The 57,671-nt window shown below is 30.8% G+C and carries 54 protein-coding genes, 1 tRNA gene, 1 pseudogene and 3 other annotated features (2 of these 59 cut by a window edge); of the genes and pseudogenes, 10 read left to right on the plus strand and 46 right to left on the minus strand.

All coding sequences use genetic code 11. The features are described from left to right. The 3 genes from rsmH to ychF form a co-directional block, all read right to left on the minus strand. A protein-coding gene (gene rsmH / locus ACSYT2_RS09135) for a 16S rRNA (cytosine(1402)-N(4))-methyltransferase RsmH (protein ID WP_438384563.1) crosses the window boundary here: on the minus strand, positions 1–137 show its 5' end (the start). Its footprint begins 796 nt before the window's first position; only the first 137 of its 933 coding nucleotides appear in the window; its start codon is at positions 135–137; its stop codon lies beyond the left edge, outside the window. A gap of 12 nt (positions 138–149) precedes the next feature. Then, positions 150–578, minus strand: a complete 429-nt coding sequence (mraZ, locus tag ACSYT2_RS09140) for a division/cell wall cluster transcriptional repressor MraZ (protein ID WP_430854924.1) — start codon at positions 576–578, stop codon at positions 150–152. Between the two features lie 236 nt (positions 579–814). Next, the gene (gene ychF, locus ACSYT2_RS09145; RefSeq protein WP_430854925.1) at positions 815–1,912 is read right to left on the minus strand and encodes a redox-regulated ATPase YchF; all 1,098 of its coding nucleotides are present in this window, start codon (positions 1,910–1,912) and stop codon (positions 815–817) included. Between the two features lie 347 nt (positions 1,913–2,259). Between ychF and pdaA the strand changes: the two genes are divergently transcribed. Then, entirely contained in the window at positions 2,260–3,000 is a 741-nt protein-coding gene (gene pdaA, locus ACSYT2_RS09150; protein ID WP_430855755.1) for a delta-lactam-biosynthetic de-N-acetylase, read from the plus strand. Positions 3,001–3,039: 39 nt separating this feature from the next. Here pdaA and ACSYT2_RS09155 read toward each other — a convergent pair whose 3' ends face one another. From ACSYT2_RS09155 to ACSYT2_RS09210, 12 genes are all read right to left on the minus strand, one after another. Next, positions 3,040–3,876: a cysteine ABC transporter substrate-binding protein gene (locus ACSYT2_RS09155; protein WP_430854926.1), complete on the minus strand. Its 837-nt coding sequence runs from the start codon at positions 3,874–3,876 to the stop codon at positions 3,040–3,042. A gap of 23 nt (positions 3,877–3,899) precedes the next feature. Then, positions 3,900–4,637: an amino acid ABC transporter ATP-binding protein gene (locus ACSYT2_RS09160; protein ID WP_430854927.1), complete on the minus strand. Its 738-nt coding sequence runs from the start codon at positions 4,635–4,637 to the stop codon at positions 3,900–3,902. Positions 4,638–4,648: 11 nt separating this feature from the next. Further along, the gene (locus ACSYT2_RS09165) at positions 4,649–5,317 is read right to left on the minus strand and encodes an amino acid ABC transporter permease (RefSeq protein WP_438384564.1); all 669 of its coding nucleotides are present in this window, start codon (positions 5,315–5,317) and stop codon (positions 4,649–4,651) included. Next, positions 5,307–5,966, minus strand: a complete 660-nt coding sequence (locus ACSYT2_RS09170) for an amino acid ABC transporter permease (RefSeq protein WP_438384565.1) — start codon at positions 5,964–5,966, stop codon at positions 5,307–5,309. The genes ACSYT2_RS09165 and ACSYT2_RS09170 overlap by 11 nt, the downstream gene beginning before the upstream one ends. Positions 5,967–6,008: 42 nt before the next feature. Then, positions 6,009–6,269 (minus strand) — a binding site (T-box leader). A gap of 188 nt (positions 6,270–6,457) precedes the next feature. Next, positions 6,458–7,117 carry a cyclodeaminase/cyclohydrolase family protein gene (locus ACSYT2_RS09175; protein WP_438384566.1) on the minus strand — a complete coding sequence of 220 codons (660 nt, stop codon included), beginning with the start codon at positions 7,115–7,117 and terminating at the stop codon, positions 6,458–6,460. Positions 7,118–7,140: 23 nt separating this feature from the next. Further along, a complete protein-coding gene (locus ACSYT2_RS09180; protein ID WP_438384567.1) occupies positions 7,141–8,277 on the minus strand; it encodes a glycosyltransferase in 1,137 nt (378 codons plus the stop codon). Between the two features lie 5 nt (positions 8,278–8,282). After that, complete coding sequence (locus tag ACSYT2_RS09185) at positions 8,283–9,560, minus strand: glycosyltransferase (RefSeq protein WP_430854932.1); 1,278 nt, start codon at positions 9,558–9,560, stop codon at positions 8,283–8,285. Positions 9,561–9,569: 9 nt separating this feature from the next. After that, a complete protein-coding gene (murJ, locus tag ACSYT2_RS09190) occupies positions 9,570–11,096 on the minus strand; it encodes a murein biosynthesis integral membrane protein MurJ (RefSeq protein ID WP_438384568.1) in 1,527 nt (508 codons plus the stop codon). A gap of 12 nt (positions 11,097–11,108) precedes the next feature. Further along, on the minus strand, positions 11,109–11,816 hold the full coding sequence (locus ACSYT2_RS09195) for a WecB/TagA/CpsF family glycosyltransferase (RefSeq protein ID WP_438384569.1): 708 nt from the start codon (positions 11,814–11,816) through the stop codon (positions 11,109–11,111). 17 nt (positions 11,817–11,833) lie between these two features. Next, entirely contained in the window at positions 11,834–12,922 is a 1,089-nt protein-coding gene (locus tag ACSYT2_RS09200; RefSeq protein ID WP_430854935.1) for a tetratricopeptide repeat protein, read from the minus strand. A gap of 92 nt (positions 12,923–13,014) precedes the next feature. Further along, a complete protein-coding gene (locus tag ACSYT2_RS09205) occupies positions 13,015–14,733 on the minus strand; it encodes a phospho-sugar mutase (RefSeq protein WP_430854936.1) in 1,719 nt (572 codons plus the stop codon). 129 nt (positions 14,734–14,862) lie between these two features. Next, on the minus strand, positions 14,863–15,462 hold the full coding sequence (locus ACSYT2_RS09210) for a 50S ribosomal protein L25 (protein ID WP_430854937.1): 600 nt from the start codon (positions 15,460–15,462) through the stop codon (positions 14,863–14,865). Between the two features lie 227 nt (positions 15,463–15,689). Here ACSYT2_RS09210 and ACSYT2_RS09215 point away from each other — a divergent pair, with 227 nt between their 5' ends. After that, complete coding sequence (locus ACSYT2_RS09215; protein ID WP_430854938.1) at positions 15,690–17,153, plus strand: aminotransferase class I/II-fold pyridoxal phosphate-dependent enzyme; 1,464 nt, start codon at positions 15,690–15,692, stop codon at positions 17,151–17,153. Between the two features lie 90 nt (positions 17,154–17,243). On the opposite strand, the pseudogene ACSYT2_RS09220 reads toward ACSYT2_RS09215, so the two are convergent. The 9 genes and pseudogenes from ACSYT2_RS09220 to ACSYT2_RS09260 all read right to left on the minus strand — a co-directional run. Next, positions 17,244–17,675, minus strand: a pseudogene (locus tag ACSYT2_RS09220) (2-thiouracil desulfurase family protein); the annotation flags it as partial. 36 nt (positions 17,676–17,711) lie between these two features. Continuing rightward, entirely contained in the window at positions 17,712–18,656 is a 945-nt protein-coding gene (locus ACSYT2_RS09225) for a carbohydrate kinase family protein (protein ID WP_430854939.1), read from the minus strand. Positions 18,657–18,754: 98 nt separating this feature from the next. Then, a complete protein-coding gene (locus ACSYT2_RS09230) occupies positions 18,755–21,112 on the minus strand; it encodes an endonuclease MutS2 (protein WP_438384570.1) in 2,358 nt (785 codons plus the stop codon). 2 nt (positions 21,113–21,114) lie between these two features. Then, positions 21,115–23,466 carry a U32 family peptidase gene (locus ACSYT2_RS09235; protein WP_438384571.1) on the minus strand — a complete coding sequence of 784 codons (2,352 nt, stop codon included), beginning with the start codon at positions 23,464–23,466 and terminating at the stop codon, positions 21,115–21,117. A gap of 146 nt (positions 23,467–23,612) precedes the next feature. Then, on the minus strand, positions 23,613–24,869 hold the full coding sequence (locus tag ACSYT2_RS09240; protein WP_438384572.1) for a cell division protein ZapA: 1,257 nt from the start codon (positions 24,867–24,869) through the stop codon (positions 23,613–23,615). A gap of 142 nt (positions 24,870–25,011) precedes the next feature. Beyond that, positions 25,012–25,323, minus strand: coding sequence for a hypothetical protein (locus ACSYT2_RS09245; RefSeq protein ID WP_438384573.1), 312 nt, complete (start codon positions 25,321–25,323; stop codon positions 25,012–25,014). 71 nt (positions 25,324–25,394) lie between these two features. After that, entirely contained in the window at positions 25,395–26,051 is a 657-nt protein-coding gene (locus ACSYT2_RS09250; RefSeq protein WP_438384574.1) for a hypothetical protein, read from the minus strand. Positions 26,052–26,064: 13 nt separating this feature from the next. Beyond that, positions 26,065–27,552 carry an MBOAT family O-acyltransferase gene (locus ACSYT2_RS09255; RefSeq protein WP_438384575.1) on the minus strand — a complete coding sequence of 496 codons (1,488 nt, stop codon included), beginning with the start codon at positions 27,550–27,552 and terminating at the stop codon, positions 26,065–26,067. Positions 27,553–27,804: 252 nt separating this feature from the next. Further along, entirely contained in the window at positions 27,805–28,611 is an 807-nt protein-coding gene (locus ACSYT2_RS09260) for a DUF368 domain-containing protein (RefSeq protein WP_430854945.1), read from the minus strand. A 147-nt stretch (positions 28,612–28,758) separates the two neighbouring features. On the opposite strand from ACSYT2_RS09260, the gene ACSYT2_RS09265 reads away from it, so the two are divergent. Then, complete coding sequence (locus ACSYT2_RS09265; protein WP_430854946.1) at positions 28,759–29,961, plus strand: CapA family protein; 1,203 nt, start codon at positions 28,759–28,761, stop codon at positions 29,959–29,961. 46 nt (positions 29,962–30,007) lie between these two features. Here the strand turns inward: ACSYT2_RS09265 and pheT are convergent, their stop codons facing one another. The 9 genes from pheT to ytxC all read right to left on the minus strand — a co-directional run bounded on the left by pheT (position 30,008) and on the right by ytxC (position 39,195). Further along, positions 30,008–32,383: a phenylalanine--tRNA ligase subunit beta gene (gene pheT, locus ACSYT2_RS09270; RefSeq protein WP_438384576.1), complete on the minus strand. Its 2,376-nt coding sequence runs from the start codon at positions 32,381–32,383 to the stop codon at positions 30,008–30,010. Between the two features lie 14 nt (positions 32,384–32,397). After that, positions 32,398–33,417, minus strand: coding sequence for a phenylalanine--tRNA ligase subunit alpha (gene pheS, locus ACSYT2_RS09275; protein ID WP_438384577.1), 1,020 nt, complete (start codon positions 33,415–33,417; stop codon positions 32,398–32,400). 181 nt (positions 33,418–33,598) lie between these two features. After that, positions 33,599–33,817 (minus strand) — a binding site (T-box leader). A 35-nt stretch (positions 33,818–33,852) separates the two neighbouring features. Beyond that, complete coding sequence (locus tag ACSYT2_RS09280) at positions 33,853–34,641, minus strand: TrmH family RNA methyltransferase (protein WP_438384578.1); 789 nt, start codon at positions 34,639–34,641, stop codon at positions 33,853–33,855. A gap of 13 nt (positions 34,642–34,654) precedes the next feature. Continuing rightward, positions 34,655–35,323, minus strand: a complete 669-nt coding sequence (locus ACSYT2_RS09285; protein WP_430854998.1) for a potassium channel family protein — start codon at positions 35,321–35,323, stop codon at positions 34,655–34,657. A gap of 12 nt (positions 35,324–35,335) precedes the next feature. Beyond that, positions 35,336–36,691: a TrkH family potassium uptake protein gene (locus tag ACSYT2_RS09290; protein ID WP_438384579.1), complete on the minus strand. Its 1,356-nt coding sequence runs from the start codon at positions 36,689–36,691 to the stop codon at positions 35,336–35,338. 295 nt (positions 36,692–36,986) lie between these two features. Beyond that, complete coding sequence (gene rplT, locus ACSYT2_RS09295; RefSeq protein WP_430855000.1) at positions 36,987–37,346, minus strand: 50S ribosomal protein L20; 360 nt, start codon at positions 37,344–37,346, stop codon at positions 36,987–36,989. A gap of 25 nt (positions 37,347–37,371) precedes the next feature. After that, positions 37,372–37,569 carry a 50S ribosomal protein L35 gene (rpmI, locus tag ACSYT2_RS09300; RefSeq protein ID WP_430855001.1) on the minus strand — a complete coding sequence of 66 codons (198 nt, stop codon included), beginning with the start codon at positions 37,567–37,569 and terminating at the stop codon, positions 37,372–37,374. A gap of 21 nt (positions 37,570–37,590) precedes the next feature. After that, on the minus strand, positions 37,591–38,106 hold the full coding sequence (gene infC, locus ACSYT2_RS09305) for a translation initiation factor IF-3 (protein WP_430855756.1): 516 nt from the start codon (positions 38,104–38,106) through the stop codon (positions 37,591–37,593). 38 nt (positions 38,107–38,144) lie between these two features. Further along, positions 38,145–38,267 (minus strand) — a sequence feature (ribosomal protein L20 leader region). Positions 38,268–38,304: 37 nt separating this feature from the next. Next, on the minus strand, positions 38,305–39,195 hold the full coding sequence (gene ytxC / locus ACSYT2_RS09310) for a putative sporulation protein YtxC (RefSeq protein ID WP_430855002.1): 891 nt from the start codon (positions 39,193–39,195) through the stop codon (positions 38,305–38,307). 144 nt (positions 39,196–39,339) lie between these two features. Between ytxC and ACSYT2_RS09315 the strand changes: the two genes are divergently transcribed. Further along, positions 39,340–40,041, plus strand: a complete 702-nt coding sequence (locus ACSYT2_RS09315) for a DUF6873 family GME fold protein (protein ID WP_430855003.1) — start codon at positions 39,340–39,342, stop codon at positions 40,039–40,041. Positions 40,042–40,133: 92 nt separating this feature from the next. Here ACSYT2_RS09315 and ACSYT2_RS09320 read toward each other — a convergent pair whose 3' ends face one another. The 9 genes from ACSYT2_RS09320 to ACSYT2_RS09360 form a co-directional block, all read right to left on the minus strand. Next, positions 40,134–40,748, minus strand: coding sequence for an HD domain-containing protein (locus ACSYT2_RS09320; protein WP_430855004.1), 615 nt, complete (start codon positions 40,746–40,748; stop codon positions 40,134–40,136). Positions 40,749–40,854: 106 nt separating this feature from the next. Continuing rightward, complete coding sequence (locus tag ACSYT2_RS09325) at positions 40,855–42,357, minus strand: carboxypeptidase M32 (protein WP_430855005.1); 1,503 nt, start codon at positions 42,355–42,357, stop codon at positions 40,855–40,857. Between the two features lie 282 nt (positions 42,358–42,639). Beyond that, complete coding sequence (locus ACSYT2_RS09330) at positions 42,640–44,292, minus strand: peptide ABC transporter substrate-binding protein (protein WP_430855006.1); 1,653 nt, start codon at positions 44,290–44,292, stop codon at positions 42,640–42,642. Positions 44,293–44,345: 53 nt separating this feature from the next. Beyond that, positions 44,346–45,326 carry an ABC transporter ATP-binding protein gene (locus ACSYT2_RS09335; protein WP_430855007.1) on the minus strand — a complete coding sequence of 327 codons (981 nt, stop codon included), beginning with the start codon at positions 45,324–45,326 and terminating at the stop codon, positions 44,346–44,348. Next, on the minus strand, positions 45,326–46,333 hold the full coding sequence (locus ACSYT2_RS09340) for an ABC transporter ATP-binding protein (protein ID WP_430855008.1): 1,008 nt from the start codon (positions 46,331–46,333) through the stop codon (positions 45,326–45,328). Before ACSYT2_RS09340 ends, ACSYT2_RS09335 begins: the two co-directional genes overlap by 1 nt. 12 nt (positions 46,334–46,345) lie before the next feature. Further along, positions 46,346–47,290, minus strand: coding sequence for an ABC transporter permease (locus ACSYT2_RS09345; RefSeq protein WP_430855009.1), 945 nt, complete (start codon positions 47,288–47,290; stop codon positions 46,346–46,348). A 12-nt stretch (positions 47,291–47,302) separates the two neighbouring features. Then, positions 47,303–48,229, minus strand: coding sequence for an ABC transporter permease (locus ACSYT2_RS09350; RefSeq protein ID WP_430855010.1), 927 nt, complete (start codon positions 48,227–48,229; stop codon positions 47,303–47,305). A 451-nt stretch (positions 48,230–48,680) separates the two neighbouring features. After that, complete coding sequence (locus tag ACSYT2_RS09355; RefSeq protein ID WP_430855011.1) at positions 48,681–49,421, minus strand: LytR/AlgR family response regulator transcription factor; 741 nt, start codon at positions 49,419–49,421, stop codon at positions 48,681–48,683. A gap of 11 nt (positions 49,422–49,432) precedes the next feature. Further along, a complete protein-coding gene (locus ACSYT2_RS09360; RefSeq protein ID WP_438384580.1) occupies positions 49,433–50,728 on the minus strand; it encodes a sensor histidine kinase in 1,296 nt (431 codons plus the stop codon). Between the two features lie 209 nt (positions 50,729–50,937). Between ACSYT2_RS09360 and ACSYT2_RS09365 the strand changes: the two genes are divergently transcribed. Further along, positions 50,938–51,011 (plus strand) — tRNA-Cys (locus ACSYT2_RS09365). Positions 51,012–51,123: 112 nt separating this feature from the next. Here ACSYT2_RS09365 and hslO read toward each other — a convergent pair. The 3 genes from hslO to ACSYT2_RS09380 form a co-directional block, all read right to left on the minus strand. Further along, positions 51,124–52,008, minus strand: a complete 885-nt coding sequence (hslO, locus tag ACSYT2_RS09370; protein WP_430855013.1) for an Hsp33 family molecular chaperone HslO — start codon at positions 52,006–52,008, stop codon at positions 51,124–51,126. Positions 52,009–52,010: 2 nt separating this feature from the next. After that, positions 52,011–52,757: a class I SAM-dependent DNA methyltransferase gene (locus ACSYT2_RS09375; RefSeq protein ID WP_430855014.1), complete on the minus strand. Its 747-nt coding sequence runs from the start codon at positions 52,755–52,757 to the stop codon at positions 52,011–52,013. A gap of 65 nt (positions 52,758–52,822) precedes the next feature. Beyond that, positions 52,823–53,074: an alpha/beta-type small acid-soluble spore protein gene (locus ACSYT2_RS09380; protein WP_430855015.1), complete on the minus strand. Its 252-nt coding sequence runs from the start codon at positions 53,072–53,074 to the stop codon at positions 52,823–52,825. Between the two features lie 227 nt (positions 53,075–53,301). Between ACSYT2_RS09380 and ACSYT2_RS09385 the strand changes: the two genes are divergently transcribed. The 4 genes from ACSYT2_RS09385 to ACSYT2_RS09400 all read left to right on the plus strand — a co-directional run bounded on the left by ACSYT2_RS09385 (position 53,302) and on the right by ACSYT2_RS09400 (position 56,298). Continuing rightward, a complete protein-coding gene (locus ACSYT2_RS09385) occupies positions 53,302–54,291 on the plus strand; it encodes an aspartate-semialdehyde dehydrogenase (protein ID WP_438384581.1) in 990 nt (329 codons plus the stop codon). A 16-nt stretch (positions 54,292–54,307) separates the two neighbouring features. Continuing rightward, positions 54,308–55,186, plus strand: a complete 879-nt coding sequence (gene dapA / locus ACSYT2_RS09390; RefSeq protein ID WP_430855017.1) for a 4-hydroxy-tetrahydrodipicolinate synthase — start codon at positions 54,308–54,310, stop codon at positions 55,184–55,186. Between the two features lie 10 nt (positions 55,187–55,196). After that, a complete protein-coding gene (dapB, locus tag ACSYT2_RS09395) occupies positions 55,197–55,949 on the plus strand; it encodes a 4-hydroxy-tetrahydrodipicolinate reductase (RefSeq protein ID WP_438384582.1) in 753 nt (250 codons plus the stop codon). Between the two features lie 193 nt (positions 55,950–56,142). Continuing rightward, positions 56,143–56,298, plus strand: a complete 156-nt coding sequence (locus ACSYT2_RS09400) for a hypothetical protein (RefSeq protein ID WP_430855019.1) — start codon at positions 56,143–56,145, stop codon at positions 56,296–56,298. Between the two features lie 84 nt (positions 56,299–56,382). On the opposite strand, the gene ACSYT2_RS09405 is transcribed toward ACSYT2_RS09400, so the two are convergent. Continuing rightward, the gene (locus tag ACSYT2_RS09405; RefSeq protein ID WP_430855020.1) at positions 56,383–56,898 is read right to left on the minus strand and encodes a cob(I)yrinic acid a,c-diamide adenosyltransferase; all 516 of its coding nucleotides are present in this window, start codon (positions 56,896–56,898) and stop codon (positions 56,383–56,385) included. Positions 56,899–57,014: 116 nt separating this feature from the next. Between ACSYT2_RS09405 and dapD the strand changes: the two genes are divergently transcribed. Continuing rightward, positions 57,015–57,671: the 5' portion of a 2,3,4,5-tetrahydropyridine-2,6-dicarboxylate N-acetyltransferase gene (gene dapD / locus ACSYT2_RS09410; RefSeq protein WP_430855021.1), read on the plus strand. 54 nt of this gene lie beyond the right edge of the window; 657 of the gene's 711 nt are visible here — the first part of the coding sequence; its start codon is at positions 57,015–57,017; its stop codon lies beyond the right edge, outside the window.

Below are 57,671 nucleotides of genomic sequence, written 5' to 3' on the forward strand. Positions count from 1 at the left end.
TCACTAGAAAGATTTCTTAATATATGAGAAGAATGTCCTGCACCACCCAAGGTGCAATCTACATAAATACCATCTTCTTTTATATCTAGCCCATCAAGGCATTCATTTAACAAAACCGATACATGTTTAAATTCCATCTTAAAAACTCCTTATATTCCTAAATCACTCATTCTTTCTGCAATTGACTCGTAATCAACATTTGAATCATTGTAGTCCTGCCACTTATCTTTGCTCCAAATTTCTACTCTAGTTAAAACCCCTATACTTACTATTTCCTTTTCTATTCCTGCATATTCTTTTAGGTTTTGTGGAATTAATCCTCTTCCTTGCTTGTCCATCTCAACTTCACAAGCTCCTGCAAAAAAGAATCTTACAAAAGCTCTAGCATCTTTATTTGTAAGAGGTAAAGATTTAAGCTTTTCTTCCAAATTCTTCCATTCTTGTAGTGGATAAGCATATAAGCATCCATCTAAGCCTTTGGTAATAACAAACTTATTACCAAGCTCTTCCCTTAATTTGGAGGGTACTATCATTCTGTTTTTACTATCTATGGCATGTTGATATTCACCTATAAACATTTTTGTACTCCTCTATATACTTTATAGTGATTTTACTCTACTTTCAACCACTTTACACCACTTCTAACCACTTTCATTAGTAATTATTCGTTAAAAACATTGGATTTCCTTCTTTTTAGTTAAATATTTTATTTTTTTAATTTTTATTAGCATTTTAAATATAAAAACATTGCAATTTTTTATATTTTAGAAATAAAAAAAAGACGGCAAACACCGTCTTTTAAATAGTAGTATAATTAAACGTTAAATCTAAAGTTAACTACATCTCCATCTTTCATTATATATTCTTTTCCTTCAAGCCTATATAAACCTTGCTCTTTAGCTTTAGCTTCTGATCCACATGCTACTAAATCATCATAAGCTACAACCTCTGCCCTAATAAATCCTCTCTCTATATCAGAATGGATCTTCCCTGCAGCTGCGGGCGCTTTTGTACCTTCTTTAATTGTCCAAGCTCTTACTTCTTGAACTCCTGCTGTAAGATAACTCATTAATCCAAGTAATTTATATGATGCTTGGATTAACTTATCTAACCCTGATTCTTCTAAACCGTACTCTCCAAGCATTTCTGCTTTTTCTTCATCATCAAGACCTGATAATTGCTCTTCTAAACTTGCGCATACTATCATTACACCTGAGTTTTCTTTTTGTGCATATTCTTTTACCTTTTGAACATATGAATTATTTAAATCCCCACTCATAATATCATCTTCAGATACATTGCATGCATATAAAACTGGTTTAGAAGTTATTAAAAATAGACTCTTTACAAATGGCATTTCCTCATCAGTAAATTCTAATGATCTAACTGGAAGGTTATTTTCAAGTTGTGCCTTAATTCTCTCCATTATTGCATACTCAACTTTTGCAGTTTTGTCCCCAGATCTAACTAGTTTAACTGACTTTTCCATTCTTCTTTCAAGAACATCTAAGTCTGAGAATATTAATTCTAGGTTAATAGTTTCAATATCTCTTATCGGATCAACACTACCTTCTACATGAACAACATTTTCATCATCAAAACATCTTACTACATGAACAATAGAAGCTACTTCTCTTATATGTGAAAGGAACTTATTTCCTAATCCTTCACCCTTTGAAGCACCCTTTACAAGACCTGCTATATCATAAAATTCTATTGCTGTATAAACTTTTCTTTTAGTATTATACATTTTTTCAAGTACGTCTAATCTTTTATCTGGTACAGAAACCACTCCTACATTTGGTTCAATAGTACAAAATGGATAATTTGCTGACTCAGCTCCTGCCTTTGTTATTGCATTAAACAAAGTACTCTTACCTACATTTGGTAAACCTACAATTCCTAACTTCATATATGTACATTCCTTTCTTATCTAAAACTATCCTTATATTCATCTATTATGATGCCTTATATTTTAATAAGGTTGGATTTCTCTATTTACATACTTTAATATATCACAAGTAGACTCTTAAAATCCACCCCAAAAAGTACTAGTCATTACAACAATTCATTAATTTTAATAATTTTATTTTCATTTCCCAAAAGAATTTCATAACTAAAATCCTTATCTTAAAGTAAGAAGAAATTTTCCAGTATTTTAATTGGACAATGTACAAATAATACTTATGAAAATATAAAAGGAAATAAGGTGATAACTATATGAAAATGAAACATTTTATTCTTGCTTTAATCCCTCTAATGATATTATCAATATTTCCATTGCAGGTATTTGCAAAAAATAAAAATGATGCTGGTGAATTAAATTGGTACTATGTTAAAGCAAGTAATGGTCAACCACCAGAGCCAGCAAAAGAATCTATTGATTTCTTAAAGGAAGGTGGAGGCTATTACTTAGGAGATACATCAAAAAAAGTTCTATATTTAACTTTCGACGAAGGCTATGAAAAAGGATATACAGGAGATATCCTAAATACACTAAAAGAATTAAAAATACCTGCTGCTTTTTTTGTTGTTAAACCTTATATCGATAGTCAACCCGATTTAATTAAACGTATGGTTGATGAAGGACATTTAGTATGTAATCACTCAAATCACCATCCATCCATGGCTTCAATATCAGATCAGGAAAAGTTCAATAAAGAACTAACTGATGTTGAAGAAGCATTTAAAACCTTAACTAATAAGGATATGCCAAAATTTTTTAGACCTCCAATGGGTAAATATTCAAAAGTATCTCTTGAAAGGACAAAATCTCTTGGATATAAAACAATTTTCTGGAGTTTTGCCTACAAGGATTGGTTAGTTGATGATCAGCCTGCTGAAAACTATGCAATAGAAAAAATCAAAAAAGGTGCCCATCCTGGCGGTATTATGCTTTTACATGCTGTATCAAGGACAAACACAAAGGTTTTAAAGACAGTACTTTCTGATTTACAAGCAGAAGGCTATGAATTTAAATCTTTAAATGAGTTACCATAATAAAAAGGCCGCTGAAATCCAGTGGCCTTTTTATTACTATTATTCTATAATTACATCTTTTGCATCAACTGTATCCCCATAAGCTGGTAATAAGGTCTTATTATAAGCTTCTTTAATAGCACCTTCTTTAGCTAGTTTGCTTATTTCATCATTTACCCAATTAAGTAACTCCGTATCTCCCTTCTTAACAGCTGGCGCAATTACATCTTGATCTCCTAGATTTTTGATACCAACTGTATACCCTTTACTTTCCCTTGCCCAAGCAAATAGTAAAGTATTATCATGTGCTAGGGCTGCTCCTCTTCCATCCTTTAATGCCTCAAATGCCTCTGTATTTTGATCGAATTTTAATAGTTCGATATCTGGATAGTTCTTTGTAAAATATGCATCAGCTGTAGTACCCTTGTTTACAATCAGTTTTTTGCCCTTTAACTGATTTACATCTGTAATAACAGATCCATCTGGAGAAACAACTCCTAAAGCTACCTTCATATATGCAGTTGCAAAATCAACCTTCTCTTTTCTCTCTTCTGTAACAGTGAAATTTGCAAGGATTAAATCAACCTTATTTGCTTGTAAAAATTCAACTCTACTAGCGGCTTCAACTAGAACAAACTCAATTTTACTCTCATCCCCAAGTAAGTCTTTAGCCATTCTCTTAGCTATCTCAATATCATAGCCCTGGTTTTTTCCATTTTCATCAATTGATCCAAATGGTGGCTTGTCACTAAAAACTCCTATTTTAATTGTTCCTCTTTCCTTTATCTTGTCTATAGTAGATTGTGATTCATCATCTTTTTTTCCACATCCTACTAAAGCACCTATTAGTAGCACAAAAGTAAGCAATATGCTAATTACTTTTACATTTCTTTTCATAATAAATTCCCCCTTAATAATTCTTAATATTTTAATATATTTAAAAAAGCTTTCGCCCTTTCACTTTTTGGATTTGTAAAAAATTCATCTGGTGTTGATGTTTCAATAATTTCTCCTTCATCCATAAAAACAATCTTATCTCCTACACTTCTAGCAAATGACATCTCATGTGTTACTATTACCATTGTCATTCCTTCTTTAGCAAGTCCTAATATTACATCTAATACTTCCCTTACCATTTCAGGATCTAATGCAGCTGTAACCTCATCAAATAGCATTATTTGAGGATTCATACAAAGTGATCTTACTATTGCAATTCTTTGTTTTTGACCACCTGATAGTTGTCTTGGATATGAATTTTTTCTATCTAAAAGTCCAACTCTTTTTAAAAGTAAATCTGCTTCTTTCTCCACCTCTTCTTTTTTTCTCTTTTGCACCTTAAGAGGTCCCAATAATATATTGTCTATTACGCTCATATGTGAAAATAATTCATAACTTTGAAAGACCATTCCAATCTTTTGTCTAGTCTCTACCCATGATATATCTTTACCTAATACCCCATTTTCATCTAAAGTTATACTACCCTCTTTTATTTCCTCTAATCCATTAATACATCTAAGTAATGTACTCTTACCGCAACCTGAAGGCCCAAGAACTACGATAACTTCACCTTTTTTCACATCTAAATCCACACTCTTCAAGGCTTCCATATCACCATAGTTTTTCTTGATACCCTTTATACTTAATAATGGTTTTTCCATATTATCTCCTCCTATACCCTCCATTTATTTTCTAGATATTTAGATAATAGTGATAATGGATAGCAAATTATAAAATATAAAATAAATATAGTTCCATAAACTCCAAAAGAAGCTGTTGGCGCTGTCAAAATTGAATTCTCTATTATCTGCTGTCCCACCTTAATAACCTCTACTACTCCAATTAAAACTACTAATGAGCTGGTTTTAATCATTCTAGTAGATAAGTTTATAGCACCTGGAGTAATTCTCCTTAGTGCTTGTGGAATAAGAATATATCTAAATGTTTGAATCTTGTTTAATCCTATTGCAAAAGCTGACTCACTTTGATGCTTTTCCATTGACGTTAATGCCCCTCTAACTATATCTCCCATTTCAGCTGTACCCCAAAGTACGAATACAACTATGGATACAAATACTGCATCTAAATGGGTATTAAGAGCTGTAGCTACCCCAAAGTAAACTATAAATAACCAAACCAATATTGGAATTATCCTTATTGCTTCTAAGTAAAACCTACAGATAAGTTTTATCATTCTATTTCTACTAGTCATTATTACTCCAAGTATTACTCCTAGAAGAGAAGCTAATATAACAGATATAAATGCAATTTTACAAGTTATAAATAATCCACCTAATAGTCTTTCAAAGTTAGTACCTTTAAATATAACTTCAAACCCCATATTTAGCTCTCCTTCCTCTCTTTTCTAAATAACTTATTAATAATGAAACTGGTAGTAAAATAATAAGATATGATACTACTAATAAAAACAAGGCCTCAGTAGTCTTATACTCCATTCCTATAATATCCTTAGCTAAAAACATTAAATCTGCAACTGCTATGGCTCCAACAATAGATGTTTCTTTTAATAAAAATAAGCAATTCGCTCCAATTGATGGAATGGAAATAGAAAATGCTTGTGGTAATATTACATGTCTAAATATTTGAAGTTTATTAAGTCCTATACTCATACCTGATTCTATTTGCCCCTTTGATACAGCTTCAAGTCCCCCTCTAAAAGCTTCTGCCATATAGCTTCCTCCTAAGAAGGCTAGCCCTATTATTCCACATGCAAATCCACTAAGTTTTATCCCCATTTTAGGTAATCCATAATACAAGAAAAATAATTGAATTAATAGTGGTGTATTTCTTGATAATTCAATATATATCTTTGATATCCCCTTAAATATCTTTACCTGATAAAACATTAGATTACTACATATCAATCCAATTACTATAGATAAAATTATTCCTATAATTCCAAGCTCTAGGGTTAGTATTGTTGCATCCACAAATCTTGGTATAGAGTCAATAATAAATTGCCAATTCATATAAATAATCCCCCCTTATAAACAAAAAACTCCGCCTCTTATATAAGAGACGAAGGATAGACTCCGCGGTTCCACTCTAGTTAGATTTTAATCTCAACTTAATATGTACAGTTATTTGAATGTTACCATCGCTAACATTCATTTTATACACCAACGCTATAAACGGCGTACCGTTATAATCTTACTGACTTCAGATTATCTGCTCCAGAGTGCACTTCATCATTTTTTATTATAGAAGTTTTCAGCTACCCTTCCTCTCTGTGTTAACTCCAAATGATTACTTTACTCTTTCTCTGCATTTCCCACTATTTTGATATGATTTATAATTATAATATGCTCTTGTCCATTTTTTGTCAATATATCTTCATTCTATTTTATTACATTTTTTCTATATGTAATCATTTTTATCTTATAATTTCTAATTATTCCATTGTTTTTCTAATTATTCTGTTGTTTTTCAAAATAATAGATTAAAAAAAGAAGAAAAGAATCTAATTCTCTTCCTCTAGTGGATATATTATACTATTCATTATTTTACAAATCTCATTTTTTCTACTTAAAGATTTAACCTCTAACCCCTCCATCTCCTCTTCCACCCCTTTTGCAAAAGGCTTTTGTCTTAATGAATTCAGATTAACTTTAACATTAACTATAGAACTTTCAATAGCTGCATGTAACAATATTGCTGCACATCCTGCATCTGATATTAACATCCTATTCCCGTACTTTACTGCTACATCTATGTTATCATAAAATTTATATGCTTCAATAGCAAGTTCTTGGGGTGATTTCATAGCCATTAAAGTTCCTTCGGTAATCAATTTGTTTCTCTTTTCTTTTTCTTCTTCTGTGTTTTGAGGTAATTTATAAAAATCCATTAGCTTATTAAAATATTCTCTATCTTTCTCCATTAATATTAATGTTTTTTTTATAAATCTAGTAGATGCCTCTTTAAAATCTAAAACTACTTTCTTTGTATCACAATCTAGTTTCTCAAAGGATTTCTTATTTACTGTCAAGGAATATACCATAGAGTTTAAACTCCCTGATAAAGCTGCTATTAAACCTGCTACACTTCCACCACCTGGCGAAGGTAGTGGTGATGCTAAATCATTTATAAACTCTTCTATCTTATAATCTTTAAATTCCATTTAAATACCCCATTTCTTTTATTCTATCCAATTACTTCCTTATAAACTTTTTTAATTTTCTCTATAATTACTTCTTCCCTAAAATCATTTATACATCTATCTCTTATTAACTTTCTATCAAAATTATCGATTTTATTAACAAAGTCTCTCAACCCTTGAACCAAGGCATTGTGATTTCTATTTTCAACGATAATACCGTTAAAGTCTTTAATGATATCTTCCGCTCCCCCATTCTTAGTTCCAAGGACAGGTTTTCCTAATGACAATGCTTCAATATATACAACACCAAAAGTTTCATACTCTGATGCTAATACAAAGCCACTACATCTATTCATTTCAGAAACAACCTCTTTTCTTTCCAATGAGCCTAGGAAAGTTACTTGCTTTTCTAAGCCTAATGAATTTGATAAAGATTCTAAATTAGTTCTTTCTGATCCATCTCCACCAATTCTCAAATAAATATTTTCTCCTCTAAAGGCTTCAGCAAACCCCTTCAATAGAAGATCCATACCTTTTCCTTCTACTAAATAAGCAAGGGAGAATAACTCCAATCTATCATTCTTTATCTCTTCTGGTTCAAACATGGAAAAGTCGACTAAATTATGTATTACATCGATATTATTTGTTGTGTAGTTACTCATTTCTTTTTTCAATCCATTTCCAACAGCTATCAACCTATCTGCTGAATCATAGGCATATTTTATCCACTTAACATAACTTTCTTTTACATATTTGCTATTTTCTAATGAAGTATGCTCAGTTAGTACAAAAGGAATATTATACTTCTTTGCTACATAAGCAGCAGATATCCCTCCCCAAAATGCCGAGTGAGCATGAATCAAATCAACTTTCCCCTCTTTTTCTACTATATTAAGATAAAGCTTCTCCATTCTTTTATTAAAGATCTTAAACATATTAGAATTCTTAGGTAAAAAATTATAATCTTTATATCTATAAGTCCTTAATCCATCTTCAATATCAAAAGAGATCCCTCTCTTTTCTTTCATCCTACCAAAGCTTGTTATAGGCCATATCTCATTGTATGCAACAGATACTTTCTCTCCACTTTTATTAAGTCCTTGAAATTGTTCCTTAAAAAAACTCCCATGCACTTTATTCCTAGGAGAAGCATACCAAGATGGCACAACCATTATATGCATATTATCTACACCTCTAAAATTTCATTTAGTCTTCCTACTATACTAGACCATTCATACTTATAATCTGGCTCTGACAGAATCTCATTTTTATCCATTTCTAATAAATTAATAATCTCTTCCTTAATATCTTTTTTATTATTTAAAGTTGTTATACATTTATTATGATTCTCAACTATATCCCTTATTGGATCTTTTTCATCACCTAATACTACAAATATCTTTCCTTTTGCTCCGAAATATTCATATATCTTAGCAGGTATCTGCTTCGAATTTTTATTCCCAAATAATAAAAGTACTTCTGAAGAAAGCATATATTTTATAGCCTCATTAAAAGGAATCCTTTTAGATACATTACTAACCTCTAATGCCTCCAACTCTTCTTTCGCCTCAGAATCGTCAATATTTCCAAAAAACAACAAATTAACCTTGTTATATAGCTCTGGCCTCTCTTCTTTTATATCACTTAATGCCTCTATAAAAGGCTTTATATTTCTCAATTTTGAGAATATCTCGCCTGCATATACAATATTAACTTTATCTTTATTAATTAAATTAGGCATATTCTCCTTCCCTAGATTTTCAAAGAGCATTGAATCAAATCCTCTTGTAAGTATAAAAGTTTTCTCCCTATCAACTTCATAAGTACTAATATAATCTTCCCTGTTAGCTTCTGTAACGAAAATGAATTTATCTGCTAATTCAATAACCTTCTTCTCCATTTTCTTTTCTATCATCCTTTTACCTATAAATGCTTTTTCTCTGGTTGAGTCCTTAAGCCATGGATCACTCCAGTAAGTTATCCAAGGAACCTTTAAATTTTCTTTTTTTATATAATAAGCACATAGGTGAGATGATGGTGGCTCATGCATTGAAAAAATTACATCGAAAGCTTCTTTCTTCATTAGCTCTTTTCCATATTCACTAGCCTTCTTAGCCCATCTATAATACATATCTGGTATAACTATTGAATTCTTAATACCTCTTAAGATCTTTAATCTCTTTATACTACCATTTGAAGCTGATAACACCCTTTCTTCAGGTGCTCTTCTAGGTACAAGTCTATTAAATAACTTTCCACCCTCTATCAAATGAATCTTTATATCTTTATTCATCATATCTGCTAAGGATTTATCGTAATATATCGAATCCTCCGGAAAATCAACTGTTAATAAATGGACTTCATTGTTATTGATTTCACTTAATTTATTTAAATATTGCAAAGTTTCAATTGCAGCTGAATTATTTATAAAAGGTGAGTAACAGGCTATAAATAGTATCTTCATACTTCCTCCTTATGGTCTAATTTTTTTAAGTATGAAAGTCATAACTTCCATTACTTCTTCAACCTTTAGTTTATATACACTAATAAAATATACTACTCCTCCAATAATTGAACCAATTGCTAATGATGCTATAACTGGTAAGTTAATTGATATAATATTTACTAACAAGACAACTAAAACCATTACTAATGTAGCAATTATTATTCTAAATAATTTTAATAACAATAACTTTATATCAAGTTGTCCCTCAAGTTTAATTATACTTCTAAATAACAGTAATGCTGTCACCACCATAGCGATAGATGATGCAACTGCTATTCCTGCTATTCCGAAGAATCTTGAAAAAACTATACTTAAAACAATATTTATTATAACTCCTACAACTCCATTAGTTGCAGTAATTTTAGTCTGTCCCATAGAAAATAAAGTTGAATTTAGTATATCTCTTACACCTGTAAAGAATATACCAAATGTATATCCTAATAAAGCTAATGTGGCTAACTGAGCTGCATACTCTGTATATTCTCCCCTCATATAGACTAATCGTACAATATCGCCACCATATATAAGCATTCCTGCTGTAATAGGTATAAGTAATATTCCCAGATAAATTACTGCTTTAGATAATACTTCCCTAAATTCTCTATTGTTCCCTTCATTTCTTCTATTTGCTAGAACTGGGTAAATAACTGTTGATATAGATGTGGTTACTATAGTATTAATAAATGTTATAAGTAACTGGGCATTATCCAAGGTCGTCATAGCTCCTTCAACTAACCCTGACGCTATTCTTTTATCTACTATAAGATTTAAAGAATTTGCTCCTGCACCTATAAGCACAGGTAGTATTAAAATAACTATTCCTTTTACTCTTTCGTCTTTTAGATTAATAAATAGCTTATATCTGTATCCATGCTTTCTTAATGATGGTACTTGAACTACTACTCTTAGAAAATTACCTATAACGTTAGCAATAGTTAGTCCATATATATCACAATTTTTAAATACTAATAAATATATTATTATTGGAAGATTAAAAAATAATCCTAAAATTGATGGAATAACAAAATCTTCATGTACTTGTAGTAATGCTGTAAAACATGCATTTACCGATAAGAATACAAGATTGATTAAGACTATTCTAGTAAGATTAGTTGCTAGTTCCATAGTTTCGCTGTTAAAACCACCTGCTATTGCCCATACAATCTGTTCCGGGAAAAAGCTTGCTATAGTAAAAATTGCAATAGATATAATAAATAATATATTTATTATATTATTTGCAAATTTGTGCATCTCCTTTGTTCCCTTTTCTACCCTTACCTTACTTAGCATTGGTAAAAAAGCTGTGGAAATTGCAAGTCCAACTATCATAAATATAGTTTCTGGTATTGTTGCTGCTGCTTTATACGCGTCAGTATAGGTGCTAGCACCAAAATTATTTGCTATAATAACATCTCTAATAAATCCTATAAATCTACTTATAATGGCCATAAACATTACAATGACTGTAGATTTTATTAAACTCCCTTTTTTCATATTATCCACCCGTTATTTACTTCTTATAACTCTCCATAAAAATTTAGGAATTGCCCATAGTCTTTTTATTCTCCAAGGTTCCTTAGCTACCCTATATAACCATTCTAACCCTAATGAAATCATCCATTTTGGAGCCCTATTAACATTTCCTGCAAAAACATCAAAGCTTCCACCTACCCCCATGTAAAATTTACATGGTAGTTCATCTATATGTTCTTCAATAAATTGTTCCTGCTTCGGGCAACCCATGGCTACAAAAATTGCCCATGGTGATCCTTCTTTGATTTCATCTACAATTTCTCTGCAATTATTTAAATCAAAATATCCATTATGAGACCCAACAATTTTTATTGTTGGATAAAGCTCTTTAATCTTCTTTTTACATTCTTGTAATGTTTCTTCCTTAGCCCCTAGTAGATAAACTCCCTTTTCTTCATTTGCACACTTTTTCAAAACTTCATCCATTACTTCTATTCCTGCAATCTTCTCTTTCACAGGATTCTTTAATATTTTTGATGCAAGTACTGTTCCTACCCCATCAGGAACTATTATAGAATAATCCTCTTTGAAGTTCTTATTAAGTCTCTTGCTTTCAAGTCCATTAAATAATACTTCAGGGTTTCCTGAAATAATATTTACTCTTTCCCTTTTATCTATTTCTCTTAATAATTCTTCTTTAGTATCATTATAAATTTTATATCCTAATATCTCCGTATACATATAAACTCCCTTAGTCACTACTTACTCAACATTCTATCAAGTTTTTGTACAATTTCATCCTCAGGATTTAGTTTTTTAGCTATATCTAAGTGTAATTTTGCTTCTTCCTTATCTCCTATATTCAAATAACACATAACTATATTAGTACATATTTCTACTTCTCTTGATGCCTCAAAAGCTTTTTTAAAATACTTTATTGCTTCTTCATAGTTTCCAATACAAGCATAGTTAACACCAATTTCACTTACTACCTCTAGTATCCCTGATTCTATTGCTAAACTTTCATTTAGATAATATATAGCCTTTTCAAAGTTCTCAATTTTTCTATAAGCTACCCCTAAATAATAATATAATAGTGGATTCTTATCAAAAACCTCTACTAAAGACAAGAACATCCCAATTGACTTCTCAGGACTTTCATCTAATAATTCAATGGCTTTTTCATATGTAGATACATTCTCTATATCATTCATCATTTGTCTTATTTCTGTAGTTACTTCTCCACCTTTATTTACATACTCATTTATCTCTATTTTAGCACCTACAAAGTCATTATCAGCTCTAAGTACTAAGGCTTTATATAGATATGGATCTGGTAGCTTATTAAACTCTTCCTTACCTTCATCTATATCTCTTAATAAAATCTCCCTAAAGCCATTATCCTTTTCTCTTTGAGCCTCTCCAACTAATAATAACTTTTTATAATATTCTTCATTACCTGTAGCCAAAAATAGTCCTCTTAATATTAGATATGCATCAATTAATTCATCTTCCTTTATCCTACTTGCAACTAATGCCCTACCACACTCTTCACTTTCTCCTATATTATTTAATATAATAATATAATCTTCACTATAACTAAGCTTCTCATCAGCTCCTAATGCAATCAGCATACCTTCAATAAAATAATATATGGGCAAATTGCTTATCTTTAATTCATTATCTACATTATTTGTTATGTATTTCGCACTTATTGGTATATATAAATCCTTTGTCTTTAAGGATACTTGCTCTGGTATTCTAACGTTTCTTTTAAATCCACTCCAGTCTACCTCTAAAAACAATAACTTGCTTAATTTTTCTTTAAATACTGTTTTATACTCCATTTATTGCACCACCTAAACTTATTATGTCTCTTATAATTATACCCTAAAACAAAAAAATTGCTATCACCTTATCGATGATAGCAATGATTTTACTATTTTAATTTACTATCTATTATTGCCATAACCTTTTCTTTAAATCTTAAGAGTTCAGTTTCAGCATTTTCTAAACTTTCTCCTCTTACTGCCAAGTATACTTTCATTTTAGGCTCTGTTCCTGAAGGTCTTACAACGAATGAAGACCCATCTTCTAAAATAAATTTAAGAACATTTGACTTAGGAAGATTTATTTCAAGGTTTTTTCCATTTGTTTCTTCTATGCTTAACTTATAATCAAGTTTAGTAGTCACCTTAACTCCATCTACTTCAGAAATAGTTGAATTTCTTAATTCATCTATACATGTAGCTATTTTTTCTTGACCTTCTTTACCCTTAAGTTCTATTGATACAAGATCTTCTTTAAAGAAACCATACTTTTCATATAATTTAATTAAAGCTTCATATAGGCTCATCCCTTGCTCTTTATAATATAATGTCATTTCCGCAATAAGCATTGAAGCAATAACAGCATCCTTATCTCTTACAAAGTCACCTGCTAAGTATCCGTAGCTTTCTTCAAAACCAAATAAATAAGTCTTGTCACCATTAACTTGGAATTCTTGCATCTTTTCACCAATATATTTGAAACCTGTTAATACATCCATGATTTCAATTCCATAATCTTCTGTAATCTTTCTAGCGCCTTCTGTTGTTACTATTGTCTTTATAATAACCCCATTATTAGGTAACTTATTTGTCTCCTTTAATGCACTTAACACATATTCAGTTAAAAGTAATCCTGTTTGATTTCCTGTTAGTATCTTATAATCATTATTACCAGCATTAACAACTACTCCAATTCTATCACAATCAGGATCTGTTCCAAATATTATATCTGGTGCCTCTTCCTTTGCCATCTCTAAAGCTAGCTCAAATACTTGAGATGTCTCAGGATTTGGATAAGGAGCTGTTGGGAAGTTTCCATTTGGAGCTTCTTGTTCCTTAACAACCTTAACACCTGTATATCCTAATTCATTTAATACTCTTCTTACAGGAATATTACCACTTCCATGAATAGGAGTATAAATTATCTTTAGATCTTTAGCATTATTTTTAACTAACTCTTTTCTTATAGTTAACTCTTTTACTTTTTCTATATAAGCCTTATCTACATCTTCCCCAATGTAAATAAGTAGTCCTTTTTCTATTGCTTCTGACTCAGAAATAGTCTTAATTTCACTAAAGTCACCAATATTATTTACACAAGTAATAATTCTATCTGCTTTAGCATCTGTTACTTGCCCACCAAATTCATCATACACCTTGTATCCATTATATTGTTTTGGATTATGAGATGCAGTTACAACTATACCTCCATCACATCCTAAATGCCTTACTGTAAAAGAAAGAACGGGTGTAGGTCTTAATCCTTCAAAAAGATAAACCTTTACCCCACTAGCACACAATGTTAATGCTGCTGCCTTTGCAAATTCATCCGACATATTTCTAGAATCATATGCTATCGCTACTGATGGGTTTTCGAAGCTTTCATTTAAATAATTAGCAAAACCTTGGGTTGCCTTCGATACAGTATATATATTCATTCTATTAGTTCCTGCACCTATTACCCCTCTTAGTCCACCTGTCCCAAAATCTAGTTCCTTGTAGAATCTATCTTCTATTTCCTTATCATCACTTATACTTCTTAATTCACTCTTAATTTCTTCATTTATTGTAGACGAATCTAACCATTCTTGATATTTCTCTCTGTACACAGCTACCCCTCCTTAAATTTCGTACAGGTATATTATACATCATATTGAAAGTATTACAATGAAAAAAAGACGTTTTACCAATTTTATTCCAATTGGTAAAAGGGCATGAATTTCATACCCTTTATATTTTTACTTTATTTCTTCTTTTTCTATTATTTCTTCTGTTCCTAAATCTGAGGTTAATTTCTTTTCATTACTAATTGATGCAACAACTCCCTCCATATCATTAACTATTGATATTTCATTTCCTATTTCTAAATCTGAATATCTATATACTGATCCCATAGATCCTTTAGATACATCAACTTTTATAGATTTTGGAAGTTCATTTGCCTTACAACTTACTCTTACTAGATCCTTTTCTTTTTGAAGTACTGCCCCTTTCTTACTAAGCCATTCTTCTCCTATAAAGTTAATTGGTACCTCAGATTGGATAATTTCATTTTCTCCGCACTCTTCTAGATCAATGTGTATAATTTTATGGGTTACAGGATCTCTTTGCACTTCTTTTAAAAGTGCACTACTATCTTTTCCGTCCATATTAAAATTAAGCATTCCATGCTGACCTGAAGATGATATTTCTCTACATAACTCTAATTCCCCTACTTCAAATAGTAAATTTTTAATATCCTTCCCATATAAAACACCAGGAACAATACCATTCTTTCTCTCTCTTCTAGCTCCATGACCTGATGTAACTTTTCTATTTTCTAACTTTAAACTATTCAAAACTTTCCACTCCTCTTTGCATTTTATATTCTCACAAACTCTTCTTTAATTATTCCAATAAATTGTCCATAATATTCAAAGAAAATTAATTTTTATATCCTAGTGGCAAAATATTGCATAGTATATCGTTATAAAATATAATATAGAAGGTTTATTTATTATTTTGCATTTTATAAATAATAAATTATACATATTTGAAAAAGATACTTATGAAAGAAGGTGCTTAAATGAACAAATTAGATCAAAGAAATACTCCTTTATTTGATGCATTAAAAGAATATGTTAGTAGAGATACTCTCCCTTTTCATGTTCCTGGTCATAAAAAAGGTATAGGCATGGATGATGAGTTTAAAAATTTCATGGGAGAAAATCCATTTAAAATAGATGTAACTGTTTTTAAATTAGTTGATAGCCTACATCACCCAAACGGTCCAATTAAAGAAGCTCAAGAATTAGCTGCAGCAGCTTATGGAGCTGATGCTAGTTTCTTTTCAATCCATGGTACTTCTGGGGCTATTCAAGCTATGATTATGTCAGTAGTATCTGATGGTGATAAAATTCTTGTTCCTAGGAATGTACATAAGTCTGTAACAGCAGGGATAATATTAAGTGGTGCTATCCCTGTATTTATGCAGCCCGAACTTGATAAAAATCTTGGAATAGCACATGGTGTAGATCCAAAAACAGTTGAAAGAACACTAAGTGAAAATCCTGATGCAAAAGCTGTACTTATAATTAACCCAACATACTATGGTGTAGCAACTGATATAAAGAAAATTGCAGATATTGTACATAGCCACCATATACCACTTATTGTTGATGAAGCTCATGGTCCTCATCTTGCATTTTCTAATAAGCTCCCTATGTCAGCCTTAGATGCTGGCGCAGATATCTGTGCACAAAGTACTCATAAAATAATTGGTTCACTAACTCAAGCTTCCCTACTCCATGTTAAGAGCAAGCTAGTTAATCCAAAAAGAGTTCAACAGGTATTGAACTTATTGCAAACTACTTCACCTTCTTACATTCTAATGGCTTCACTAGATTGTGCTAGAAGACAAATTGCTCTTGAAGGAAAGGATTTATTAGCTAAATCTATTGAATTATGTGATTATGCTAGAAATGAGATTAATAAAATACCTGGATTTAATTCATTTGGAAAAGAAGTTCTTGGAGTACCTGGATCCTATTCTTTTGATCCAACAAAATTAACAATTTCCTGTAGGGAATTAGGAATAACAGGATACGAATTAGATACTATATTAGCAGAAAAATATCATATTCAAATGGAGCTATCGGATTTTTATAATGTACTTGCAGTTGGCTCATTTGGCGATACAAAAGAAGCTATAGAAAAACTATTAAGTGCTTTAAAAGAGATATCAACGGATTACTATGGTAAGAGACCTGCTACTCCAGATTTCTTAGATATTCCTTCTATACCAAAGAAGATATTAAATCCAAGAGAAGCCTTTAACGCTAACAAAGTTGATGTTAAGCTTAAAGAAAGTGAAGGACTTATTTCTGGTGAATTCCTTCTAGCATATCCACCAGGCATACCTCTACTATGCCCTGGTGAAATTATAACAAAAGAAATTATTGATTATGTTGAAGATCTTAAAAGAGCTAATCTTTATGTTCAAGGAACTGAAGATCCTACATCAACCTATATTAAAACTGTTCAAAAATAATCGAATATATAAAAAAGATCAAGTAGAAGATTCTATTCTACTTGATCTTTTTATTATAATTTATTCTATTAATGATTTACTATACTCTATATCAGAAATAACTTCAATTCCCTTCCTTTTAAGCATAAATGAGGTTATTCCTTCTCCTTTGACCTTCAGACCCTTAAAAGTCCCATCATAAATAAAATTGACTCCACATGAAGGACTTCCTTCTTTTAGAATAGCCTTTGAAGCTCCTACTATTTTTGCTATTGAAAGGGACTCTTCTGCTCCTTTTATAAATTCAGCAGTTACATCTACACCTCTTTCTGTAACTATAGCACCTTTATTTGATTCCACTATCCCCTTTGAATCACCAATTATTTCTGCAGGAGGTCTAGGTGTAGTTAGACCTCCTAATTGTTCAGGACATATTAAAATTGCCTTACCCTCTTTTAAAAGCTTAAGACAGTCCTCATTCAAATTATTATGTCCACTATACTTACAGTTAACACCACATAAGCATGCACTAATTAAATACAATTTTTTCACCCCAATTCACTAACAAACCCTCAATATTTAGTTCTCTTCCCACTCTAATCTATCTATATAGTATTTAACATAATCATCACTCATCTTAGGATTGATAGTATCCTCATGAGAAATAGTTATAACAGACATTGCTATAGCATACTTTACTGTATCTTTTAAGGAAAGACCATTCATATATCCGTACCCTACTCCAGCAACAAAAGAATCTCCTGCCCCTGTTGTATTCTTCACAGTAACATTCTTTGCTCTAATTTTTCCTTCTTCTAATCCGTTAGTAAAGAAAATCCCCTCTTCATCCATACTAATAAATATGTTTTTTATTCCAAGGGATAAGAAATAGTCTGCTGCTTTCTTTAGATCATTATCATTTTTTATTTTAAATCCACAAAGAATCTCAGCTTCATATCTATTTGGCTTTATAGTATGGAAGTATTTTATTAAATGTTTTATATTTTCAGCTTTGACAGCTGATACAGGATCTAAAACAAAATTCGTATTCCCATGATATGTTTTTATTATATGTTCCAATAACTTTGGGTTATCAGAGTCTAAAAATGTGTATTCTGCATTGCAAATTACTTCCTTTTTAGAATCAATAAAATCTTCATCCATTTCATCAAGACTATTCATATCAACTATAGCTGATACCATTTCACCTTTTTCATCTAAAATTGCCATATAAGTTGGTGTTCTTTTATTTTCTAAAAGTAAAGTATGCTCCATATTATACCCTATGATCTTTGAATGTTCTAAAATATTTCTTCCTTGTTCATCATCTCCCAAGATAGAAATGAACTTTGTATTTATACCAACTCTGGACATATTTTCAGCTATATTTCTACAAACTCCACCTAAAGATATCTTAATGCTACCTGGTATTGAATCCTTCTCAGTGTAATTACTCCTACTAAAGCCTAAAATATCTACAATTGATGCCCCTAATACTAACACATATGAATTATTGTCTTTCATAATATCTCTCCTGCAATCTTAATCTTCTGTTTATACAATAAAATTATTATATTAGATTTATCCTTAAAAATAAAGGATATTTGTCGAATTTTGATTTATTATTTTAATTCAACCATTGTAACACCATCTCCACCTTCTCCATATACACCAAGTCTATATGATTTTACATGTGGATGTCTCTTAAGCATATCATTGATTGCTTTTCTTAAAATACCAGTTCCCTTACCATGAACTATAGTAATCTCTCCTAAATTAGCAATATAGGCCTCATCTAAATATTTATCTGCCCTATAACAAGCTTCTTCAGCATCTAATCCCCTTAAGTCAACTCTGCTATCAACAGATTTAAGATTAAGTTTTACTTCTCTTCTCTTTTTCTCTTTAGGTTTTGCAGTAGCCTCTGTTACTCTAAGATCCTTTAACTTAACGCTTATTTTCATTATTCCAGCTTCTACTTGTACTTCTCCCCTATTATCCGGCATAGAAATTATTATTACCTTCTGATTTAATGAAGGTAAGAATGCTTCCATTCCCAAAGTTACTTTTGTAATAGCTTCGCCTGTGTTTTCTCTTTGTTTAATAAGTGATTTTTCTCTTTCTTCTAATGAGTCTTTTAATCTCTTTCTTTCTTCTTCTAACCTCTTTCTTCCACCACTTGATATACCAAGCTTCTCAAGCTCTCTCATAGCCTTTAATATTTCATCAGCTTCATCCTTAGCAGCTGATATAATATCTTTTGCTTCTCTCCTCGCTTCGTTGTAAGCCTTATCTCTTGTAGTTTCAAGTTTCTTTAACTTTTCTTCATATACTTTTTTAGCTTTCTCTGCTTCCGCCTTTAGCTTTCCAGCTTCTCTTGCATCTCTATTAGCAATAATGCTTTTTTCTTGAAGGTCTCTAATTAAATCTTCAAATTGAAGATTTTCCTTAGACATATAATTTTTTGCCTTTTCAATAATATAGTCATCAAGACCAAGTCTTCTACTTATTTCAAATGCATTTGATTTTCCTGGTATACCTATTAAAAGTCTATAAGTAGGCCTTAATGTCTCTACATCAAATTCAACTGATGCATTTTCAACTCCAATAGTTTTTAATGCATAACCCTTAAGTTCACTATAATGTGTAGTTGCTACTATTTTAGTTCCTCTTTCTCTTAATGTTTCAATAATAGAAATAGCAAGTGCTGCACCCTCTGTAGGGTCAGTTCCGGCACCCAATTCATCGAATAAGGCTAATGACTCCCTATCCGCATTTTCCATTATGCCAACAATATTGGTTAAATGGGATGAGAAGGTTGATAAACTTTGTTCTATACTTTGTTCATCCCCTATATCCGCAAAAACTTCTCTATAAAAACTAATTGATGATCCTTCTTTTGCAGATATCAGTAATCCACTCATAGCCATAATATGAAGTAATCCTACAGTCTTTATAGTAACAGTCTTTCCCCCTGTATTAGGTCCAGTAATCATTAAAGCAGAAAAATCCTTACCTAAATAAATATCAGAAGGTACTACCTTTTCCGGATCTATAAGAGGGTGTCTTGCCTCAATTAAATCAAATATACCATTTTCATTCACTGTTGGCATAATTGCATTTATTGAAGAAGCATACTTTCCCTTTGCAAATATAAAGTCAATTTCTAATAATATCTTCATATTATTATTACAAGAGTCTACATTATCTTTAACTTTTTTAGAAAGCTCCCATAGAATTCTTTCTATTTCTGCTTTTTCTTTAAGCTTTAGCTCCTTTATTTCATTATTTAGGTTTACTAGACTCATAGGCTCAATAAAAAGGGTTGCTCCTGTAGAACTTTGGTCATGTACTAATCCTGGTACTGCCCCTTTATATTCTGACTTTACAGGTAATACATATCTATCCCCTCTCATGGTATAAATAGCATCTTGAAGATATTTTGCATTACTTCTAACTATAGAATTAATTTTTTCTCTTACTGATGAATTTTTCTCTTTTAAATTTCTTCTTATATTATAAAGAGTGCTACTAGCCTTGTCACTTACCTCTTCCTCTGAAATAATGGCTGTTTCTATTTCAGTCTCTAAATTTTTTATAGGAGTTAAAATATATGCAAGATCCTCTAGCTTTGGAAAACTTTCCTCCTCTTCTGATCTTGTTAAATACTCTTTTACTCTCCTAGTACATCTAAGCATACTTCCTACATGTAGTAGTTGCCCAAGTGTTAATGTTCCACCTTTACCTGCTCTTTCAAGACCTTCTCTTACATCATGTAGCCCTTCAAATGGTGGATTTCCCTTTTTAACTAATAATTCATAAGCTTCATTTGTTTCCTCTAATCCATTTTTAACTTCATAAACAGTGGAATATGGAACTAGTTCATCAACTAATTCTTTCCCTCCACTAGTAACTGCATATTTTCTTACCTTTTCTTTTACTTTGTTAAATTCTAATACTCTTAACGATCTTTCATTCATTCCTAATCTACACCTCTTTTATAGCATCCCTTTGTATAATACTTGCCTTCAACCTCTACCTTACCTTCTAACATATCAAATACTCTCTTTATATCTTCAGATGTTTCATCTTTAAAATCTATCCTAAATGTATTAATACCTATGTCCTCTAAGTCCTTCTTCTCTCTAATAAGGTTTAGAGCTACTCCATTTAATATATGACTTCTACAAAATACATCTGTCATTACTCTAAAGCTTTCATTAGTCTCATCTACTAATGTGAAGCTGTCCCTAGTACATGCTAAATTACATTCTTTATCCTTATTTTTACCACCAAATGTGCTTCCTATTGGACAGTATTCACTTACCATAAGTTCAGTCTTTCCATATAATTGATAAGCTACCCCTTTAGGTGCATTTTTCATAATCTCTTTTATCTCTCTTCTATTAAGTTCAAGACTTAATGATGCAACATTTATATCTTCCCTATAGAAGTTTAAAGCTTCCGAATTAAATATATTAAGCTTATAATCCCCTATTATAGGCATTTTATCTTTATATATATTAATAATTCCTGCATTTGATGTTATTAATCCTTTTATATAATCCTTGCTCTTCTCTATCATTTTAACAACAGCATCAAACTCACTTTTAATTATTTCTGGAGTTAATAAATAAATATTTACCCCTTCCAATTCTGATATGTCCCTAATATTTAAAGAATCCTTTTCTCTACTGTATAGGTCAACTCCAATATCCTTTATCCCCATCTTTATTAATGTTTTAAGTTGAGTTTTTGTTGTACATGTTACTAACAGTTCAACATTAATAGGATTTTTAATCTCCTTAGCCTTTATTGACTTACTTTCATCTGCTTTACTTCTTCTTCTCCTATATTTTGCAGTTGTATCTTTTAATATCTTTTCAAATAATTCTCTTCTTAGACCATTTAATGAAGATACCCTTATAAATCCATCTTCAAAGGCCTCAAATCTTATGCCCTCAAGTTTATATGGAGATTCTCCTGATTTCTTTAAAGCCTCTGCTATTCTTTCTTTTTCTAAAGGCTTTCTTTCTGCCTTCTCTACAATTTCCCCACTCACCTCATATTTAACATCATTAAATGAAGTACTTAAATTTACAGGTTCTCCTACTTTAAATATTACTTCCCCTTGTAGTCCAATTTTCTTATTATATGCCTTTATCTTTTCTGAAAGGGTATCTAACAACCTTTTGCTTGATGTTCTATATATTATATCTCCCTTTTTATAACCTTTAGGGAATAGCTTAACCTTATCCCCTCCATCTGCTTCCTTTACCTCAATACCATTTAATACTATCTTGCTCACAGTAAATCCCTTATTTCCAAAGCCAATGCCATCTCCTAGCATTATGCTATCTTTCAGGATTATTTCTCCTTTTTCATCAATCTTACCTAATTCAATCCCTGTATTTTTAGGAATTTGGAAACTCATCATATCCTTACCAGAGTCTTTTTTCAAGTAAGCATTTGAAAATCCACCTCTATTAAATAGTTGTAATAAAGTCTTCTTTCCTTCATTTATATTAAATTCTGTATTTTTAAGCTCTTTATCAATAGCTTTTCTATAACTTTCAACAACACCAGCTACATACTCTGGTTTCTTCATTCTACCTTCAACCTTTAATGATGCTGTACCACTATTTATAATATCTTTAATATCATCTATAGTACAGGTATCCTTTGTGCTTAAAAGGTGTCCTCTCTTCTCTCCCATTGTAGTTGAAGTCAATCTGTACTCCTGTCTACATGGTTGTGCACACTTGCCTCTGTTTCCACTTCTACTTCCTATCATTGCACTCATTAGACATTGCCCTGAATAGGATACACACAATGCGCCATGTACGAATATCTCTGTTTCAATTCCAAGCTCTTTAGATATATACTCTACCTCTTTAATATTAAGTTCCCTGGATAAAACCACTCTAGTGAAACCTTTATCTCTATAATAAACTGCACCTTCACCATTATGTATAGTCATTTGAGTTGATGCATGAACCTCAAAATCAGGATACTTATCTTGTATTAGATTTAATAAGCCCAAATCTTGAATAATTAAGGCATCAACTCCTATTTCATAAAGATATCCTACATATTTGATAGCATCAGCTAATTCATTTTGCTTCAAAATTGTATTCATGGTTACATATATTTCAACGCCATAACTATGACAATAATCAACTGCTATTTTCATCTTCTCATTATCAAATTCTATTGCTTTAGCCCTTGCTGAGAACTTTGGCCCACCTAAATATATTGCATTGGCTCCATTATTTATTGCTGCATAAATACTCTCCATGCTACCTGCTGGAGCTAGTAATTCTATTTTTTCCATTTTAATCTCTCCTAATTAACTCTTCATCTATTTGTATCTTTATTTTTATTTATATCATTAAAATTATTATATTACAACCTAACAATGAAGTCCTAACCATATACATTGCTATAGAATAAAAAAAGAGTGGCAATGCCACTCTTAGATTATTTCATAAGTAAGTTTTTCTCTTTCTTCATCTTAGCTAGCTCTATTTGCACATCTAATAGCTTCTTTTCTAAATCTAATACTTTATACTTAGCAGTTTTTAATTCTTGACTAGATTCTCTTCTATTTTCCATTATCTTAGCTTTTTCATAAGTTAATTTTTCAATCTTTTCTCCAAGATCTCTTATTATATTTTTCTTCTCATCAAGCTCTTCTTCTATAAATGCCTTCTCTGAAATATGATTTTCTTTAATATTATCTATTTCCTTATTTAATATTTCAAAATCTTTAACTAACTTTATCTTATCACCTTCATAATATTTTAAAGTCTCCTGCATAGATCCTATCTCTTCTTCTAAGGATTTATTTAAATCCCTCTTCTTGTCAAGTTCCTTTTCTACTTCATCGAATTTATATTCTAGGTCACTTAGATTGAAGTTTAATGTATCTACATCACCTTTAAGTTCTTCATTTCTTCCTTTAAGCATATCAATTTCTTCTTCCAATGAAATTTTTGAATTACTTACTCTATCTATTTCATTTTGAAGCTCCTTATTTTCCTTCTTTAAACCTTTTATTTCTTCTCTAAGAACCTCATCATTCATTCTACTTTCGTCTAACTTTCTCAGAAGCCCTTCTTTACTATTTATAGCTTCTGTTAACTCTTTCTTCAAAGCTTCCTCAGCTTCTACATTTTTGTGTACCTTCGCCATTAATGATGTATTTTTATCCTTAACTCCTACAATCTCTTTATTTAAAATCTCACTTAAATTGTTAACTTGTACTATTTCTTCATTAAGCTTATTATTTAAATTAGTAAGAATATTATTTTCTTTCTTTAGTTCATTATTTTCTATTGCTAGTTCATTTTTTTCTTCCATTAATGTAGTAATTTCATCTTGAAGCACATTTAACTTGCTATTTAAATCATCAATAATATTAGTCTTTTCTCTATCTAGCTTTTCAGACTCATCTCTTAATTCCTTAATGCTATCTCTTAATCTTTGATTTCTTTCATCTAAAGATACTTTTTTCTTCTTCATTTCTTCAATCTCAACGTCTGCTTTATATAGTTCATCTGCTATATTTAATCCAGCTAATACTACTGCATCTACAGTGCTTAATATTGGGCTTTTACTAGTTATTTCTTTTATCTTACTATCTACATATTCTGCCACTTCTTTTAAATAATCTTCATCTTCTCTACCCTTTAGATTATATTCCATGCCATTTATTTTAACTGTAACCTTAATCATAGTAACACCTCTCGCCTGATCTTATAGATATAATTATAGGTTACTTTCTTACATAAAACAATTGGCTTTTACAAAAAATATACCTATTCCTAATCAATCTTATTTAAACTACATTATTATTGAAATATAAAATAAAAATACTTTAATACTTATCTAGTTCCCTTTCAGATTCAAAGTATAATTTCGAATCTATTTCCCATTGACTATATTCATTTTCACCCTTATGATTAGTCAATTCATAATTGCTATTTAAATATTCCGCAAAATCTAAGGATACCTTTGTAGATCCCCATATATTACAATGTCCATTATCATGCATATCCGCCCCAAAATTAAAGTTAATCTTGCTTAGCATTTCTTTAGAAGCATAATTTATGAAAGGTATGCTATTTTCTTTACTTATTTGCTCAATTTTATTATACATCTTTTCAGATTCTTGATGCCAGCCTTCCATTCCAATTGTACTTGTATAATCATAAGGAGCATTAGTAAATATAAGCTGAAATCCTCTATCTTTTGATAGTTCTATAATTTATTTAGATACTCTTCAGATTTTGGAGGAATATCACCTATTTCTCTATCTTCTAGATTAGACTTATTTTCTTTACCATAAATATTTCTTCCCGCACCAAACCCCTTGCTTTCTCTTCCTGATTCAAGATTAAAATTAAAATCTCCCTCTTCCAATTCAGACCACCTACTATGATATTTTAATATAGGAAAAAGGTAACTTAATCTTTCATCCTTTGGTGTACTGTTTTTTATAGCTTCAATTTTATTTGATGATAATTTCATATTATCCAATACATATCTAATATATCCTTCTGTTCCATATTCATCTGTTAAACCAAGATAATAAACATCTAAAACAACCACCTTTGATTCTGAATGATTCTTAAGCGCTTCCTTCATTAAATGATATGTTACGTCTATAGGTTGTCCACCAGTTCCATAATTAAAACTTGTCATCCCATATTTTTCCCATAAAATATTAGGGCTAATGGAGCTGTTCATATGACTTGATCCAAAAAGTAAAATATCGTATTTATTTTCTTTATTATATAATCCTTGATATAACTTCGCTTTATGACTGACCTTTTTTATAAAAATTGGATTTATAATTATCAATATCCCTATAACAACTAAACTTAAGGTAGCACCTTTAAATATTAACTTCTTCACTAATGTACACCTCCTAAAACTGAGAATAAATAAATTGTTGTGCACTATAACCTGGTCCATATACTCCAAATATTACTATTAGAATAATTGTACCCACATATACTGCCCACCTAAATACTAAATTTTGCTCTGATAATATGCTTATTGGTCCTTTAGTGGCTTGAATCCAATCTATAAATATAACGATTATAATACCTATTACAGCCACAAAGAAATCACTTCTTCCTAAGCCCATATTAAAAATTGATCCATCAAATAACGTCCATGGATTAAATATAACCATATTTTTTATAATAGTTTTTGCTGCTTGGAATGATGATGCCCTAAAAAATATCCATGCAAAATCTACTAATACAAATGTTATAAGAATCTGCATTAGCTTATAACTAAATACCTTTGTCCTTATTTTGAACTGACCTATAATTTTTTCCTTAATCGGTCTAGTAATATCTCCAATTATTTGATACAATCCATGCAATCCACCCCATATAACAAAATTAATAGAAGCACCATGCCATAATCCACTTGTTAAAAATACTATCATTAAGTTTAAATACAATCTTATTTTACCTTTTCTATTACCACCTAATGGTATATATAAATAATCTTTAAACCATCCTCCTAATGTAATATGCCATCTTTGCCAAAATTCCTTTATAGATTTAGATAAATATGGTTGTCTAAAATTATTTGTTAAGGTGAAGCCCATCACCTTTGCAGCCCCTATTGCTATATCTGAATAAGATGAGAAGTCACAATATAATTGAAAAGCAAAAAAAATTGTAGCTATAACTATCTGAAAACCTGCATAGCTCTCTGGTGCATCATATACACTATTTACAAAAATAGCTAACCTATCTGAAATACAAACCTTCTGAAAAAAACCCCACAACATTAATAATAATCCACTTTTTACTCTGTAATAATCAAAATTGTAATTATAATTAAACTGATTTAATAGATTCTTAGATTTTTCAATTGGACCTGCTACCAACTGTGGAAAAAATGATACAAATAAGGCATACTTACCCAGGTTCTTTTCTGGCTTAATATCCCCTCTATAAACATCTATTGTATAACTTAATGCTTGGAATGTGTAAAATGATATTCCAACCGGCTGTAGTATGTCAAACTTTGGTAATACAAGACTAATATTAAAGATTTCAAATGTTCTTACTAAACTCTGAGAGAAAAATCCATAATATTTGAAGAAAAATAATATGCCTAAATTTATTGCTAAACTAAGAACTACATAGAAAATTTTTAATTTTCTTCCTCTTGTTTTATCTTCTATTTCACAGGCCTTACCTATGAAAATTCCACTCATATATGTAACTATTGTAGATGTTGCTATTAAAAGTACGTATTTAGGATTCCAAGATATATAAAAATAGTAACTACATACTAATAACCATCCCCATTTAAATCTATTTGGTATAATAAAATATAATAATACTACTATTGGAAAAAAAATTAAAAACTGCAAAGAATTGAATATCATTATTACCCCTCCATATTTTGAATAAACTTCAAACCTTTTCTAACTACTAGATTATGTTTTAAATACTATTTTATGTCAAATTTCGCATAAAAAATATATAAACTCCATTTTTCCCTAATAATAACACTTGGAAATTTTAGAATTCACTAATAATATGACTAATCAGTAATATAGGTAATAATATTTTTTTAATTCCTTAAAAATAAATAAACAAGCTAATTATTTAGCTTGTTTATTATATAAAATAATTTGTTATTCATTTCTTCCAATTAAATATGCTACAACAAATCCAATTAAAAGAGTAATAATAGAGATTAACCCTTCTATTGAAAATGTAAACCCTGGATATATTGCATAAACTGACCCAACAACTAGACCTAATATTGTAAAGTACGCTGTTTGTGGATATTTTCTAAATAGAGTTTCTATTATTTTTGTCATTGTAAGAAAACCAAATAATACTCCTAATCCTAATACAAATAATACTGGAATATTAAAATTAGTTACTGCTGTAATGACACTATCATATAATCCAAGTAATAAAAGCACAAAGGAACCGCTGACTCCCGGTAGTATCATTGTAGCTGCTGCTATAAAACCACCAAAGAATATCTTAACTATATTCATACCAGATAAATTTGTTATAAGAGTTCCCTTTGCTTCTGGATCTCCCAAATATCCCATCAAAAAAGCTATAGAAAAAGCTACTACTAACCATACATAATTAATCTTATTAACTTTTTCCTCTGTAGCCTTTTTATATAATAATGGAACTGTTCCAACTATTAATCCTATGAAAAAGAATTTTGTTTGTTCAGGATAAGTTTCTAATGACACTTTTATTAATTTAGTAAATAATAAAATACCTAATACCGCACCAATAGCTAATGTACCAAGAAATTGTACATTCTTCTTCCAATCTTTAAAGAAATTTGTTACTGATGAAATAAGCTTATCATATATTCCAAATACAACAGCCATTGTACCACCACTTACACCTGGAATTACATTCGATATACCAATAACCATACCTATTATTAATTTTTTTATTATGTCCATTCTATACTCTCCTTTTTTATAGATAACAAAATTAATTTTAACACAATGTTCACACAAAATCTATAATTTAACTATTCATTAATTACTATGTAAAATATTTACACCTTCGTAAATAACTGTTATACTTTCTCCTAAGGAAGTGATTATATGAATAAAAACAAGTATAAATTATATTGTCTGATTATTATAGGATTGTTATCTTTTTCATTCTTAGGATGTAAAAATAGCTCGGTTTCAACAATTTCAACAAAGACCGAAACAAATACTGATTCAAAGGAAATAAATATAGTCTTTGCTGGTGATGTTCTGATGCATGGTCCTCAGCTGAAATCAGGATATGATGCAATTAATAACACATATAACTTTGATGATTTCTTTACTTATGTTAATAGCTATATATCTAATGCTGACTTAGCTATATGTAACTCTGAAACTTCATATTTAGGAGCTGGTTCTACTTACAGTGGGTATCCTACCTTTAACAGTCCTACTGAGCTTTTATCCTCATTAAAAAATACTGGCTTTGATGTTCTAGCTTCTGCCCATAACCATATTTTGGATAAAGGTGTGCAAGGTTTTAATAATACCTCTAAAGCTATTACTGACTCAGGTTTTGATCTTATAGGCATAAAGAATAGTCTTGAGGATAAAAATTATATAGTTAAAGATATTAATGGTATAAAAATAGGCATCACGAATTATACTTATTCTACTTTAGACTCTACTGGAGCTAGGGCTTTAAATGGAATACCAGTCCCTAAAGAATTAAATGAAAGAATAAATCTATTCTCTGACTCAAATATAGATAATGATTTAGTTAGTATGAAATCAACATTGGATGCCATGAAAGCTGATGGGGCTGAATTCTCGATTTTCTATCTACACTGGGGAAATGAATATCAAAGACTACCTAGTAAAGAACAAGAAAAGATAGCAAAAGTTCTTAATTCCTATGGTGTTGATGCAATTATAGGTAGTCATCCCCATGTAGTCCAACCAGTTAGGACAATAAAAAATGATGAGTCTGATAAAGAAACTTTAGTCTGTTATTCCCTAGGAAATTTTGTTTCAAATCAAAGAAAAGAAACTATGGGTAATATTCGCTCTGAAGATGGATTAATGATTACTCTTACCATATATAAAGATGAAGACAGTAAGGTTAGACTAAAGTCCTATGAAACTGAACCAACTTGGGTATATAAATATGTTGATAAAGCTGGCAAGGACCATTATAATATACTACCTGTTGAAGAGATTTTAAATGATAAAGATGATAGAAAATTTACTAAAGATGTTTTTAATAAAATTCAAGATTCTTATAATGCTACTGAATCAACAATAAAATCCTAAAAATAAAAATGAGTAAACCACAAAATGGTTTACTCATTTTTTATTTTTATCTTAATTGAGCCCCTAATTTATGTTCTAAGCTCTTTAAGATTTTTTCATGGACCTTATTCACATCATTATCAGTTAATGATTTTTTAGGATCTCTATAAATTATAGCATAAGCAATACTCTTCTTACCTGCTTCAATTTGCTCACCCTTATAAATATCAAATAAACTGATTTTCTCAACTAAAGCTCCACCAGCTTTTCTTATAGTTTCTTCAATATCTCCAGCTAAAACTGAATCATCAACTAATACAGCTATATCTCTAGTTGCTGCTGGGAATTTTGGTATTGGTGTATATTCCTTCTTAGTATCTGCTGCTTCATATAAAAGATCTAAATCTAATTCTGCAACATAACAAGCTACATCTAGGCCGTATTCTTCTTGTACATCTGGATGGATTTCACCAAATACCCCCGCACTTTTACCTCTTAATTGAATAGCTGCAGTTTTTCCTGGATGGAATGTTGGATTTTCGCTTTCACGTACAAATCTAGCCTTTTTAATTCCAAGACCATCTAAAACATTCTCTACTACTCCCTTAAGATCTAGGAAATCACAATCCCCATAGATACCTATAGTTAATATATTCTTTTCAGTTGGAAGCTTATTTTCATCTTCATTCTTTAAATATATCTTACCTATTTCAAATAATTTAGCATAGTCATTATTTCTAGCATAGTTTCTTCCTAGAGACTCCATCATTGATGGTAGTGCAGATGTTCTCATTACTGAGTAATCTTCACCTAAAGGATTTTTAATTTTAACAACATTTCTTAACATTGAATCTTCTGAAACCTTTATTTTATCTAGTGCTTTTGGTGAGAAGAATGAGTAAGAAATAGATTGATTAATTCCAGATCCTATTAATGAATTAACAACATTTTCTCTAAGAATCTCATTCTTATGCTTATTTTCTCTTAATGGAGTTTCATCAAATACAGTAGTTGGAATCTTATCATATCCATAAATTCTTGCAACTTCTTCTGCTATATCTTCTTTTATAGCAATATCAACTCTAAATGTTGGTACTGTTATTTTAAGATTATCTCCATCAATTTCTGTTGCCATATCTAATGAATCTAAAGCCTTTTTCATCTCTTCCTTAGATATTTCTGTACCTAAGAATCTATTGATCCAATTTGATGATACTGTTAAGTGGCTGATCTCCTTTTTGCATGGATACTCATCTATTGTTCCATTAATAACTTCCCCAGCCTCTAATTCACAAACAAGTGCACATGCTCTATCTAAAGCTAAAGCCGCTAAGTTTGGATCTATATCCTTCTCAAATCTTGATGAACTTTCAGTTCTAATACCTAATTTCTTTGAATTAACTCTTATATTAGTTCCATCAAAATTTGCACATTCAAATACAACCTCTGTAGTATCTTCTTGTATTTCTGAGTTTAAACCACCCATTATACCAGCTAATCCTATAGTTCTATCTCCATCCTTAATACATAAAACATCAGAAGTTAATTCTCTCTCAGTTTCGTCAAGAGTAGTGAATTTTTCTCCTTCCTTCGCTGTATCAACAATAATTTTACCTGACTTTATCTCTCTAGCATCAAAAGCATGCATTGGTTCACCAATTTCAAGCATTACAAAGTTTGTGATATCTACTATATTATTAATTGGTCTAATTCCTGCTTCTAGTAATCTTTCTTGCATCCAACCTGGTGATGGAGCTACCTTTACATTCTTAACTCCTCTAGCCATATATCTTCTGCATAGATTACTTTTTATTTCAACCTTTAATTCATCACTAATATTATTAGCATTCTTAACTTCATACTTAAGGTTTGGGATTTCATATTTAGTGCCTAAAGCTGCTGCTGTTTCTCTAGCCATACCTATCATGCTTAAACAATCTGGTCTATTAGAAGTTATATCAAAATCTAAAATAGCCTTGTTTAATCCTAGATACTCCTTTATATCCATTCCTGCTGGAGCATCTTCAGGTAATATCATTAATCCATGAACTGGTTCATCTCCAGCAATTCCAAGTTCTTCTTCAGAACAGAACATACCGTTTGATACAACCCCTCTCATTTTACCCTTTTTAATTTCTGATCCATCAGCAAGTATTGATTTATGAAGAGCAACCGGAACATTATCCCCCTCTTTCATATTTGTTGCAGCTGTAACTATTTGAATTACCTCTGAACCAATATTAGCTTGACAAACACTTAATCTATCAGCATCTGGATGTTTTTCAATCTTATCAAGATGGCAAACAACCACATTTTTAATATTATCTCCTTGTATTTCTACTTCTTCAAGCTGTGAACCTGTTAAAGTTAGGATATCCCCTAATTCTTTTGCATCTACATTTATATCAACATAATCTTTTAGCCAATTATATGGTACCTTCATTCCTTTATCCTCCTTTAGAATTGATTTAAGAATCTCATGTCACTTTCATATAATAATCTGATATCATCTAAGCCATAGCTAAGCATAACCATTCTATCAATACCAAATCCGAAAGCAAATCCACTATAAACTTCTGGATCTATTCCACAATTTCTTAAAACATTTGGATGAACCATTCCACAACCTAATAATTCTATCCAACCTGATCCCTTACATACATTACAGCCCTTACCTCCACATACAAAGCATGTAGCATCCATTTCAGCAGATGGTTCTGTGAATGGGAAATGGTGTGGTCTGAACTTAGTTTGAACCTTATCTCCAAACATCTTCTTAGCAAATAACTCAAGTGTTCCCTTAAGGTCAGCAAAAGTTACTCCCTTAGCAACAACTAAACCTTCCATTTGATAGAAAATTGGTGAGTGTGTTGGGTCTACAGCATCTGATCTATAAACCTTTCCTGGAGAAATCATTTTTATTGGTGGTTCTTGATTTTCCATCGTTCTTATTTGAACTGGAGAAGTTTGAGTTCTTAAAACTATATTATCATTAATATAGAAAGTATCTTGCTCACTTCTTGCTGGATGATTCTTTGGAATATTTAAAGCCTCAAAGTTGTAATGATCTAATTCAACTTCTGGACCATCTTCTATTGCAAATCCCATTGAAATAAATATATCCTTAACTCTTTCTAAAGTTAATTCCAATGGATGCCTCTTCCCTATTACATTCTTCTTTCCTGGAAGGGTAATATCAATAACTTCATTTTGAAGCTTAGCATTCTTTTCCTTCTCTTTTATTGCCTTTGTAGTTTCCTCTAATTTTTCTTCTACTACCTTTTTAACATCATTAACCATCTTACCTACTATAGGTCTTTCTTCCTTAGATAAAGACCCCATACTTTTTAACATAGTAGTAAGTTCACCTTTTTTACCTAAATACTTAACTCTTATTTCTTCAATAGCTGTGCTATTACTTGCTGCTTCAATTTCTTTTAAAGCAACTTCTTGAATTTGCATTAGTTTTTCTTGCATTTCTATTCTCCTTTCTTAAGTAAGGTATATAAATGAATTAACAAGTATACTTGTTAATCTTTTTAATATACCTAGGGATTCAATTAATACTTAATCCTTAAAGACTTAATTTTGAATGTATAAAGTAAATACTTCATCATTTATAAATATAAAATTGTACATAAAAAAACCGCCCCTAATATAAAGGGACGGATTATCCGCGTTACCACCCTAATTGGCTCTACTTTTAATAGACACCCAACTCTAGTTAATTTAACGGTTCCCCGCTAGCCACTACTTACTTTCATAGCTAGAACTCCTGAGCGAACTTCAATATAACTCCCTATAAAGAGGCTTCCAGTCTAAGACCCCTTCTCCCTGAATAATTTATTATACCTACTCTCTCAATCATAGTTTTTATATATTCTATTATTTATCTATTATACAAATCTTTCTCTATAATTTCAACTGATTCTGTCTAACTTTTTCATAAAGTATAATAGAGGTAGCTATTGCAACATTTAATGACTCAGCACCACCAGGCATAGGAATCTTTACTTTTTTATCTGAAAGGTTATATATTTCTTCGCTTACCCCATTACCTTCGTTGCCAACAGATATGATTATTTTTCCACTTAAATCTTCACTAAAGAAGTCTTTATCCCCTTCAAGAGATGTAGATAATAGTGAAAATCCATTGTCTATAAGCTTTCTAAGCATACTATTTTCTTCATCGTCAATTACTATAGGAATGTGGAATAAAGATCCCATTGTTGATCTTATAGTCTTATCATTATATACATCTACAGTTCCCTTAGTTAAAATAATTCCATCAACTCCAGCTGCATGAGCTGTTCTTATTATTGTACCTAAGTTGCCTGGATCTTGTAGTTTGTCACATAATAAATAGAAACTACCCTCTAATTCTGAATCTAGTTTCTTCATGCCAACTACTGCTACAATTCCTTGTGGTTTCTCAGTTGAACATAATTCCTTTAATAAATTTTCTTTAAGCCCATAAAGCTTTGTTTCATTATCAATATATTCTCCTAAGTATTCATCTAACTTTTCCTGATTATCCTCACTTAGAAAAATATATTCAATAGGAAGTGAGGCTTTAAATGCCTCTTCTATCAATCTAAATCCTTCAATTATATATTTAGAACTTTTATTTCTTCCTTTTCTATCTTTAAGCTTTTTGGTTTCTTTATATAGGCTATTATCTTTACTTTCTATAAAAACCAAACTCTACACCTCATTATTTAAATTTTACTATCATACCTTCTAATTTACCAATATCATCCGCAGATCCTATAGCAACTAATATATCTTTCCTGTCCATTAAATCATCTGCTGAAGGAGAAAGGTTAACTTCATCACCTTTCTTAATAGCCATAACATTTATTCCGTATTTACTTCTAAGTTTAAGTTCTCTTAGTGATTTTCCTTCCCACTCATCTAGTGCTTCAATTTCCATTATACTATAATCTGGAGAAAGCTCTATGTAATCTAAAATACTTGATGATACAAGATTATGTGCAACCCTAACTCCCATATCTTTTTCAGGTAAAATAACTCTATCTGCACCTATTTTAGATAATACCTTAGCATGTAAATCGCTATTTCCTTTAGCTATAATATATTTCACCCCAAGCTCCTTAACTAATAAAGTTACCATAACACTTGCTTGAATATTTGCACCTATAGTTACTACCGCTACATCAAAATTTCTCAATCCTAATGTTCTTAGAGCATTTTCATCTGTAGCATCCATTTGTACAGCATGAGTTACGCTATCAGATATATCTTGCACTAAATCTTCATCTTTATCGATAACTAAAACATCATTTCCTAATGAATATAATGTCCTTGCCACTGATGTTCCAAATCTACCAAGACCTATTACAACAAACTGCTTATTTGCCATATATTTCAACCCCTAACCTATTAAAATCTTACCCTCTGGATACTTATATCCAGATTTTCTTCTTTTATTTGCAAAGGCTAATGCTACTGTTAATGGTCCAACTCTACCACAATACATAGTAATCATTATAATTACCTTACCAACACCACTTAACCTTTGAGTAACTCCTGTTGTTAACCCAGCAGTCCCAAATGCAGAGCTTGCTTCATATAGTAAATCTATAAAGGATTCATTAGGTTCAGTTATTGATAGAACCATAGTTACTACTATAACTAATCCCATAGCTATAATTAATAATGCAAAAGCTTTATATATTAATTCCTTTGAAAATCTTCTTCCAAAAGCTTCTGTATCTTCTCTTCCTTTAATAACACTTATAACAGTTAATACTACTAAGCCAACAGTAGCAGTTTTTAATCCACCTGCTGTAGATCCTGGAGATCCACCAATAAACATTAGAATAATAGTTAAAAATTTACCTGCATTTGTCATACCATCTGTAGAAATACTATTAAAGCCTGCTGTTCTTGGAGTAACTGCCGCGAATAATGAGTTCATAACTTTATCCTTAATTCCCATACTTGCAAGGGTTTCCGGATTTTTATATTCTAATAAAAACATAAATATTGTTCCACCAATTACTAAAACTGATGTTACTAATAAAACTATTTTCGTATGTACTGATATTTTCTTAATACCTTTATAATTATAACTATAAATCTCCATCCATACCGTGAATCCTAATCCACCAATAATAATAAGTATAGTGATGGTTAACATTATAACCGTATTACTAGAATAACCTGTCAAACTATTGAAGTTACCAATTATATCAAAGCCAGCATTACAAAAGGCTGAAATAGAGTGAAATACACTAAAGAAAATCCCCTTCAAAACCCCATATTCTGTTATGAATTGTGTTGATATAAGTAAAGCTCCAAATAGCTGAACTGAAAATGTAAAACCTAATACATACTTAACCATTTTCACTAGTCCTTGTATACTAAATGTGTTCATTGCCTCTTGCATTACTAGCCTTTTTCTTAAAGTAATTTTTTTACCAAGTAGTATAGCTAGAAAAGTAGTAAATGACATAAAGCCAAGTCCACCTATTTCAATTAAAATTATTATAACAGTTTGCCCAAAATAGTTCCAATGGGTTCCTGTATCAACTGTCACAAGACCTGTAACACATACAGCTGATGTTGATGTAAATAGTGAGTCTAAAAACCTTGTTGGCTCCCCATTTACAGATGATATAGGTAAACTTAATAATATTGCACCTATAAATATTACCATTATAAAACCTATAACTAGTGTCTGAACTCCATTTAGTTTATGATCTCTCATCTTCCATTTTTCTTTCATTATATCACCTCAAAGGTTATACATTCTGTATTATTATCTAATAATCTCCTATTGAAATCTGTTGACTATAGGAGTTTACTATAAGGTATTTTTAACAATTCACTTTAATTAAACATATATAATACCCCTCTTATTATATACTATAATAAGTAAAATATAAGCTACTTACAAATATACATATAAGATAGGAGTATACGATATCCTGTAAATCTTATACTGTTAGATTTACAAAATAAAATATACTCCTTTTTATTTTAAGTAAAAAAATAAATGCGACTTTAGGTCGCATTTATAATTAAGCGTTTATGTGCTTCTTAGCTACTTCTACTAAATCAGCAAATGCTTTTGGATCGTTGATAGCTATTTCTGATAACATCTTTCTGTTGATGTCAACTCCAGCTAACTTCATTCCGTTCATGAACTTAGAATATGAAAGACCGTTCATTCTTGTAGCAGCATTTATTCTAGCAATCCATAATCTTCTGTAATCTCTCTTCTTTAATCTTCTTCCAACGTAAGCATTTCTTAATGCTCTTATAACTGATTCGTTTGCTGTCTTGAATAGCTTACTTTTTCCACCGTAGTATCCCTTTGCAAGCTTTAAAACTTTTCTATGATTCTTACGAGCGTTTACTGCTCTTTTTACTCTTGCCATTTCTTAAACCTCCTGTAACCAACTCTTATAGGTATGGTAATAATTTCTTCATTGCTTTTTCTTGAGTAGTTGAAACATATCCTGTCTTTCTAAGATTTCTCTTTCTCTTTGAAGTCTTCTTAGTAAGGATATGGCTTGTGAAAGCCTTTGCTCTCTTTAACTTTCCAGTACCTGTCTTCTTAAATCTCTTTGCTGCACCTCTATGTGTTTTCATTTTTGGCATGATAAATTTCCTCCTCTCAGTTTATGCCTTTTTTGGGCCTACAATCATTGTCATATTTCTACCTTCTCTTTTAGCAGGCTTTTCAACGATACATACATCTTCTAGCTTGCTAGCGAAAGTATCTAGGATCTTACGACCTAAGTGGCCAAGTTCCATTTCTCTTCCTCTAAATCTAACAGTGATTTTAACTTTGTCTCCATCTAATAAGAACTTTCTTGCATTTTTAGCTTTAATGTCGATGTCATGCTCTTCGATAGTAAGACTTACTCTTACTTCTTTGATATTGACAACTTTTTGATTTTTCTTAGCTTCTTTTTCTTTCTTAGATTGCTCATATATGAATTTACCTAAATCCATAATCTTACAAACTGGTGGTTTAGCACCTGGTGATATCATAACTAAGTCTAACTCAGCTTCATCAGCCATTCTCTGTGCTTCCACAGTTTGTAGAATACCTAGTTGAGTTCCATCAGCTGCGATAACTCTTATCTCCCTGTCTCTTATATCTTCATTAACTATATATTTTTTGTTAATAATTGTTCACCTCCGAAAAAAATAAAAAGCGATATTTCTATAATATATAAAAAAAACGGCGCAATGCGCCGTCCTATATTATCTTCAAAATAATCGAGATAAATAACCATACTAGCTACCAATTGGTGCTGTAAGGTGAGAAACGGCTGTTCCTTCTTAACAAAGACTATTTTATCATTATTCTTTTTTATTGTCAACATTTTATTTGTTTATTTTTGTTGAAAGACATAATTCACAACCTTCACAAAATATAACCCTACTTCCAAATACATTTACTATTGTATCAATAAATTCTTTATTTGCACATTCATCTTTTTTGTGAATTATAATCCGATTAGGTGCGCTAGTTATAAGACCACTAATTAATATATCTTCTATATTTGCATCAACCCCAAGTTTACAATCAGATAATTCATTTAGAAATAAGTTAAATATATCTACTCCATGCCCATCTGTAATGGTATATCCACCTGCTGATTGTACTATAAGGTTTACTTCCTCTATTTTACTTTCTTGAATATCAACAAAATATTTTAATAGTCTAATAAATTCCTTATATTCTTTCTCTACCATATATTTCTCTACTACTTTATCAATTATACTCTCTATGTCCTCTCTAAGCTCCCTCATTCGAAAGGTTATAAATCCATTGATATTTATCTCTTTATTCTCCTCAATACAATCTTTTATCTTTTCAATAATTGAGTTTACTTTATTAGAGCAATATACAAATATATCTTCATCTGCTCCCGCTTCTAAGGTTAAGACCTTCATAAGATTTTCTTCTATTTCCAATATCTCATCTTGCTTTAAAAAGAAATATGTGCCTGTTAAAAATTCAAACATTTCCTTTTCTTTATATTTACTAATAACTACTTTATATAAAATATTACTTATATATAAGTCTATCATATTACATACTTTTTCACTATAACTCTTATCATCACACATAACCTTTATTACATGGGTCTTACCTTCTAAGCTTTCAACAATTCCTATGATTATGTTCTTTCTCTTTAACAGTTCTTTAAGTTCTTGTAACTCCTCAACAAAATCTAATTCTCCTGAATAAGCTAATTTCAGTACAAGCATGGGTTTTCACTCCCTTCCTAGTAATAGTATGTATTAAAATTTCAGCTATATACAGAATTTATTTTTTATCCCTTGTACCTATTGCTTTTTTTATTATTAAATAGTACTTTATCTTTAATGATATTTATTTTAAAGGAGATTACCATGCATTGTTTTGTTGATTATAGAACCACTACTGAGGAACTTAATAATTTAATTAAACTTAATTTAGAACCTATAATAATTCCTAAGACTTCTTCTGTATATAAAGCTATTGACGGTCATGTAGATATTCAATTAAATATTGTTGATTATAAAAAAAGAATCGTAATTATTCAGAAAAATATAGATAAAAATTTTATTGATCAATTGGTAGCAAAGAATATTAACTATATTTTTTCTAAAGAACCCCTAGGCAACAATTATCCCAATGATATTATCTTGAATGGACTTGTTCTTGATAATCACTTCATCCATAATATAAATTATACAGATGAGAATTTTCTTGAAACTCAGAAGGATAAAACTATTATTCATGTCAATCAAGGTTATACAAAATGCTCTGTATTGCCAATTAGAAATAATGCACTTATTACTAATGATAGCGGAATCTATGACAGCTTATATAACAGTACCTTCGATGTGCTACTTCTTCCTCCTGGCGATATTCTTTTACCCTCTTTAAACTATGGTTTTATAGGTGGAACTGGAGGCATGATATCCAACAATAAATTAGGGCTTTTTGGTGAGTTACAACATTATATACATGGAGAAGCTATTTATGATTTCCTATATAAATACGATGTTGAACCTATATCTCTAAAGAAAGGAAAGCTAATAGATCGAGGAAGCCTTTTTTGCATTTAGATTTCCATATATATTACGTATGATTTATAAAAATGTTTCTTTTTTATAAATTTAAACTTTTACGTCATGGTAATTTAAATTATTCAATAAAACTATTTATTATATTTATACTTGAATTTTGTAATTTCCATTTCAACTTCCTCTTTTTCTTTTTTGTCTATTCCCCCTCTCCCAAGCCGATCACTTGCAAATACAATTGCTAGCTCATGTAAATCCGCTTCCTTCTTCATGCCTTCAATATCCCCATAAGGCATATTCTTAGAAATGAATAATAAATGCATATGATATCTTATAAGTTTTACTACCTTATCTATAAAATTATTATCATCAATAAAAAACTTTAAGAATTTTCTTCCCTCTTCCTCCCCTACTTTATCGTGGTCGTAGGAGGTTAATCTGCCCTTTCTCAATTTAGTAGTTTTCGCCTTACCTATGTCATGTAATAACAATGCCCACATTAGGGCTCTTTTATCTCTTGAATCTTTTCTTTCCTTAGCCCCCTTATCAACTACCATCATAGTATGAATCCATACATTTCCTTCTGGGTGATGCTTAGGTGACTGATCAACCTTCTCTAGATTTTTAAGCCATAAAAATGGAACAGCATCAAATAAACCTTTATTTTTTGCCTCATTTAAATATACTGATGGCTTTTCATCCTTTAATAAATGATCTTCAACTTCCAAAAACAGTTCTTTTATATTCATTTTATCACCTACAAAAAATTTAATAATTTTAGTATTACCTAAAAACTTTACTTTAACAAAAAAACTCTATCACTAATTATTAATGATAGAGTTTTATTATAACCTTCTAATATATCTTCTTATATTTTTCTTCTAGGTAATCCAAAAAATATTTTGTTGTTATTTCTTCACCTGTAACCTTCTTAATTAACTCTGCTGGTCTATACATAGCTCCATACTGATGAATATTCTTTTTTAACCATTCACCGATATAACTAGTATCTCCATTTACCAAATTACTTATTGCATTCTTATTTTCCTCAAGAATTTTATTTAAGAACTGCCCACCATATATATTACCTAAAGCATAACTTGGGAAATATCCGAAGTCACCTGCAGACCAATGCATGTCTTGCAATATACCTTCTTTATAACTTTTAGGCTCTACTCCTAAATACTCTACATATTTTTCATTCCAAACCTTTGGTAAATCACTAACTTCAATTTCCCCATTAATTAATGCTTTTTCAATTTCATACCTAATAATTATATGAAGACTATAAGTTAACTCGTCTGCTTCTATTCTTATCAAAGAAGGTTCAACATAATTTACTGCTTCATAAAATTCTTCTAAATTTATATCTTCTAATCCTTCAAACTTCTCCTTTAAGTATTTAAGAATTACTCCTAAAAACTCCTTGCTTCTTCCTATCATATTCTCATAGAATCTAGATTGAGATTCATGTATCCCCATAGATGCACCCATAGCAAGTCCTGTTCCAATTAAGTCATCTGAAATATGTTGTTCATAAAGTCCATGCCCACCTTCATGAATTACACTATATATATTAGAGAGTATATCCTCCTCATAATAATGGGTAGTTATTCTAACATCCTTATTTCCAAAATTAGTTGTGAAAGGATGAGTTGTTTCATCTAATCTTCCTGAATTCATATCAAATTTAATCTTATTTAATAAAAAAAGACTAACTTCCTTTTGACTTTCTATATCAAACTTATTATATAAGAAACTTTTATCAATCTTTTTTCCACTAGCTTTAATATAGTCTAATATATTTAATATCCCTTCCTTTAATTCACCAAATATTTTATCTAACTTCTTAACAGTAATTCCTTCCTCATACTGTGCAAGAAGGGCGTCATATTTATTTTCCTCGTATCCATAGTATTCTGCAAACTCCCTCTGAAACTCCACAATTTTCTTTAAATGAGGTTCAAATATTTCAAAATCATTTTTTTCTCTAGCTTCTTCCCAAGCTGCCTCGCTTAAAGAAGTTGCAATAGAGTATTCCTTATATCTCTCCTCCGGAATGTTCTTTATTTCTCCATATTTTTTCTTCAAAGTTCTAATCATAGCCTTATCAACAGTATTTAATTCCTTAGTTAAAGGATCAAAATATTCAATAAATGATTTTACCTTATCGCTTGTAATTAAACTAAATATTTCACCTGATATAAATCCTAAGGTATTTGCTCTCTCTTCTGTTGCCTTACTTGGCATACATACTTTCATGTCCCAGTAAGCAATAGCTAGTAGCTTCTCTAACTCTTCTACTTTACTTATATACTCCTTTACTTCTTTGATTCTATCTACAATTTCTTTGTTCATAATATAAACACCTCACTTAACTACTTCTTCATAACTCTAGCATTGTCCTTTATATAAAACCTCCTATATCCCTATCTTATTTAAATATCATCATAAGAATATACTACTGATATCATGATAAAAATTAAAATAGTACTTTAAAGCTATCTATTTATAAGGCCATTATATCCTTGCCTTTAAAATTCTGTTACTTTTACATCTAAAAACAATACTTTTTCTTTCACCAATATATAATGTAGCATAAAAAGAGCTACAGAAAATCTGTAGCTCTTGAAATTGCAATTATTCAGCTGCAATATATGCTTTATCAAAGTATACTGCTCCAAGTGGTGATACTCTTACGTCTTTAACCTTTGGATCAAATGCTCTTGGTCTTGTGTTATAGTAAATTGGTAATATTGGCATTTCTTCCATTAAGATATCTTCTGCTTGTCTTAAGTATTCAACTCTCTTAGCAGCGTCTCTTTCATCCATTGCTTTTCTGATTAATTGATCATACTCTGCACTAGCAAACTTAGAATCATTGTTACCTAAACCTGTCATCCACATATCTAAGAATGTCATTGGATCAATGTAGTCTCCAACCCAACCATGTCTTGCTATATCATAGTCTCCACTCTTTCTTTGAGTTTGGAATACTTTCCACTCAGCATTTTGTAATTCAACCTTAACTCCTATTTCAGCCCACATTTGTTGAATAGCTTCTGCTATTAATTTGTGCTCTGTTGTTTCAGTATTAAATGATAACTTGAATGTTGGAAGTCCTTCTCCATTTGGATATCCAGCCTTAACTAGTAATTCCTTAGCTTTAGCTTTATTTCCTTCAACATCAGATGGGTTCCAGTACTCTTTATCTGTAAATTCCTTACCTTCTTCAGCACCTGGTATTCCCTTAGGTACAAATGAATATGCTGGAGTTTGCCCTGCTTTTGTAATATTGTTTACAATACTCTCTCTATCGATAGCTAGATTAAGCGCATGTCTAACATCTTTATTTCCTAATGCTTTTTTAACATCTTCTTTAGAATTTGCATTATTTCCAACATTTAAAGCGTAGAAATAAGTACCTAATTCAGGATATATTGTAACAAGTCCATCTTTTTTACCTTGTTCTAATTCTACTACAGGTACAACATCTGATCCGTCAATTTCACCATTCTTAACAGATGCATATCCTGATGTAGGATCAGTAATCATTTTAAATGTTAATTTTTCAAGCTTAACTTCATCTTTTCCATAATAATGCTCATTTTTAGCAAATACATATGAATCTTTCATATTGTACTCTTCTAACTTGAAAGGTCCATTAGTTATATATGTTTTTGCATCAAGAGTCCATCCATCTGGATCTGCAGAAACTACATCTTCTCTAACTGGCATTAGTGTTGGGAATGCTGTTAAAGATAAGAAATAAGTAGTTGGCTTAACTAAAGTTACTTCAAATGTAGTATCATCTATAACCTTAAGTCCTAAATCCTCAACTTTACCTTTTCCTGAGTTATACTCTTCTGCACCCTTAATGTAGTATAATTGGAATGCATATTCAGCTGCAGTTTTAGGATCTAATGCTCTCTTCCAAGCATAATCAAAGTCTTTTGCTGTAACTGCTTTTCCATCTGACCACTTAGCATCATCTCTTAAATGGAATGTATAAGTTAATCCATCCTCAGAAATATCAACTGACTTTGCCACACCTGGTACAGCCTTATTATCTCCATCTGTCTTATATAATCCCTCAAAGGCATTTCCAATTACAATAAACCCATCTACAGCATTATTTAATGCTGGGTCTACTGTTTTGGTTTCAGTTCCTAAATTGTAAACTAATTCGTTTTTAGCTGTAGCATCACTTCCACCGCATGCAGCTAGTGTCGTCATACCTAAAGCTACTGTTAAAGCCAAAGCACATAGCTTTTTAATTTTACTTGTTCTCATAATTTAATCCCCCTTAATATATTTATTAAAATTTGCTTATTGCAAATAATAAACTAGTATAAATGACATGCCACGAAATGGCCTGGCTCTACTTCCTTCATTTCTGGATCTTGCTCCCCACAGATAGGCTTTGCATACTTGCATCTACCCTTAAATCTGCATCCTGGAGGTGGATCTATTGGTGATGGAATGTCACCTTCTAATAATATTCTTTTATTTGATTTTGCAATCTTTGGATCTGGTATTGGTACTGCTGATAATAGTGCTTGAGTATATGGATGTTTAGGTTCTGAATAAACATCATTACTTAAACCCTTTTCTACAAGCTTTCCTAAGTACATTACCCCAATATGTGTTGATATGTGTTTTACCATAGATAGGTCATGAGCAATAAATAAATATGTTAAACCTAACTCCTCTTGAAGCTCTTCAAGCATATTAATAACCTGTGCTTGGATAGAAACATCAAGTGCAGAAATTGGTTCATCACAAACAATTAAATCTGGCTCAACAGCAAGTGCCCTAGCTATACCTATTCTTTGTCTTTGACCACCTGAGAATTCATGGGCATATCTATTTATATGAGATCCATTAAGACCTACCTTATCAAGTAGATATCTAATTCTCTTCTCTCTTGCTTCGCCTTTATGCAATCCATGAATGTCAATGGCTTCTCCTATTATGTCTCCAACTGTCATTCTTGGATTTAATGATGCATAAGGATCTTGGAATATCATCTGCATCCTTCTTCTTAAAGGAACCATCTCCTTCTCAGAAAGCTTTGTAATATCTTGACCTTGGAATATTATCTCCCCAGATGTTGGCTCATATAATTTTAATATAGTTCTTCCAGTTGTAGTCTTACCACAACCTGATTCCCCAACTAAGCCTAAAGTTTCACCCTTGTTTATTGTAAATGAAACATTATCTAATGCCTTTACATAACTTTTGCTTGCAAATAATCCTTTGTTTGTAGGGAAGTACTTGCACAAATTTTTAATCTCTAATACAACTTGATTATCATTATTTTGCATTATTCTTCCCTCCTTGCTGGTCCTTCAACCTTTGGTGCATTCTCATGACATAACCAACATGCTGCCTTATGAGCTCCACCTAATTCAAATAATGGTGGTTGCTTTTCAATACAAATCTTCATTGCATGATCACATCTTTCTGCAAATGGACACCCTGCTGGTGGCTTAAATAAATCTGGTGGTTGCCCATCTATTGGTATTAATTTCTCACGTTCATTACTCTTAGGATTTGGCACTGATTTTAATAATCCCCATGTATATGGATGCTGTCCTCTATAGAAGATATCTTCATCAGTTCCCTCTTCCACTATTAATCCACCATACATAACATAGATTCTAGTACAAAGATCTGCAACTACTCCTAAATCATGTGTTATAAGTATAATAGCTGTATTCATCTTGTCTTTAAGGTCCTTCATTAGATCCATTATCTGAGCTTGAATAGTAACATCTAGTGCTGTAGTAGGCTCATCAGCTATTATAAGCTCTGGCTTACATATTAAACTCATTGCTATCATAACTCTTTGTCTCATACCACCTGAAAATTCATGTGGATATTGAGTTAATCTCTTTGCTGGGCTTGGTATACCTACCAATTCAAGCATTTTTACTGCTTCTGCATTAGCTTCCTTCTTAGTTAAACCCTTATGTTTAATTAAGTGTTCAGTTAATTGCTTTCCAACAGTTAAAACTGGATTTAATGAAGTCATAGGATCTTGGAATATCATCCCTATCTTATTTCCTCTTATTTGTTCCATCTCTTTTTCTGTTGCATTTGAAATATTTTTACCATTAAAAATAATTTCCCCATCTACAATTTTCCCATTATCAGAAAGTAGTCCCATAATACTCATCATACTTACAGACTTACCGCATCCTGACTCTCCAACAATTCCAATTGCTTCACCTTTATTTAAATATATATTAGTTCCTCTAACTGCTTGAACCTCACCTATATGGGTATCAAAGGATGTTTTAAGGCCCTTAACTTCTAATAATTTCTCCATCACTTTCTCCCCCTATCTTTGTTGCTTTGGATCTAAGGCATCTGTTAATCCATCTCCAAGCAGATTAAATGCAAGTATTATTATACATATCATTGCTGCTGGGAAGAATAATTGATATGGATGTACATAAATTGCCTTCATTGCGTCATTACATAATGTTCCTAATGATGCAAGTGGTGCATTAATTCCAAGTCCTAAGTAGCTTAAAAATGCCTCTGTAAATATTGCTTGTGGAATTAGAAGTGTTAATGTAACTAATATTGACCCTATACAATTTGGTATTAAGTGTCTTATTAGTATTCTAGTCTTTGATGCACCCAAAGCCTTTGCAGCTAACACAAAATCCTGTTGCTTTAATTGAAGAATATCTCCTCTTACAATTCTAGCCATATTAACCCAGTAGGAGATAGACAGTGCTAAAATTATTGTACCTAGTCCACTTCCTCCAACTCCTGCATTTTGGAAAACTGCCATTAATAAAATTACATAAATAATAGTTGGGATTGAATATAATACATCAACTATTCTCATCATAACTGTGTCTACTTTACCACCTATGAATCCAGCTATACCACCATATAATACACCTATAAATAAGTTTATCATTGCAGCAGCTATCCCAATTATTAGAGAGTATCTAGCTCCGTACATTATTCTTACTAGTAAATCTCTACCTATTGCATCAGTACCAAGTAAGTTTGCTCCTCCTGGTGCTGCATTAGTATTTGCCATGTTAGTTCCATCAAATGTATACTTTGAAACCATTGGTCCAAAGAAAGCAAATATAACAGTTACTATTATCACTATTAAAGATATTAATGCTACCTTATTGCTCCTTAATCTTCTCCAAGCATCCTTCCAATAGCCAACACTTGGTCTTACCACTTGTTCAAAATTCTTTTCTTCCTCAGTTAGGGGAACAAACAAGCTTTTATCTAAATCATTGTAATTTTCCATAACATACTCTCCCTATACTTCTACATTTTCTAATTTTATTCTTGGATCTATAATCACATATAGAATATCTACTACTAAATTTGATATAACAATCAATGTACTATAGAATACAAGAACTCCAAGTAAAGCAGAGTAATCTCTACCAACTATAGTAGATACGAACTCACTACCTAAACCAGGTATAGCAAATATACTCTCAATTATGAAACTTCCAGTTAGTATACTAGCTATTAATGGTCCCACATAGGTAATAACAGGTATTAAGGAATTCCTCAAAGCATGCTTTACTACAACTGTTTTCTTATTTAATCCTTTTGCCTTTGCTGTTCTTATATAATCTGACTTCAGAACATCTATAAGTTTACTTCGTGTAAGTCTTGTGATAAAGGCTGTTGAACTGGCACTTAAAGCTATAACTGGCATAACCATATGCTTCAAACTTGAAAATCCTGTTGTTGGGAATATTCCAAGTTTACTTGCAAATACATAAATCAATAATGCACTAATAACAAAGCTAGGTATCGTTATTCCTAGTGTTGCTATAAACATACAAACTCTATCTGGCCATTTACCTGACTTTAGGGCTGAAATAATTCCAAGTCCTACTCCCACTAATAATGATACTAATATAGACACAACTCCTAATTTAGCTGAATTAGGAAATGACTTGCTTATTGTATCAGATACTTGTCTACCTCTAAATAACATGGATTCTCCCAAATCACCCTTCACTAAGTTCTTCCAATACATAACGTATTGCGTCCCTAAAGGCTTGTCCAATCCATATTTAGCTTCTATATTAGCCTTTACTTGCGGATTAATTTTTTCTCCATCAAATGGGCCTCCTGGCATCAATCTTACTAAGAAGAATGTAATACTAATTATTGCCCATATTGTTATTAATCCAGTAAGAACTCTCTTTAAAATATACCGAAACATCTTCCATCTCTCCTTCTTTACACCGTACGAGTACACCTGTATTTATTAACAATTATATATCCATAGTCTTTTTTGTCAAATGATTTTATGTATTTTTTCAACATAATTCTATATATTCAATATTAATTCCCTAATTATTTTTACGAATTTGGTAATTTCACATATTTTACGCAGTACCTTCTTAAACCCTATTTTTACAGTAGTTTTGGCTATTTATTCACGTTTTTCTTTCTATGTATAAATTTGTTTTTTATAGTTTTTATCATAAAAAATTAAAGAATTACTAAATTTACTTCATTTATGTTAATATAATACCTTTTTAACAGTTTTTCAATCATTATTTAGTATTTATGCTAAATAATTGAATTTATGTATGTTAGAAGAAAAAGCTTATGTAATTTATTTAACAAACCACATAAGCTTTTACACTATCTATATTATTAATTTATAACTATAATTCTCTTTTTCTTAATATCTTGTAGGCTTTACTGAATCCTATAAAACCTAGCAGTATTATTTCCCCATTCCTCATTACTATAGTTTTTTTTATTTTATTAATATCTTTTATATTATTAATATTTACTATAGCTGATTTGTTCAACCTTAAAAAATCACCTGATACTTCTTTATCAATATCTTTTAATGTTCCAAAAAATTCCATCTGTCTATTCATAGCATGGGCAATAACCTTATTGGGATTACTTGATTCTTCAAAGAACATTATATTCTTCCTATCAAACTCTATAACCTTCTCTCTAGATTTAATGCTAATTATATCCATATCTTTCTTACAATTTTGTTTATCATTTATCTTGATTAAACACTCTCTTATTTTTCTATTTTTTACTTCAATATTTCCCTTTTGTATATACTCCATGGCCCCTACTTTATATTTTATAGTAAGGAAACTTAACTCTCCATGCCCAGTAACAAATATTATAAAACCATTCTTATCATACTTTCTTATAAGCTCTGCCAATTCTATACCATGGATATCCATACCTAAATCTAAATCTATGAAGTATATTCCTGTTTTTCCATCGTCCTCTACACTACATAATAATTCTTTAGGGTCAACGGTACTTAATGCAATCTCTAAATCTAGTCCTTCTTCTTCTATAGTATCATTTATATATTTTGTTAGCTCTTCTCTTTGTCTGTTGTCATCTTCTATTATATAAATCTTTAACATAATTCTCCTCGCTACGATAACTCAAGAATCTGATGAAATTCTTTTTCTTCTATAACTGTATCTAAAGAGACATTTGGATACTTAGTAACTATTTCTTTCAAATTACTTAATCCTAATCCTCTACTTTTTCCTTTTGTAGAAAAACCTTTTTCATAAATTTTATAGATAGGTGCTACAATATCTGCAATTGAGTTTATTACTATAATATAGATAGTTCCCTTATTCTTAACAAAACCTATTTTTATTTTTCCCTCTTCACATCTAGCTGCTGCCTCTATTGCATTGTCCATTAATATACCAAGAGCTTTACATAAATCAATCATATCTATATTGGCCTCTTCTATTTCCTCACCTATATCAATAATTACTTCTACTCCTAGTTCCTGTGCTTTTAATATCTTAGTTAAAATAATACCTTTAATCTCTTTAATCTTTATATTATGTAATAACCCTATACTTAAATTATTTTTCCCCATCTCAGTACCTAATGGAAGTATGTTTTTATTAAAATACTTTTTTAATCCATCCATATCTTCATCTTCCATATATCCAACCATAGATGATAATATATTAATATAATCATGACGAAACTTTCTCATATCATTATACATCTCTTCAAGATTTCTATTATATTCAGTTAAATCTTCTATCTGCCTTTTCCTTGCACTTTCCTCCACTTGGTTTTTCATACCCTTAAAAGAATATACCCCCAAATATATAATAACAATACTATATATCACTGATACTACAATAGAAAATATATAGAGACCTTTATCCTCAGTAGAGTTGCTAATGAAATATGTATTAACTGTGAATATTAGTAAAATAAGAAATGCGTTACTCACATTAGCGTATGTCCCCTTTACTTCTATGATCCCTTTAAACCTATTGATATAATTTACTAAGACTTTCTCTCTTATCATCTTACAAATAATATAGGTCAAAATGGAGGATAATCCTCCAACACATACAATTGTTGCTAAATCGCTTAATTTTCCTCCAGTAATTATTATAATAATTGGATACACACTCATCTCAAGAATAATAGCAATTATGATAGATATTAATGTAGCTATAATACTTTTAAATATTTCGTTTTTTTCACTAATCAAAAATATTATGCATTCTATTACTAAACTTATAATAACTAATGGCCTAAATATTAAGCCAAAACTAATTGTTGTTGCTGCTATAAGACTGAATTTCCAAATTATATTTTTTGACTCTAATTTAGCAATCCCCAATACTTTCAAGCATATAAATATTTGAATAACACTAAATATGCCTCCTATAATTTCTTTAATCATATTTCACCTCATAAATAAATAAATAAATAAATAGACAATTTCCCCTCTATTCTACCACATTTATCATGTTTTTCTTGTTTTTTCTCATTTATAATATGTTTTTACTTTTTTTTATTTTAAGCAAATTAATTTTCATTTCTTCTTGTATAATAATTTAATAATTTTAGTATCAATCCGCCCCTTTATGCATAATATAAACTATATAACAAGGCGTTGTAGCCAAGTGGTAAGGCAGAGGTCTGCAAAACCTTTATCCCCAGTTCAAATCTGGGCAGCGCCTCCAAATAAAAAAGCCTATCTTCCTAGATAGGCTTTTTCTCTGCTTCGCAGCAACATTATTTATTTATTTATTTATTTATTTATTTATTTATTTATTTATTACTTCATTGCTTTTACTATTTTTTAGCTTTTTCTAATAAATCTCCAATTTCATCATTACTGAATTTATACTTTTTATTACAGAAATGACATACTAGTTCTTCTTCTTTACCGTCATTATATATCTCTTGTAAGTCCTTTTCTCCAATACTTATAAGCGCTCTTTCTATTCTTTCTCTTGAACAATCGCATACATACTTTGGCTCAACCGAATCAAGTATATTAAGATCCATTCCATCGAATATAAATTCTAGTATTTCCTCTATAGTCTTACCTTCAGATATCATAGATGTTATTGAAGGAACTTCTTCTAATCTATACATTAATAAATCTGCTAATAGTGGATCTGCATCAGGCATCATTTGAATTATAAATCCACCTGCTGCTTTAATTGATAAATCTTTATCCACTAGAACTCCTAAAGATACTGCTGAAGGTGTTTGCTCTGAAATAGTATAGTAATATGTAAAATCTTCTGCTATTTCTCCAGAGTGTATAGGCACTTGTCCTACGTATGGATCCTTCATTCCTAGGTCTTTTATTACATACAGTATACCATCTGTTCCTATTGCTCCACCAACATCAAGTTTACCTTGCTCATTAAGAGGAAGATCTATATAGGGATTACCTATATATCCTTTTACAGTTGAATCTGAATGTGCTGTAACTGTAACACCTTTTGCTACCCCTCCACCATTTATTTTTAAAGTAACAACTTCTTTCTCTGATTTTAATGTAGTTCCCATTAGTGCTCCCATAGTTAGCATTCTTCCAAGGGCTGCTGAAGCTACAGGTGTACATTCATGAACACTAGTACCATCATTAACCATCTCAGTTGTTATAGCTCCTATAACCCTAATCATACCACCTTTAGCCGTTCCTCTTACTATCTTATCCTTCATTTTTATACCTCCATATTCTTACCTACAACATATAGAATTCTTTCACTATCTTGCTGTACTTCTTCGTCATTGTATCCATTATACTTACCTAAAAGAGAAAATCCACATTTATCTAAAACTTTTTCTATTTCTTCTTCAGAATAAGCCCTTTCAAAATGCTCTTCCTCAAATCTTTCATAAAGCTCACCTTCTTTAACAAAGAAAGTTAAAAACATATTTACAACATTATCTTCTAGCACATTTTCCCAACTGTAAAATACATCTTCTTCACTATATGTAAAGATATTATTTCCTAATATATTAGTTAATTTATAAAATGAATTTATATCAAATAAGAAGAGTCCCCCATCCCTTAAATGATTATATACACTTCTAAAATATCTTTCTAGATCTTCATCCTCTAATATATAGTTTGTAGAATCCAAAACACAAGTTATCACATCAAAGCTATGATTCAAAGCTAACTCGGTCATATCTTGGCAAATGATTTTACACTTCATTCTCTCTTTTCTAAACTTATCATAAGCTTCTCTTAACATGTCCTCAGATAAATCTACTGCATATGTACTTTTAAAGTATTTTGCCATTCTAATAGCTACATTACCTGTCCCACATGCTAAGTCAAGATAATCTTCACCCTCAGGATTATACTTATCTATAAGTAGCTTTAATCTTTCTGCCATATTATCATAGTTTATATCTTCATAAATAAGTTCATCATAAATTTTTGCAAATTCTCCGTAGGCCATAATCTTCCCCCAGTAGTTTTATAATTACTACAAATATATTAAGGCTAATCTATCTATTAGTCAATTTATTTCCTACCAAGTATTTCTTTATTGGTTGGAATATGAAGATCTTTTTTTCTTTTTGTCATTATTCCACCGATTCTCCCTGTCTCTTCTGCTGTAAGTCCTCCCCATCCTAATTCGTCAACTTTATCTTTTAATCCAAGCTCATCTGCAATTTCATACTTTATTTTTTCTCTTAAAATCTCCTCTTTTGTGAGCTCCTTATTTCCTTTAATCTTTGCTTTTATAATTTTCTTAAGTGGCGTATTACTCACAATTTTCCCTCCCTATTTTCCTTCTCATATATTTTCCCCTAAAAAAGTTTATTTATTCTATTCTGTAAATAAGAAATTTTTTTCACTAATTTTTCCATAACCCTTGATATTTCCTTTAGATTTATCTATATTAGTTGTATATGATAATTACATATAAGACATATTACACAGAATACTGAATAAGTATATCCTTTAATATATGTCTAAAAAGTTTAGGAGGGATTCAATTGTACAATGTTGCAATAGTTGGGGCTACTGGAAATGTTGGTAGAAAATTCTTAGAAATATTAACTGAAAGAAACTTTCCAGTAAAAAATTTATATCTTTTTGCATCAAAAAGATCGGCAGGTACTACATTAAATTTTAGAGGTAAAGAAATTTTAGTAGAAGATACTTGCGAAGAAAATATTAATAATAAGGAACTTGATTTTGCATTATTTTCAGCTGGTGGTGATATTAGCTTAGAATATGCACCAAAGTTCGCAAAAACAGGTGCTGTTGTTATAGATAATAGTAGTGCTTGGAGAATGGACCCAAAGGTACCTTTAGTAGTACCTGAAGTTAATCCTGAGGATATTAAATGGCATAATGGAATAATTGCTAATCCAAACTGCTCAACAATACAAGCTATGCCTGTACTTAAGGCTATTAAAGATAAATATGGGTTAAAGAGAGTAATCTACTCTACTTACCAAGCAGTATCTGGTGCTGGTGTACAGGGAATAAGTGATTTAGAAGAGGGCTATAAAGGTGTATCACCTAAAAAGTTCCCACTTCCTATAGCAGATAATGTACTTCCTCATATAGATGTATTTCTAGAAAATGGATACACAAAAGAAGAAATGAAAATGATTGAAGAAACTAGAAAAATACTTCATGATGACACTTTGAAAATCACTGCTACTACAGCAAGAGTTGCAGTTCTTAATGGGCATAGTGAAAGTATAAATCTTGAATTAAATAATAAATTTGAAGTGTCTGACATCTTTGATTTATTAAGCAACACTGCTGGCGTTGTTGTATATGATAATATAAAGGAGCTAAAATACCCAACTCCACTAGAAATGTCTGGTAAAGATGAAGTTTTCGTTGGAAGAATCAGAAGAGATTATAGTGTAGATAATGGTTTAAATCTATGGGTTGTAGCTGATAATATAAGAAAAGGTGCTGCTTTAAATGCAGTTCAAATTGCAGAATTGATGATACAAACCAAGTAAGAATGGAGGATTTCAAATGTCAATATTTGAAGGGTCTGGTGTAGCTATAGTTACTCCTTTTTCAGAAAATGGGGTAAATTATGAAAAGCTAAAAGAATTATTAGAATGGCATGTTAAAGAAGGTACAGATGCTATAGTGATATGTGGAACTACAGGTGAAGCTACTACTATGACAGATGCAGAAAAAAAGGAAACTATTAAATTTACTGTAGATGTTATTAATAAGAGAATTCCTGTTATAGCAGGTACTGGCTCCAATAACACTGAAGCTGCTATAGAAATGTCTAAATTTGCTGAAAGTGTTGGTGTTGATGGGCTACTTGTTATTACACCATATTATAACAAAACTAATTCTAGGGGATTAATTAAACATTTTGAAACAATAAATGATTCAGTTAATACACCTATAATTCTATATAATGTTCCAGGACGAACTGGGGTTAACATTACACCAAATGACCTAATAGAGCTATCAAAACTTTCAAATGTAGTAGCTGTCAAAGAAGCTAGTGGCAATATAAGCCAAATAGCACAAATTAAAGCTCTTTGTGGTGATAATTTAGATATTTACTCTGGGAATGATGATCAAATTGTTCCTATAATGTCACTAGGTGGTAAAGGTGTTATCTCTGTACTAGCTAATATTATCCCAAACAAAGTTCATAGGATGGCTAAAGCTTATCTTGAAGGCAATGTACAAGAAGCTCTTAATCTTCAATTAGATAACTTAAGATTATCTAATACTTTATTTATAGAAACCAATCCTATTCCTGTTAAAGTTGCTCTTAATCTGATGGGCAAAGAAGTTGGTCCACTTAGGCTTCCACTATTTGATATGGAACCTAAGAACGAAGCTTTACTAAAGTCAACTTTAGAGGATTATAAATTAATTTAAGGAGAGACTTATGATTAAAGTTATTTTAAATGGTTGCTCTGGAAAAATGGGAAAAATGGTGGTTGAAGCTTCTGCTCAATTTCCAAATCTAGAAATAGTAGCTGGAATTGATAAATTTCCTGCTGAATTAGATTTTCCTATTTTCAGTAATACAAAAGAGGTAAATATAGATTATGATGTACTTTTAGATTTCTCTAGAGCTGAAGCTTTAGGTAGTCTTTTAGCCTTAACTGAAAAGACTAAAAAGCCTTTAGTTATATGTTCTACAGGATTTTCTCCTGAAGACTTAGCTTTATTAGAAGAAAAGAGTAAAACTCTTCCACTATTCAAATCAGCTAATATGTCTTTAGGTATTAACCTAATCAACTCACTTCTAAAAAAAGTAGCTCCATTACTTTATGGAAACTATGATATAGAAATAGTTGAGAAGCATCATAATCAAAAAGTAGATGCGCCAAGTGGCACTGCTCTACTTTTAGCTGATACTATTAGGGACTCTCTAACTGACAAAACTGAATATGTTTATGGCAGAGAAGGAAATTCTAAAAGAGAAGAAAATGAAATAGGTATTCATGCTGTAAGAGGTGGTTCTATAGTTGGAGATCATGATGTAATCTTCGCTGGAACTGGTGAAGTAATTGAACTTACCCACAAGGCAATATCAAGAGAGGTATTTGCTGTTGGAGCTCTTAAAGCTTGTGAATATATGAGTAAGGTAAATAAGCCTGGATTATACAATATGGATGATGTTATTGGCTTTTAATCTAACTAAAAAACTGATGCAATTGCATCAGTTTTTTTATTCGCTACAAAATTATAATTCTTATTGAAATATGGATACCTTTTATAAATAATTATTTTATCAAGGTTAATCAAAGAGATTAAAAAAGAATTTATTTTTCTCCATCTGTAAATACTATTTTAGAAGATTATAAATTTAGAAAGGATGTGCTGTAATGCCAAAGGATAGTCAACCTGATAACAAGCAAGCTAGAATGGATAAATGTAATTATCAGACACCTATAACAAGTGAAGAAGGTAAAAACCATAATAGAACTCAAAAGAAGCACTCTGTAAAAAGAGAAGGATTCCAAAGTGATCATATAAATTAAAAGATAAAAAAGGATAAGAAAGATTTTTTAGGAATAATTGTTTCCTTCCAACTCTTCTTATCCTTTTTCTTTATATTATCTATACTAAAATTCTATTCCTTTTCTAGCAGGTACACCTTTTTCATAATAATGTTTAATCATTTTCATCTCTGTAACAAGATCTGCCCTCTCAACCAGATATTCTGGTACATTTCTTCCTGTCATTATAATCTCTATATTCTCCTTATTTATATCAAGAATATGACATGCCTCTTCTTTAGTCAAAAATCCATTAGAAAGAACACCCATTATCTCATCTATAATAAGTACATCACATTTCTTTGTCTCAATGGTTTCTATAATAAATTTATATGCTTCTTTTATTTCTTTTTTTAGTTCCTCAATTTCTTCTGGTTTTAGATTCCAAACAAAATCCTTTGGTTTTTCAAATCTAAATATTTTAAAATTAGGTATCTTTTTAACTGTCTCTAGTTCCCCTGTGACACCACCTTTTAAAAATTGAACCATATATACCTCTAAATCATTACCAGCGGCTCTAATGCCCTGTCCTATGGCTGCAGTAGTCTTTCCTTTTCCATCTCCAGTATATATTTGTATCATATGTACACTCCTTTCATATATTTTATAGTATATACTACTTTTATAAAATTTTCTGCAAAATTTCTTTCTTTTAATAATAATTATAATTGTAAAATTAATTTTAAGAGGTAATTAATATGGATTATAATCTTTCTGACCCTTATGAATTAGCAAGATTTATAAAAGAATCTAAAAAATCTACACCTATAAAAGTATACATTAATGGGGATTTAAGTGAAGCTAATTTAAGTAGTACTGAATGGTATGGATCTGATTCTTTCTATATTTTGATAGGAGAATGTGACATCATTACAGAGATAATTCTTAATAACAAACACCTAATAAAGCACTTTAGAATTGAAAATGATAGACGAAATTCCGCTGTTCCTATGTTAGATTTTTTAGAAATTGATGCTCGGATAGAACCAGGAGCTATTATTCGTAGTTTGGTTAAAATAGGTAGAAATGCTGTAATTATGATGGGAGCTATCATTAATATAGGTGCTGAAATTGGTGAAGGCACTATGATAGATATGAATGCGGTTATTGGAGCTAGGGGGCGAATTGGGAAAGGAGTTCATATTGGTGCAGGTGCAGTAATTGCTGGTGTATTAGAACCTCCTAGCTTATCCCCTTGTGAAATAGGTGATAATGTAATGATTGGTGCTAATGCAGTAATTCTTGAAGGTGTCAAGATTGGTGAGGGCTCTGTTGTTGCTGCTGGATCTATAGTTACTAAGGATGTTCCAAAAGGTATGGTAGTTGCTGGTGTTCCTGCAAAAATAATTAAAGCG

The organism is Clostridium zhoujianii, assembly GCF_051590805.1.
GTDB lineage: Bacteria > Bacillota > Clostridia > Clostridiales > Clostridiaceae > Clostridium.

Coding starts and splice junctions, on each gene's coding strand:
- ychF (WP_430854925.1), bottom strand. CDS start 1,912: ATGAAGTTAGGAATTGTAGGTTTACCAAATGTAGGTAAGAGTACTTTG.
- ACSYT2_RS09195 (WP_438384569.1), bottom strand. CDS start 11,816: ATGTATACGGAGATATTAGGATATAAAATTTATAATGATACTAAAGAA.
- ACSYT2_RS09405 (WP_430855020.1), bottom strand. CDS start 56,898: ATGATACAAATATATACTGGAGATGGAAAAGGAAAGACTACTGCAGCC.
- dapB (WP_438384582.1), top strand. CDS start 55,197: ATGATTAAAGTTATTTTAAATGGTTGCTCTGGAAAAATGGGAAAAATG.
- ACSYT2_RS09325 (WP_430855005.1), bottom strand. CDS start 42,357: ATGAACAAAGAAATTGTAGATAGAATCAAAGAAGTAAAGGAGTATATA.
- ACSYT2_RS09230 (WP_438384570.1), bottom strand. CDS start 21,112: ATGAATGAAAGATCGTTAAGAGTATTAGAATTTAACAAAGTAAAAGAA.
- ACSYT2_RS09225 (WP_430854939.1), bottom strand. CDS start 18,656: ATGAAAGACAATAATTCATATGTGTTAGTATTAGGGGCATCAATTGTA.
- pheT (WP_438384576.1), bottom strand. CDS start 32,383: ATGAAGGTACCATATAATTGGCTAAAAGATTATGTTGATATAAATGTA.
- mraZ (WP_430854924.1), bottom strand. CDS start 578: ATGTTTATAGGTGAATATCAACATGCCATAGATAGTAAAAACAGAATG.
- rpmI (WP_430855001.1), bottom strand. CDS start 37,569: ATGCCAAAAATGAAAACACATAGAGGTGCAGCAAAGAGATTTAAGAAG.
- ACSYT2_RS09260 (WP_430854945.1), bottom strand. CDS start 28,611: ATGGACATAATAAAAAAATTAATAATAGGTATGGTTATTGGTATATCG.
- ACSYT2_RS09360 (WP_438384580.1), bottom strand. CDS start 50,728: ATGATTAAAGAAATTATAGGAGGCATATTTAGTGTTATTCAAATATTT.
- ACSYT2_RS09165 (WP_438384564.1), bottom strand. CDS start 5,317: ATGGGGTTTGAAGTTATATTTAAAGGTACTAACTTTGAAAGACTATTA.
- ACSYT2_RS09340 (WP_430855008.1), bottom strand. CDS start 46,333: ATGGAGAAATTATTAGAAGTTAAGGGCCTTAAAACATCCTTTGATACC.
- ACSYT2_RS09255 (WP_438384575.1), bottom strand. CDS start 27,552: ATGATATTCAATTCTTTGCAGTTTTTAATTTTTTTTCCAATAGTAGTA.
- ACSYT2_RS09235 (WP_438384571.1), bottom strand. CDS start 23,466: ATGGAAAAAATAGAATTACTAGCTCCAGCAGGTAGCATGGAGAGTATT.
- pheS (WP_438384577.1), bottom strand. CDS start 33,417: ATGCAAGAAAAACTAATGCAAATTCAAGAAGTTGCTTTAAAAGAAATT.
- murJ (WP_438384568.1), bottom strand. CDS start 11,096: ATGAAAAAAGGGAGTTTAATAAAATCTACAGTCATTGTAATGTTTATG.
- ACSYT2_RS09160 (WP_430854927.1), bottom strand. CDS start 4,637: ATGGAAAAACCATTATTAAGTATAAAGGGTATCAAGAAAAACTATGGT.
- dapA (WP_430855017.1), top strand. CDS start 54,308: ATGTCAATATTTGAAGGGTCTGGTGTAGCTATAGTTACTCCTTTTTCA.
- ACSYT2_RS09155 (WP_430854926.1), bottom strand. CDS start 3,876: ATGAAAAGAAATGTAAAAGTAATTAGCATATTGCTTACTTTTGTGCTA.
- ACSYT2_RS09320 (WP_430855004.1), bottom strand. CDS start 40,748: ATGAATATAAAAGAACTGTTTTTGGAAGTTGAAGATCATTTATTAAAG.
- ACSYT2_RS09315 (WP_430855003.1), top strand. CDS start 39,340: ATGCATTGTTTTGTTGATTATAGAACCACTACTGAGGAACTTAATAAT.
- ACSYT2_RS09200 (WP_430854935.1), bottom strand. CDS start 12,922: ATGGAGTATAAAACAGTATTTAAAGAAAAATTAAGCAAGTTATTGTTT.
- pdaA (WP_430855755.1), top strand. CDS start 2,260: ATGATATTATCAATATTTCCATTGCAGGTATTTGCAAAAAATAAAAAT.
- ACSYT2_RS09335 (WP_430855007.1), bottom strand. CDS start 45,326: ATGCAAAATAATGATAATCAAGTTGTATTAGAGATTAAAAATTTGTGC.
- ACSYT2_RS09240 (WP_438384572.1), bottom strand. CDS start 24,869: ATGATTAAGGTTACAGTTAAAATAAATGGCATGGAATATAATCTAAAG.
- ytxC (WP_430855002.1), bottom strand. CDS start 39,195: ATGCTTGTACTGAAATTAGCTTATTCAGGAGAATTAGATTTTGTTGAG.
- ACSYT2_RS09245 (WP_438384573.1), bottom strand. CDS start 25,323: ATGGAAGGCTGGCATCAAGAATCTGAAAAGATGTATAATAAAATTGAG.
- ACSYT2_RS09345 (WP_430855009.1), bottom strand. CDS start 47,290: ATGGAAAATTACAATGATTTAGATAAAAGCTTGTTTGTTCCCCTAACT.
- ACSYT2_RS09355 (WP_430855011.1), bottom strand. CDS start 49,421: ATGTTAAAGATTTATATAATAGAAGATGACAACAGACAAAGAGAAGAG.
- hslO (WP_430855013.1), bottom strand. CDS start 52,008: ATGAAGGATAAGATAGTAAGAGGAACGGCTAAAGGTGGTATGATTAGG.
- ACSYT2_RS09285 (WP_430854998.1), bottom strand. CDS start 35,323: ATGGCAAATAAGCAGTTTGTTGTAATAGGTCTTGGTAGATTTGGAACA.
- ACSYT2_RS09265 (WP_430854946.1), top strand. CDS start 28,759: ATGAATAAAAACAAGTATAAATTATATTGTCTGATTATTATAGGATTG.
- ACSYT2_RS09175 (WP_438384566.1), bottom strand. CDS start 7,117: ATGGAATTTAAAGATTATAAGATAGAAGAGTTTATAAATGATTTAGCA.
- ACSYT2_RS09185 (WP_430854932.1), bottom strand. CDS start 9,560: ATGAAGATACTATTTATAGCCTGTTACTCACCTTTTATAAATAATTCA.
- ACSYT2_RS09330 (WP_430855006.1), bottom strand. CDS start 44,292: ATGAGAACAAGTAAAATTAAAAAGCTATGTGCTTTGGCTTTAACAGTA.
- ACSYT2_RS09375 (WP_430855014.1), bottom strand. CDS start 52,757: ATGGCCTACGGAGAATTTGCAAAAATTTATGATGAACTTATTTATGAA.
- rplT (WP_430855000.1), bottom strand. CDS start 37,346: ATGGCAAGAGTAAAAAGAGCAGTAAACGCTCGTAAGAATCATAGAAAA.
- ACSYT2_RS09170 (WP_438384565.1), bottom strand. CDS start 5,966: ATGAATTGGCAATTTATTATTGACTCTATACCAAGATTTGTGGATGCA.
- ACSYT2_RS09180 (WP_438384567.1), bottom strand. CDS start 8,277: ATGCATATAATGGTTGTGCCATCTTGGTATGCTTCTCCTAGGAATAAA.
- ACSYT2_RS09290 (WP_438384579.1), bottom strand. CDS start 36,691: ATGAAAGAAAAATGGAAGATGAGAGATCATAAACTAAATGGAGTTCAG.
- ACSYT2_RS09400 (WP_430855019.1), top strand. CDS start 56,143: ATGCCAAAGGATAGTCAACCTGATAACAAGCAAGCTAGAATGGATAAA.
- ACSYT2_RS09350 (WP_430855010.1), bottom strand. CDS start 48,229: ATGTTTCGGTATATTTTAAAGAGAGTTCTTACTGGATTAATAACAATA.
- ACSYT2_RS09215 (WP_430854938.1), top strand. CDS start 15,690: ATGAACAAATTAGATCAAAGAAATACTCCTTTATTTGATGCATTAAAA.